Annotated in this window: 57 protein-coding genes and 3 tRNA genes (1 of these 60 only partly in view); 24 read left to right on the forward strand and 36 right to left on the reverse strand. The window is 59.6% G+C overall.

All coding sequences use genetic code 11. The features are described from left to right. Nucleotides 1–184 precede the first annotated feature (184 nt). Complete coding sequence (locus tag ACTIE1_RS04360; RefSeq protein ID WP_439562171.1) at nt 185–370, forward strand: hypothetical protein; 186 nt, start codon at nt 185–187, stop codon at nt 368–370. Between the two features lie 238 nt (nt 371–608). On the opposite strand, the gene ACTIE1_RS04365 is transcribed toward ACTIE1_RS04360, so the two are convergent. The 15 genes from ACTIE1_RS04365 to rpsF all read right to left on the reverse strand — a co-directional run bounded on the left by ACTIE1_RS04365 (nt 609) and on the right by rpsF (nt 8,134). Continuing rightward, nucleotides 609–857 (reverse strand): helix-turn-helix transcriptional regulator, encoded by a 249-nt coding sequence (locus tag ACTIE1_RS04365; protein ID WP_439563282.1) that lies wholly within the window; start codon nt 855–857, stop codon nt 609–611. A gap of 222 nt (nt 858–1,079) precedes the next feature. Further along, nucleotides 1,080–1,154 (reverse strand) — tRNA-Phe (locus ACTIE1_RS04370). A 106-nt stretch (nt 1,155–1,260) separates the two neighbouring features. Beyond that, nucleotides 1,261–1,452: a DNA gyrase inhibitor YacG gene (locus ACTIE1_RS04375; protein ID WP_439562173.1), complete on the reverse strand. Its 192-nt coding sequence runs from the start codon at nt 1,450–1,452 to the stop codon at nt 1,261–1,263. Then, complete coding sequence (locus tag ACTIE1_RS04380; RefSeq protein ID WP_439562174.1) at nt 1,443–2,477, reverse strand: ribonuclease E/G; 1,035 nt, start codon at nt 2,475–2,477, stop codon at nt 1,443–1,445. The genes ACTIE1_RS04375 and ACTIE1_RS04380 overlap by 10 nt, the downstream gene beginning before the upstream one ends. Beyond that, a complete protein-coding gene (locus ACTIE1_RS04385) occupies nt 2,474–3,049 on the reverse strand; it encodes a Maf family protein (protein WP_439562175.1) in 576 nt (191 codons plus the stop codon). The genes ACTIE1_RS04380 and ACTIE1_RS04385 overlap by 4 nt, the downstream gene beginning before the upstream one ends. A gap of 3 nt (nt 3,050–3,052) precedes the next feature. Further along, a complete protein-coding gene (gene infA, locus ACTIE1_RS04390; protein ID WP_071470354.1) occupies nt 3,053–3,271 on the reverse strand; it encodes a translation initiation factor IF-1 in 219 nt (72 codons plus the stop codon). A gap of 67 nt (nt 3,272–3,338) precedes the next feature. After that, nucleotides 3,339–4,235 (reverse strand): carbon-nitrogen hydrolase family protein, encoded by an 897-nt coding sequence (locus ACTIE1_RS04395; RefSeq protein ID WP_439562176.1) that lies wholly within the window; start codon nt 4,233–4,235, stop codon nt 3,339–3,341. Next, entirely contained in the window at nt 4,232–4,774 is a 543-nt protein-coding gene (locus ACTIE1_RS04400; RefSeq protein WP_439562373.1) for a GNAT family N-acetyltransferase, read from the reverse strand. Before ACTIE1_RS04400 ends, ACTIE1_RS04395 begins: the two co-directional genes overlap by 4 nt. 41 nt (nt 4,775–4,815) lie before the next feature. Continuing rightward, complete coding sequence (locus ACTIE1_RS04405; protein ID WP_439562177.1) at nt 4,816–5,214, reverse strand: ketosteroid isomerase-related protein; 399 nt, start codon at nt 5,212–5,214, stop codon at nt 4,816–4,818. A gap of 3 nt (nt 5,215–5,217) precedes the next feature. Then, a complete protein-coding gene (locus ACTIE1_RS04410) occupies nt 5,218–5,676 on the reverse strand; it encodes a low molecular weight phosphatase family protein (RefSeq protein ID WP_439562178.1) in 459 nt (152 codons plus the stop codon). Continuing rightward, on the reverse strand, nt 5,677–6,156 hold the full coding sequence (locus ACTIE1_RS04415; RefSeq protein WP_439562179.1) for a UPF0262 family protein: 480 nt from the start codon (nt 6,154–6,156) through the stop codon (nt 5,677–5,679). It abuts the gene before it with no gap. 143 nt (nt 6,157–6,299) lie between these two features. Next, a complete protein-coding gene (locus tag ACTIE1_RS04420) occupies nt 6,300–6,629 on the reverse strand; it encodes an ArsR/SmtB family transcription factor (protein ID WP_439562374.1) in 330 nt (109 codons plus the stop codon). Nucleotides 6,630–6,906: 277 nt separating this feature from the next. Next, the gene (gene rplI / locus ACTIE1_RS04425; RefSeq protein WP_439562180.1) at nt 6,907–7,521 is read right to left on the reverse strand and encodes a 50S ribosomal protein L9; all 615 of its coding nucleotides are present in this window, start codon (nt 7,519–7,521) and stop codon (nt 6,907–6,909) included. Between the two features lie 12 nt (nt 7,522–7,533). Then, nucleotides 7,534–7,761, reverse strand: a complete 228-nt coding sequence (rpsR, locus tag ACTIE1_RS04430; RefSeq protein WP_005608650.1) for a 30S ribosomal protein S18 — start codon at nt 7,759–7,761, stop codon at nt 7,534–7,536. Between the two features lie 19 nt (nt 7,762–7,780). Continuing rightward, a complete protein-coding gene (gene rpsF, locus ACTIE1_RS04435) occupies nt 7,781–8,134 on the reverse strand; it encodes a 30S ribosomal protein S6 (RefSeq protein WP_439562375.1) in 354 nt (117 codons plus the stop codon). Between the two features lie 259 nt (nt 8,135–8,393). Between rpsF and ACTIE1_RS04440 the strand changes: the two genes are divergently transcribed. Then, the gene (locus ACTIE1_RS04440) at nt 8,394–8,969 is read left to right on the forward strand and encodes a biotin transporter BioY (protein WP_439563283.1); all 576 of its coding nucleotides are present in this window, start codon (nt 8,394–8,396) and stop codon (nt 8,967–8,969) included. A gap of 300 nt (nt 8,970–9,269) precedes the next feature. Here the strand turns inward: ACTIE1_RS04440 and ACTIE1_RS04445 are convergent, their stop codons facing one another. From ACTIE1_RS04445 to ACTIE1_RS04470, 6 genes are all read right to left on the reverse strand, one after another. After that, nucleotides 9,270–9,683: a DUF1284 domain-containing protein gene (locus ACTIE1_RS04445; RefSeq protein WP_439562182.1), complete on the reverse strand. Its 414-nt coding sequence runs from the start codon at nt 9,681–9,683 to the stop codon at nt 9,270–9,272. Next, on the reverse strand, nt 9,680–11,131 hold the full coding sequence (gene purF, locus ACTIE1_RS04450; RefSeq protein WP_439562183.1) for an amidophosphoribosyltransferase: 1,452 nt from the start codon (nt 11,129–11,131) through the stop codon (nt 9,680–9,682). Before purF ends, ACTIE1_RS04445 begins: the two co-directional genes overlap by 4 nt. Before the next feature lie 109 nt (nt 11,132–11,240). After that, on the reverse strand, nt 11,241–11,792 hold the full coding sequence (locus ACTIE1_RS04455; protein ID WP_439562184.1) for a CvpA family protein: 552 nt from the start codon (nt 11,790–11,792) through the stop codon (nt 11,241–11,243). A 44-nt stretch (nt 11,793–11,836) separates the two neighbouring features. Then, entirely contained in the window at nt 11,837–13,195 is a 1,359-nt protein-coding gene (radA, locus tag ACTIE1_RS04460) for a DNA repair protein RadA (RefSeq protein WP_439562185.1), read from the reverse strand. A gap of 24 nt (nt 13,196–13,219) precedes the next feature. After that, on the reverse strand, nt 13,220–14,365 hold the full coding sequence (locus ACTIE1_RS04465) for a cation diffusion facilitator family transporter (RefSeq protein ID WP_439562186.1): 1,146 nt from the start codon (nt 14,363–14,365) through the stop codon (nt 13,220–13,222). A gap of 117 nt (nt 14,366–14,482) precedes the next feature. Continuing rightward, on the reverse strand, nt 14,483–15,382 hold the full coding sequence (locus tag ACTIE1_RS04470; RefSeq protein ID WP_439562187.1) for a LysR family transcriptional regulator: 900 nt from the start codon (nt 15,380–15,382) through the stop codon (nt 14,483–14,485). Nucleotides 15,383–15,485: 103 nt separating this feature from the next. Between ACTIE1_RS04470 and ACTIE1_RS04475 the strand changes: the two genes are divergently transcribed. The 5 genes from ACTIE1_RS04475 (at nt 15,486) to ACTIE1_RS04495 (ending at nt 20,873) form a co-directional block, all read left to right on the forward strand. Then, nucleotides 15,486–16,709: an acyl-CoA dehydrogenase gene (locus ACTIE1_RS04475; protein WP_439562188.1), complete on the forward strand. Its 1,224-nt coding sequence runs from the start codon at nt 15,486–15,488 to the stop codon at nt 16,707–16,709. Nucleotides 16,710–16,828: 119 nt separating this feature from the next. Then, nucleotides 16,829–17,512 (forward strand): GntR family transcriptional regulator, encoded by a 684-nt coding sequence (locus tag ACTIE1_RS04480; RefSeq protein ID WP_439562189.1) that lies wholly within the window; start codon nt 16,829–16,831, stop codon nt 17,510–17,512. An 83-nt stretch (nt 17,513–17,595) separates the two neighbouring features. After that, nucleotides 17,596–18,990, forward strand: coding sequence for an aspartate aminotransferase family protein (locus tag ACTIE1_RS04485; RefSeq protein WP_439562190.1), 1,395 nt, complete (start codon nt 17,596–17,598; stop codon nt 18,988–18,990). Between the two features lie 134 nt (nt 18,991–19,124). Continuing rightward, the gene (locus ACTIE1_RS04490; RefSeq protein ID WP_439562376.1) at nt 19,125–19,520 is read left to right on the forward strand and encodes a thiol-disulfide oxidoreductase DCC family protein; all 396 of its coding nucleotides are present in this window, start codon (nt 19,125–19,127) and stop codon (nt 19,518–19,520) included. A 15-nt stretch (nt 19,521–19,535) separates the two neighbouring features. Next, nucleotides 19,536–20,873 carry an ABC1 kinase family protein gene (locus ACTIE1_RS04495; RefSeq protein WP_439562191.1) on the forward strand — a complete coding sequence of 446 codons (1,338 nt, stop codon included), beginning with the start codon at nt 19,536–19,538 and terminating at the stop codon, nt 20,871–20,873. Between the two features lie 92 nt (nt 20,874–20,965). On the opposite strand, the gene ACTIE1_RS04500 is transcribed toward ACTIE1_RS04495, so the two are convergent. After that, a tRNA-Leu gene (locus ACTIE1_RS04500) sits at nt 20,966–21,050 on the reverse strand. A 152-nt stretch (nt 21,051–21,202) separates the two neighbouring features. After that, entirely contained in the window at nt 21,203–21,874 is a 672-nt protein-coding gene (locus tag ACTIE1_RS04505) for a DUF3047 domain-containing protein (protein WP_439562192.1), read from the reverse strand. 191 nt (nt 21,875–22,065) lie between these two features. Between ACTIE1_RS04505 and ACTIE1_RS04510 the strand changes: the two genes are divergently transcribed. Both ACTIE1_RS04510 and ACTIE1_RS04515 read left to right on the forward strand, forming a co-directional pair. Next, a complete protein-coding gene (locus ACTIE1_RS04510) occupies nt 22,066–22,779 on the forward strand; it encodes an SDR family NAD(P)-dependent oxidoreductase (protein WP_439562193.1) in 714 nt (237 codons plus the stop codon). After that, the gene (locus ACTIE1_RS04515; RefSeq protein ID WP_439562377.1) at nt 22,779–23,519 is read left to right on the forward strand and encodes an SDR family NAD(P)-dependent oxidoreductase; all 741 of its coding nucleotides are present in this window, start codon (nt 22,779–22,781) and stop codon (nt 23,517–23,519) included. Before ACTIE1_RS04510 ends, ACTIE1_RS04515 begins: the two co-directional genes overlap by 1 nt. Before the next feature lie 331 nt (nt 23,520–23,850). On the opposite strand, the gene gltB is transcribed toward ACTIE1_RS04515, so the two are convergent. Together gltB and ACTIE1_RS04525 are read right to left on the reverse strand one after the other, a co-directional pair. Further along, complete coding sequence (gene gltB, locus ACTIE1_RS04520) at nt 23,851–28,389, reverse strand: glutamate synthase large subunit (protein WP_439563284.1); 4,539 nt, start codon at nt 28,387–28,389, stop codon at nt 23,851–23,853. A gap of 26 nt (nt 28,390–28,415) precedes the next feature. Then, nucleotides 28,416–29,858 (reverse strand): NAD(P)-dependent oxidoreductase, encoded by a 1,443-nt coding sequence (locus ACTIE1_RS04525; RefSeq protein WP_439562195.1) that lies wholly within the window; start codon nt 29,856–29,858, stop codon nt 28,416–28,418. A gap of 208 nt (nt 29,859–30,066) precedes the next feature. Here ACTIE1_RS04525 and ACTIE1_RS04530 point away from each other — a divergent pair, with 208 nt between their 5' ends. Then, entirely contained in the window at nt 30,067–30,870 is an 804-nt protein-coding gene (locus ACTIE1_RS04530) for an undecaprenyl-diphosphate phosphatase (RefSeq protein WP_439562196.1), read from the forward strand. A 26-nt stretch (nt 30,871–30,896) separates the two neighbouring features. On the opposite strand, the gene ubiG is transcribed toward ACTIE1_RS04530, so the two are convergent. Then, nucleotides 30,897–31,661, reverse strand: coding sequence for a bifunctional 2-polyprenyl-6-hydroxyphenol methylase/3-demethylubiquinol 3-O-methyltransferase UbiG (gene ubiG, locus ACTIE1_RS04535; RefSeq protein ID WP_439562197.1), 765 nt, complete (start codon nt 31,659–31,661; stop codon nt 30,897–30,899). Between the two features lie 67 nt (nt 31,662–31,728). On the opposite strand from ubiG, the gene pip reads away from it, so the two are divergent. The 6 genes from pip to ACTIE1_RS04565 all read left to right on the forward strand — a co-directional run bounded on the left by pip (nt 31,729) and on the right by ACTIE1_RS04565 (nt 39,013). Then, nucleotides 31,729–32,721, forward strand: a complete 993-nt coding sequence (pip, locus tag ACTIE1_RS04540) for a prolyl aminopeptidase (RefSeq protein WP_439562198.1) — start codon at nt 31,729–31,731, stop codon at nt 32,719–32,721. A 121-nt stretch (nt 32,722–32,842) separates the two neighbouring features. Further along, a complete protein-coding gene (rimP, locus tag ACTIE1_RS04545; protein WP_439562199.1) occupies nt 32,843–33,442 on the forward strand; it encodes a ribosome maturation factor RimP in 600 nt (199 codons plus the stop codon). A 3-nt stretch (nt 33,443–33,445) separates the two neighbouring features. Beyond that, nucleotides 33,446–35,068, forward strand: a complete 1,623-nt coding sequence (nusA, locus tag ACTIE1_RS04550; RefSeq protein WP_439562200.1) for a transcription termination factor NusA — start codon at nt 33,446–33,448, stop codon at nt 35,066–35,068. A 17-nt stretch (nt 35,069–35,085) separates the two neighbouring features. Continuing rightward, nucleotides 35,086–35,718 carry an RNA-binding protein gene (locus ACTIE1_RS04555; RefSeq protein WP_439562201.1) on the forward strand — a complete coding sequence of 211 codons (633 nt, stop codon included), beginning with the start codon at nt 35,086–35,088 and terminating at the stop codon, nt 35,716–35,718. Then, nucleotides 35,715–38,222: a translation initiation factor IF-2 gene (gene infB / locus ACTIE1_RS04560; protein WP_439562202.1), complete on the forward strand. Its 2,508-nt coding sequence runs from the start codon at nt 35,715–35,717 to the stop codon at nt 38,220–38,222. Before ACTIE1_RS04555 ends, infB begins: the two co-directional genes overlap by 4 nt. A gap of 287 nt (nt 38,223–38,509) precedes the next feature. Continuing rightward, nucleotides 38,510–39,013, forward strand: coding sequence for a flavin reductase family protein (locus ACTIE1_RS04565; RefSeq protein WP_439562378.1), 504 nt, complete (start codon nt 38,510–38,512; stop codon nt 39,011–39,013). Nucleotides 39,014–39,177: 164 nt separating this feature from the next. On the opposite strand, the gene ykgO is transcribed toward ACTIE1_RS04565, so the two are convergent. Both ykgO and ACTIE1_RS04575 read right to left on the reverse strand, forming a co-directional pair. Next, nucleotides 39,178–39,303, reverse strand: a complete 126-nt coding sequence (gene ykgO, locus ACTIE1_RS04570) for a type B 50S ribosomal protein L36 (protein WP_071479794.1) — start codon at nt 39,301–39,303, stop codon at nt 39,178–39,180. 64 nt (nt 39,304–39,367) lie between these two features. Continuing rightward, nucleotides 39,368–39,442 (reverse strand) — tRNA-Val (locus tag ACTIE1_RS04575). 153 nt (nt 39,443–39,595) lie between these two features. Between ACTIE1_RS04575 and ACTIE1_RS04580 the strand changes: the two genes are divergently transcribed. Beyond that, nucleotides 39,596–40,459, forward strand: coding sequence for an N-formylglutamate amidohydrolase (locus ACTIE1_RS04580; RefSeq protein WP_439562203.1), 864 nt, complete (start codon nt 39,596–39,598; stop codon nt 40,457–40,459). Between the two features lie 8 nt (nt 40,460–40,467). Here ACTIE1_RS04580 and ACTIE1_RS04585 read toward each other — a convergent pair whose 3' ends face one another. Further along, the gene (locus ACTIE1_RS04585) at nt 40,468–42,993 is read right to left on the reverse strand and encodes a cation:proton antiporter (protein ID WP_439562204.1); all 2,526 of its coding nucleotides are present in this window, start codon (nt 42,991–42,993) and stop codon (nt 40,468–40,470) included. A 249-nt stretch (nt 42,994–43,242) separates the two neighbouring features. On the opposite strand from ACTIE1_RS04585, the gene ACTIE1_RS04590 reads away from it, so the two are divergent. Further along, nucleotides 43,243–44,118 carry a 3-hydroxybutyryl-CoA dehydrogenase gene (locus tag ACTIE1_RS04590; protein WP_439562205.1) on the forward strand — a complete coding sequence of 292 codons (876 nt, stop codon included), beginning with the start codon at nt 43,243–43,245 and terminating at the stop codon, nt 44,116–44,118. 87 nt (nt 44,119–44,205) lie between these two features. Then, nucleotides 44,206–44,481: a hypothetical protein gene (locus tag ACTIE1_RS04595; protein ID WP_439562206.1), complete on the forward strand. Its 276-nt coding sequence runs from the start codon at nt 44,206–44,208 to the stop codon at nt 44,479–44,481. A 5-nt stretch (nt 44,482–44,486) separates the two neighbouring features. On the opposite strand, the gene ACTIE1_RS04600 is transcribed toward ACTIE1_RS04595, so the two are convergent. Next, the gene (locus tag ACTIE1_RS04600) at nt 44,487–45,662 is read right to left on the reverse strand and encodes a glycosyltransferase (protein WP_439562207.1); all 1,176 of its coding nucleotides are present in this window, start codon (nt 45,660–45,662) and stop codon (nt 44,487–44,489) included. Between the two features lie 225 nt (nt 45,663–45,887). Beyond that, complete coding sequence (gene chrA, locus ACTIE1_RS04605) at nt 45,888–47,105, reverse strand: chromate efflux transporter (RefSeq protein WP_439562208.1); 1,218 nt, start codon at nt 47,103–47,105, stop codon at nt 45,888–45,890. 283 nt (nt 47,106–47,388) lie between these two features. Between chrA and ACTIE1_RS04610 the strand changes: the two genes are divergently transcribed. From ACTIE1_RS04610 to ACTIE1_RS04630, 5 genes are read left to right on the forward strand one after another with little or no spacing between them, the layout of a single operon-like run. After that, on the forward strand, nt 47,389–48,135 hold the full coding sequence (locus tag ACTIE1_RS04610) for a transglycosylase SLT domain-containing protein (RefSeq protein WP_439562209.1): 747 nt from the start codon (nt 47,389–47,391) through the stop codon (nt 48,133–48,135). Next, the gene (flhA, locus tag ACTIE1_RS04615; RefSeq protein ID WP_439562210.1) at nt 48,132–50,219 is read left to right on the forward strand and encodes a flagellar biosynthesis protein FlhA; all 2,088 of its coding nucleotides are present in this window, start codon (nt 48,132–48,134) and stop codon (nt 50,217–50,219) included. The genes ACTIE1_RS04610 and flhA overlap by 4 nt, the downstream gene beginning before the upstream one ends. After that, nucleotides 50,216–51,007, forward strand: a complete 792-nt coding sequence (locus ACTIE1_RS04620; RefSeq protein WP_439563285.1) for a flagellar biosynthetic protein FliR — start codon at nt 50,216–50,218, stop codon at nt 51,005–51,007. Before flhA ends, ACTIE1_RS04620 begins: the two co-directional genes overlap by 4 nt. Next, nucleotides 51,004–52,092 carry an EscU/YscU/HrcU family type III secretion system export apparatus switch protein gene (locus ACTIE1_RS04625; protein ID WP_439562212.1) on the forward strand — a complete coding sequence of 363 codons (1,089 nt, stop codon included), beginning with the start codon at nt 51,004–51,006 and terminating at the stop codon, nt 52,090–52,092. Before ACTIE1_RS04620 ends, ACTIE1_RS04625 begins: the two co-directional genes overlap by 4 nt. Next, nucleotides 52,089–52,418, forward strand: a complete 330-nt coding sequence (locus ACTIE1_RS04630; RefSeq protein WP_439562213.1) for a hypothetical protein — start codon at nt 52,089–52,091, stop codon at nt 52,416–52,418. Before ACTIE1_RS04625 ends, ACTIE1_RS04630 begins: the two co-directional genes overlap by 4 nt. 7 nt (nt 52,419–52,425) lie before the next feature. Here the strand turns inward: ACTIE1_RS04630 and ACTIE1_RS04635 are convergent, their stop codons facing one another. The 5 genes from ACTIE1_RS04635 to flgG form a co-directional block, all read right to left on the reverse strand. Beyond that, nucleotides 52,426–53,706, reverse strand: a complete 1,281-nt coding sequence (locus ACTIE1_RS04635) for an aminopeptidase (RefSeq protein ID WP_439562214.1) — start codon at nt 53,704–53,706, stop codon at nt 52,426–52,428. A gap of 79 nt (nt 53,707–53,785) precedes the next feature. Beyond that, nucleotides 53,786–54,250: a flagellar basal body-associated FliL family protein gene (locus ACTIE1_RS04640; RefSeq protein WP_439562215.1), complete on the reverse strand. Its 465-nt coding sequence runs from the start codon at nt 54,248–54,250 to the stop codon at nt 53,786–53,788. Nucleotides 54,251–54,273: 23 nt separating this feature from the next. Next, the gene (gene flgH, locus ACTIE1_RS04645; RefSeq protein ID WP_439562216.1) at nt 54,274–55,017 is read right to left on the reverse strand and encodes a flagellar basal body L-ring protein FlgH; all 744 of its coding nucleotides are present in this window, start codon (nt 55,015–55,017) and stop codon (nt 54,274–54,276) included. Between the two features lie 26 nt (nt 55,018–55,043). Then, on the reverse strand, nt 55,044–55,478 hold the full coding sequence (gene flgA / locus ACTIE1_RS04650) for a flagellar basal body P-ring formation chaperone FlgA (RefSeq protein ID WP_439562217.1): 435 nt from the start codon (nt 55,476–55,478) through the stop codon (nt 55,044–55,046). Beyond that, a protein-coding gene (flgG, locus tag ACTIE1_RS04655) for a flagellar basal-body rod protein FlgG (protein ID WP_439562218.1) crosses the window boundary here: on the reverse strand, nt 55,478–55,794 show its final stretch. Its footprint extends 469 nt past the window's final position; the window shows 317 of its 786 coding nt (coding positions 470–786); its start codon lies beyond the right edge, outside the window — the gene reads right to left on this strand; its stop codon occupies nt 55,478–55,480. Before flgG ends, flgA begins: the two co-directional genes overlap by 1 nt.

The raw sequence follows: 55,794 nt of genomic DNA on the forward strand, positions 1-55,794 counted from the left end.
ATCTTCGGCACGCCCGCGACCGAGAATGAAATCGGGTGGCTGAACGAGATTCGGGATGCGTCTGACAACACTGACCCGCGCTTGACCGCGCGTTCACGTGCAGTTCTGCGGGGGATATTCGGGAAATGACTTTTCTTTTGACGTCCCTACACACGGGTCCAGCGGGACCAGGGACCACCTGCGCATGACCAGACCTGAAAATGACGAGAATCTGTTCACCCTTCCCATGGCCCCGTCCGGGTCATGGGAGGAGCTGACACCGAACGAGCGCGCATGGATCGAGTTCATCAGGGTCATAAGCTGCGGAAGCGATCCCAGGATCACGCCTGGCAGGGTGCATGCGCTGCGAGTGCTGCTGGACAGCACGTGATCCATTGGCGGGGAAATACTCATCCTTTTCGGAATTTCGGTTCGCGAATGCGTATGTTCAATGACGTGGCGCTGGGTCAGATGGTCTGGTCCCGCGCCATGTCGCGCACTTGGAGCCCATCGGCTTCCGCAACCTCCGCGCAGCCATCGTTCAATTCGTCGAGCGGGATGGGGTGCCGGATGGGAAAAGGTCAGCCGGTTCCTAGCGGGCGGGCCCGGCTAACCTTTTTTCAGATACTTCAGGCAGCGGCCTCCCAACCCCAATGTGCCGTGAAACAACACTGAAGCTTGCTATCATGTTCGATAATATCCGCCAGACGCCAGCGCGTGCAGTTCGTTCCGATACGGACAGGCGCCGGAAAGGTGCCGTTGCGCTTCCAACGCCAGATACTATCAGTCGAGACACCGTAGCGCTCTGCGACTTCTTCGACGGTAAGAAAGGGGCGTGAGTCGTTGAGGTTAGTCATATCAGTCTCCTTGAAAGGCATTCCGTAGCAACAGCCAACACACTATTATAGGCATACCGTCCAAAGTTGTGCCGTAGGCTTTTGCAGAAAACAGGAGTTTTTTCGATGCTTGCGCATCCATCATTCACAGAACACCCTGTTCAAGCAAAGATGTTTTGTAGCCCAGTTGTAGCCCAGTTTGAACGCCATCATCAAAGCCAACAAAGCCATCCAAATTAAACCTAACAATTTCAGCTTGTTAAATGGTGCCCGGGGGCGGAATCGAACCACCGACACGAGGATTTTCAATCCACTGCTCTACCCCTGAGCTACCCGGGCACGGGTGTGTGAGTTTCACACAAACGCAACTACTTGCGCTGGGTGCGGGCTTCTTATGTCAGGGAAATCTTGCTGTCCAGAGGGTTGTTCAAAAAACGCGATATATTCATCCGGAAAATTTCTGAGGGGTCGTGTCAACGTCCAGATCCGGCATGTCATCGTCATCCGGTGGGACAGGAATTGCATAATTGCCCCCCAGCCAGCGCGCCAGATCCACATCAGCGCAACGGCGCGAACAGAAGGGTTTGAACGCGGGCACGGCGGCATGGTTGCAGATTGGACAGGGCTTTACAGGCATGCGTGAAGCGCCACACGATCCCGCTTGCGCGTAAGCTCGTAATTGCCAAGCGGGGTCCAGCCCGCCAGAACGGTGTCGCGCCCGTCACGACGGAACGCCGCGCGCAGGGATTGTTCCAGCACCTGCCGGTCTTTCTTGGCGCAAGGTGCAAAATCGATGACCACCTGCCCGCCCAACCCGCGCAGGCGCAACTGGCGGGGCAATTCGCGTGCGGCTGCGATATTTGCCTTCAACCCCGCCGCCTGGCTGGTATCTGGGCCTGTATTCACATCGATTGTTACGAATGCGCTGGTAACCTGAACCTGCATATGCCCGCCGCCGGACAGTGGAACATGCGCGCCAAGCAGGGCATCCACAGCCTCGGGGACATTGTGGCGCTGGAAACTGCCGGCCGCATCATCCAGTGTGTCGGGCATGGGCCAGTCACGCCACGCGGCCATATGTGGCCCGGCTGCGGCGACAAGGCATTCGGGCGCACCCGTAATATCGGCCAGCACCTGTTCCGCCAGTTCCCGCATCTGGGCAATATCTTCGGTGATGGCGCTGTCATCCGCCTCGGCGCAGGCCGAGCGCAGGATAAGCCCCATGCCAGTTTGTGCCCCGTCCATCGCGTCTGTTGCCAGACCGCCAAGCGCGGCACGCAGATCGTCATCAACAATCTGGCGCGAGATATTCAGGCCCGGCGCGTCAGGTGTCACAATCGCATAGCGGCTTTTGAACAGCAGGCGTGTTGTCAGCGGAATGGCCTTGCCCTGTTCGGCCAAACCCGCCACCTGAACCAGAACCGGATCACCGGGGCGCAGGCCCTTGGTCTGGCGTAGGAACCCGCGCTGCCCGTCAGGCAGGTCCACGAATGCCCCCCCCAGCCCCTTGACCGGGCGGCCCATCTTGCCGCGAAAAATGGTTTCCGGCGCGACACCCCCGTCAGGCAGCGCGACAACAATATCATCCAGCTGCCCGTCAATCATAAGCGCCGCAGCTTCCTTGCCACGCAAATGGTCAAGGGCGATCACACTGCCTTTCATGGGGTGTCATCCATCTGATAGCCTGCCGCACGCAACAGGGTAAGGGTTTCAACGGCAGGCAGGCCCATAACGCCGGTATATGATCCGGAAATCCATGGAATGAATGCGCCGCCCCTGCCCTGAATGGCGTAACCACCTGCCTTGCCCTGCCATTCGCCGGACGCAAGATAGTGGTTGAGTTCATCATCGGACAGCCGTTTCATCTTGACACTTGTCACCTGTGTGCGCGTCCAGACACGCCCTGCATGCCGCAAGGCGACCGCCGAGATAACAGTGTGACGGCGACCGGCAAGTTTCAGCAAGAACTCGGCGGCTTGCGCGGCATCTTGTGGCTTGCCCAATATCCGGCGTCCCAGCGCGACAGTCGTATCGGCACACAGCACAAAATCAGCGGGTTCAGCCCCGATGGCGTCCAGTTTGGCACGCGTGACCCGTTCGCAATAGGGGCGCGGCAATTCCTGCGGGTTCGGGGTTTCGTCGATATCTGCTGCCACAATGGCGTCGGGCACAATACCAAGCTGTGCCAGAATTTCGCGCCGCCGCGGACTTGCAGACCCAAGAATAAGGCGCATGCCTTACTTGAAGCGGTAGTTGATACGACCCTTGGTCAGGTCATAGGGGGTCATTTCGACTTGAACCTTGTCGCCGACCAGAACACGGATGCGGTTCTTGCGCATCTTGCCTGCCATATGTGCGTTGATCTCATGGCCGTTTTCCAGCTCGACCCGAAACGTCGCATTTGGCAGGAGCTCCTTCACGACGCCGGGGAATTCGAGCAGTTCTTCCTTGGCCATGGTGACTCCATACTTAAAGACAGCGCAGAATTGCGCGTCGCTTAAATGATCCCAATTCGGGCCTTTTTCAAGCGCTATATGCCGGTTTCACAACTTCTATCGCAGTCTGAAGGCGGTTTTTCTGTTCATTCCAATGCGCATGGTTCAAAACCGCCCCGTCGCGGCGCACCCGCGCAATGGTGTCGGGATCAATTTCCGCGCAGGTCCAGCCGGGTGTATTCAGGGCGGTTTGCGCCACGATTCCGGTTTCAGGAAAGCCCAGATCAGGCGGACCGTAGATCGCGGCAGCGCCGGTGTTCATGTCCACCGCCGGGCACCACGGGGCGGGGCCGACAGTCGGTGCATGCACAGTGACGCACTGGTTTTCCAGCGCGCGCGCCATCGCGCCCACCTTCACGCGCGTATATCCCGCCAGCGTTTCGGTGCAGGACGGGGCCAGCAGAAACTCCGCGCCCGCGTCGACCAGCGCGCGCGCCAGAAGCGGGAATTCACTGTCATAACAGATGATGATGCCGATCCTTCCAAGCGCAGTGTCAAAGACCTTAAGCCCCTGCCCCGCTACGATATCCCATTCCTCGCGTTCAAAACGGGTCATGATCTGTTTGTCCTGATGGCCGATCACACCATCAGGCCCGTACAGCACAGCGCGGTTGACCGGACGCGCGCCAGCCGCCATGGCAGGGCCGCTGCCACCAAGAATATGCACACCATGCTGCGCGGCCAGACGGCAATGCAGCGCGCTGACCGCTGCGTGATGGGACATTACCTCCAGCAAGGCCGCCTCCAGATCAGCGGCCACCGCTGCGCCGCCAAGGCTGGCCAGTTCCATGGCCGCGTATTCCGGAAACACCAGCAAATCCGCGCCATCGGCCACAGCCCGACCGACCCAATCCGTCAGCTTGTGTTCATACGCGGCCCAATCGGGCAGGAAATCCAGCGGATAGGCGGCGGCGGCGATTTTCATAGCTGTTTCATCCAGAATTGCAGGGATTTCGGGCTTTCGCTGTCCTGCCCCACATCGCGCCAGTGAAAGCGCGCCAAGACCCCGACCATGGGGGCGTAGCCACGCTTGCGCCAGAAGCTGTCCAGCGGCGTGTAACTTGCGGGGCGCGCGGGGTGATCGTCAGGCCGCACCACACTGCAAAACGCAGAAATACCAAAACCCTGATCGCGCGCATGCCCCTCTCGCAGATCAAAAAACCGGTGGCCTGCCCCCTGACCGCGAAACTCGGGCAGCAGCACGGATTCGGCACAATAGAAAATCCGGGACACATCATGCGGGCTACCAGAAAAAGCCGCTTTAAATTCGGGGTCCGCGTCCGCCATTGGCAAGCCGGTCGCCGCCCCTACCAGCGTATCGCCATCAAAGGCCGCAACCACAACAGCCCGCGGATTGTCACGATACACGCGCAAATAGCTGCGTTCATATTCCAGATCACCGTCATATAAATAAGGCCAGTCGCGGAACACGCGGATTCGCAATTCCGCCAGCCCGTCAATCACCGGATCGATCTGCGTGCCGGACAAGGACAGGAAACGCAAACTCATTGCGAAACCTGTCTGATCCAGTCCTGCAGGTTGTAATAGGTCGTGATGCGCGTGATCTTGTCGCCTTTCAGCGCGAAGAACGACCCCGCCGGCAGGATATATGTCTGCCCCGTGGCTTCGGGCAGTCCGGGGTCGGTTTGCAGATATTCGCCATGCACCGTGAATTCCGCTGCCGCACGCGTGGCATGGTCATTCACGAAAATCACCATGTCGCGCAACTGCTCGCGGTAGCTGACACCCATATGCGCGCAGAATTCCTCGAACAGCGCCCTGCCCTTGCGCATCTCGCCCTGATTGACGAAATGTTCCACATCATCACTGACAAGGGCCAGCATGGTTTCCGTGTCACCAGCGTTGAACGCTTCGAAATAGCGGTTGATGATCTCGCGGCTCATGTCTTACCTCTCTGTTGGCGGCCCGAACCGGCCCAGCAGCCGTTCCTTGATCTGGTCGCGGGTCTGGCGATAGGCGTCCAGCTTGGCCTCTCGTGTCTCGCCCAGACCTGACGGGTCCATGATGGGCCAGTATTCCACATCGATATGGGCGAAGCGCGTCAGTTCCAGCGCTTGACGCTGGCTGGCGGGCGACAGGGCAATAATCAGGTCAAACCCGCCCAAATCATCGCCCCATTCGATCATCTCGTCAAAAGACCGCGCGCGGTGGTGGTCCAGTTCGACCCCGTCTTCCGCACTGACCGCAATTGAAAAGCCGTCAATGTCACGGTCGCTTTTGACACCCGCCGATTGCACATAGGCGCGCTGCCCGTACATTTTTTTCATCAACCCCTCTGCGATCGGCGAACGCACGGAATTGTGGTCGCAACAAAACAAAATCGAAGAAGGGAAGCAACCCGCCATTCAGCCCCCGAAATGCAGAACACAAACCAGGGTGAACAAGCGCCGCGCGGTGTCTATGTCCATCTCGGCCTTGCCTTCCAGACGTTCTTGCAGGATGCGCGCACCCTCGTTGTGGATGCCGCGCCGCGCCATGTCGATGGCTTCAATCTGGCTGGGCGGAAGGCGCTTGACTGCCTCGAAATAGCTGCCGCAAATCTGGTAGTAATCCTTGACGACCTGCCGGAAGGGTCCAAGCGACAGCTGCAATTCAGCAATCTGCGCCCCGCCCTCGGTTTTCAGGTCGATGACAAGACGCCTGTCGCGAATGCCAAGTTTCATGGCAAAAGGTCCATCAGGCGCCGCCTTGCCTTCGCGCGCAGTCAGGATAAAGCTGTTATCTTCCAGCAGGTCGAATACGGCGACCTTGCGTTCCTGCTCGACCTCTGGGGTGGGGGTCGGCAATCCGCAATCGTCTATGTCTATTTGGCAGATCCGGCTCATTGTCGCTCTTTACACTTGGTTACGGCAATTAGATGCCCCGTCCTGACGCCATATGCAAGCTGCCCGCATGCATTCCATGCGAACGCGGCACAATCGTTGATACGAAGCTGTAAATGCTCAGCACCGCAACCGGCGGGCGCGGTTCAGGACGACGCGTTTGCGCAAAACACGTCATACACCACTTCAATAATGCGCGCGGCGCGCTGGTCATGAAGCGAATAATAGATTGTCTTGCCATCCCTGCGGCACGCCACCAGCCCTTCCAGCCGCAAGCGCGCAAGTTGCTGGCTTACTGCCGCCTGTCGCGATTGCAAAAGGTGCTCCAGTTCAGTCACGGATTTCTCGCCGGATGACAGGTGGCACAGAATCATTAGCCGCCCCTCATGCGCGAGGGCTTTCAGAAAATTTGACGCGGCCTGCGCCTTTTCTGTCATGTCCTGAGGGGCAACCCCCTCCGGGCTGGTATCCTGCATCTCAAGCAGATCTTCGGCGATGGTGCTGTCAATCTTCATGGATCACCCCTAAAATCCCGTCTCAGAACTGGTCGGGACGCAGCCACGCGCAACGTCGCGCGCAACAATTTCATTAAATCGAATATGTAAGCAAGTCAGCCGGAAATGCAAGCAGCACCACCGGACTTGCGCGAAACTTGGCCAGAAACGGGACTTGAGAGCAACAAAAATCACATAAAAAACGCAAAACGCCCGCTGAAACCGATCAGCGGGCGTTCTGTTTGTATGCAGGACCGTCTCAGGCCTCGCGCGGATCGTCGCTGTCGCCGTGGCTGCGCGGATCATCGTCATCCATGCCGGCCGCGCCGATATCGTCGAACAGTTCCGAAATCTCGAATTCGGCAGCGGCTTCTTCTTCAGCGGCCAGTTCCTGAATGGATTTACCGGATGCCTGAAGCTCTGCCTCTTCGACCGAACGTGCGACGTTCAGCTGGATTTCCGCGTCAACTTCCGGGTGCAGCGAAATGGTTGCCCCGTGCAGACCAAGCGTCTTGATCGGCGTCGGGATCACGATCTGGCGACGCTCGACGGTGACGCCTGCCTCGGCCAGCAGGTCGGTCACATCACGCGGGCTGACAGAACCGTACAGCGCGCCGCCATCAGACGCCTGACGGATGACGATATAGGTTTCGCCATCAAGACGCTCGGCCACGGCCTGCGCTTCCTTGCGGGTCTCAAGGTTCTGGACTTCCAGTTCAGCCTTGCGCGCCTCGAAGGATTTGATGTTGTCATCAGACGCACGCAGCGCCTTGCCTTGCGGCAGCAGATAGTTACGCGCGTAACCGGGCTTGACGTTCACGACATCGCCCATCTGGCCCAGCTTGGCCACGCGTTCAAGAAGGATCACTTGCATGTCTCGTTCTCCTTATTTCACAGCGTATGGCAGAAGTGCCAGGAAGCGGGCGCGCTTGATCGCGCGGGCCAGTTCACGCTGTTTCTTCGCGGAAACAGCCGTGATGCGCGAAGGCACGATCTTGCCGCGCTCTGAAATGTAGCGCTGAAGCAGGCGTGTGTCCTTGTAGTCGATCTTTGGCGCATTCTCGCCAGAGAACGGGCACACTTTGCGACGGCGGAAAAATGGTTTTGCAGCCATGTCTTATACTCCTACTGGATCAGGACGCACGACGGCGCGGTTCACGCTCGTCACGTTTCTGCATCTGGGCAGAAGGCCCTTCTTCATGGGCTTCGACCTTGACTGTCAGAACCCGCATCACGTCATCATGCAGGCGCATCAGGCGTTCCATTTCCTGCACGGCGCTGGCAGGCGCATCGGTGCGCAGGAAGGCATAATGCCCCTTGCGGTTCTTGTTGATCTTGTAGGCCATGGTTTTGACGCCCCAATACTCGTGTTCCACGAGTGTCCCGCCATTGTCAGACAGAACGGCACCAAAATGTTCGATCAGCGCTTCGGCCTGTGTATTCGACAGATCCTGACGCGCGATCATGACATGCTCGTATAGCGGCATGCGATCTCCAATCATATATGTGGTGCATTTCAAAAGGCGGGCCATCTTTCCACCCCCACCTACGAGAGCTGCACCGGTTCCATTGCTCGTGGAAAGACAGGTTGCGCATAGGGCAGTTACCGCCCGCTTGCAAGTGTATTCGGCCCACAAGAAGCAGCAACTGCGCCTGAATTGGCGCTAACGTCGTTTGCGCCGCTTGCCATGCGCGGCAAGTTTCAGCATAACAATCCCAACAGTTTGCAAACAAGAGGGGTCCATCATGGCTCATACTACACCCTTGGTCACGGCACTTGGCGGCAACGATACCATTGCGCGCAAGGTGGCGATGGTTCTGTTCGGTTCGGTTCTGGTGGCCATGTCGGCCCAGATCAGCGTTCCGATGTTTCCGGTGCCCATGACCCTTCAAACGCTTGTCATCTCCCTGATCGGGCTGACCTATGGCTCGCGTCTGGCTGCGGCAACGATGGTCACCTATCTTGCGCAGGGCGCGATGGGCTTTCCGGTGTTTGCGGGTGGCGCGGCAGGGGCTGTGCATCTGGTTGGCCCCACAGGCGGCTTTCTGGTGGGGTTCATTGCCATGGCATGGCTGACAGGTTTTCTGGTGGAACGCGGCATGAACCGTGGCTTCGCGCGTCTGTTCCTTGCGGCGCTGATCCCGGCGCTTTTGCTGTTCATCCCCGGTGTTCTGTGGCTGTGGACCATTACCCCGCTTGACCTTGAAGCGGCCTTCATGGCCGGTGCGCTGCCGTTCCAGCTGGGTGGTGTTGTGAAATCGGCAGTTGCTGCACTGATCGCCACGGGCGCATGGGCTGCACTGAAATCGCGCATCAGCTAAGGCGTTGTGAGATAATGTAAAAGGCGGGCCATGTGCCCGCCTTTTTTATATCAAGCGTGGCCTGAAGTCGTCCTTCGCACTTGGATAAAGCCCGCGCCATTGGTGGGCCGGGGTCTGCCGATCCGGCGTAAAAGAAGTTCACTTTATGCTGGCGGCATATTCCGACTTGCAAGGCTTGGCCTGCCATCAGGGTAATCGGCAGGCCGCGGGAAGGCCCGCCGATGGCGCGGCGGCCTGCGGCCTTGGGACGTTCCCAATGTCCGCAACAGGCCATTTCGTCTAGGATGCCTGCGCCCTGCCCTAGTCCCGATGCAACGCCGACAGGGCAGCTTCGCACAACCCGAATTCCAGCCACTGACACCCTGCGCATAAATCGCGCAACGAACCGGGCGGAACATGCGTGCGGATACGCGATTGCGCGTCAGCCCATGTCAGGCGCTGGCCCGCTTGCAGCCCCAAGGCATGCGCATGGCGGTCGTCCAAGGCGGCAATCTGGGCGGCTTTCACACAAGACATCCCGCGCCGGTGCGGGCAAGGCGCGCAAATGCTGTCCGCCTGTCCTGTTACCTCGATCAAGACACCGTCGCCATCAGGGCCGCGCAACTGTGCCACAATCGCCGCCATATTCTGCGTAAAGCTGCCCGAATACCCTTTGCCCTGAAAGCCCAGCGCGCACAGAAAGTGATGCGGGCGAAACTGGACAGGCGGTGTCATTCCGCCGCTTTGGGTGTGAAACCACGTTCGATCATGTCCTGCGGCGCGACAGGGTATTCCCCCGAAAAACACGCATCACAATATTGCGGACAGGAATTGTTGCGCCCCGCAGCCTCGCCTGCCGCACGGTAAAGCCCGTCAAGGGACACAAACCGCAAGCTGTTCACCCCGATATGATCGCGCATTTCATCTTCGGTCATTTGCGCGGCCAACAGGTTTTCACGATCCGGCGTATCCACCCCGTAGAAGCAGGGCCATGCGGTGGGGGGCGATGCGATGCGGAAATGCACCTCGGCGGCGCCGGCCTCCAGGATCATTTCCTTGATCTTCTGGCTGGTCGTGCCCCGAACAACCGAATCATCCACCAGAATAATGCGTTTGCCGCGTATCAGCGCGCGGTTCACATTCAGTTTCAACCGTACGCCCATGGACCGGATCTGCTGGCTGGGTTCAATGAACGTGCGTCCCATATACTGGTTACGCGTGATACCCAGCGCGAAGGGAATGCCCGATTCCTGACTGTAACCGATCGCGGCGGGTGTACCGCTGTCAGGCACGGGGCAGACCATATCAGCGTCAACAGGCGCTTCGCGGGCCAGTTCCACCCCGATCTGGCGGCGCGTTTCATAGACGGACCGCCCCGCAAAGAAGCTGTCAGGCCGCGAGAAATAGACATGCTCGAAAATGCAGAAACGTGGTGTTTTCAGGCCAAAGGGTCGCATGCTTTCAACGCCTTTCGCGCTGATGACCACCATTTCACCGGGGTCAATCTCTCGCTCGAACTCGGCCCCTATAATGTCCAGCGCACAGGTTTCCGATGCCAGCACCCAACCATTGGCCAGACGCCCCAGCACCAGCGGACGCACACCCAGCGGGTCGCGCACACCGATAAGCTTGGTACGCGTCATGGCGACGATGGAAAACGCCCCCTCGGCGCGGCGCAGCGCGTCCTTCATGCGTTCGGGAATGGTCTTCTGGAATGACCGTGCCATCAGGTGGATCAGGCATTCGCTGTCGGAACTGGACTGGAAAATGGACCCGCGTTCGATCAATTCACGGCGGATGCTTTCGGCATTGGTGATATTGCCGTTATGCGCCAGTGCCGCGCCGCCCATGGCGAATTCGCCAAAGAAGGGCTGGACATCACGAATCTGTGTGGCCCCTTTGGACCCCGCAGTGGAATAGCGCACATGGCCGATTCCGATTGATCCGGGCAACCCCTCGATCACGCCAGCTTTGGTGAAATTGTCCCGAACAAGGCCGAACCGGTGGGCGGAATGAAAGCCTGATTCGGGGTGATGGGTAATGATCCCGCCAGCTTCCTGCCCCCTGTGTTGCAGGGCATGTAGGCCAAGGGCTACGAAATTGGCGGCGTCTTCCAGACCGATGCAACCAAATACGCCGCATTCTTCGCGTAGCTTGTCATCATCGAAAGGGTGGCTGAGCATGGGCGCATGTGCTCCTGTCTGCTATGTCGCGGTTGCACTAACCTATCGGCGGGCGCGTGTCACGCCTTGATGCAACACCAACGCCGCCAAGTTGCATGCCAAACCCGCTTTAGTTGCACACCGCCACAAGGTCTTCATATTTCTGGACCAACCAGTTCGGCGCATCATGGGGCACCGCATCATTCAGGTTGCCCGACAATTGCCCGAACACCGCAGCAGAACGCGAATTATCAACCATATCGACAGACCCGGCAGGCACTGCACGGTCAAACACAAGAAGCGCAATCGCCACCAGAAGCACCCCGCGCGCCACACCGAACAAGAAGCCCAGCGCCTGATCCAGCCCCCCAAGGGCGGAATTGCGCACGAATGACGAAAACAGCGGCGTGAACAATGAGGCAAGCAACAACGCCACAGCAAACACCACGGCGAATGCGGCAATCACGGTCAATTCGCAGCTATCGCCCAGAAACCCGCCGACAAACGGGATTTCACGGACCAGTGGTTGCACTGCCGGTGCCAGAACATAGGCCAGCACAGCGGCCGCGACCCATCCAAGAATGGCCATAGCTTCGCGCATGAACCCGCGCGAATAGGCCAATATGCCGGACACAATGATAACGACCGCTACACCACCGTCGATGATCGTAAAGCCTTCCATTCCAGTCTCCCTGTGGGCGCTATGGGCGGCCCTGACGTTTCTGTTCAGCCTGCACCAAATATCTGCCCGACCACTTCGGCCAGATCCGGCATTTGTCGCAATGACATTTCATCCACCCCGGACGGTTTTGCAAGTGTTGGGGCGATTGCGGCGCAGAAACCAAGTTTTTGCGCCTCTTTCAACCTGTTTTCGGTCTGGGCTACGGGGCGCAAGGCACCTGACAGGCTGATTTCGCCGAAAACTACAGTATCTGCGGGCAATGCTATGTCTTCACGCGCCGATAACAATGCGCAGGCCACCGCCAGATCGGCGGCAGGTTCATGCACCCGCATACCGCCTGCAACATTCAAAAACACGTCCATGCCTGCAAATGGGATACCACAGCGCGCTTCCAGAACTGCCAGAATCGTGGACAGGCGCGCCGAATCCAGCCCCACAACCGTGCGGCGCGGCGTGCCCAGCGGCGAGGGCGCGACCAGAGCCTGAATTTCCGTCAGCATGGGGCGCGTGCCCTCGATCCCGGCAAACACCACCGATCCCGGCGCAGGCGTGCCGCGTTCGGATAAAAACAGCGCGGACGGGTTTGCCACTTCGGCAAGCCCGCTGCCTGTCATTTCGAACACGCCAATCTCATCGGCGGGGCCAAAGCGGTTCTTGACCGCGCGCAGAATACGGAACTGGTGCCCCCGCTCCCCTTCAAAATACAGCACGGTGTCGACCATATGCTCCACCACACGCGGGCCAGCAATCTGCCCTTCCTTGGTGACGTGGCCCACAATGATGACCGACACGCCGCGCCGCTTGGCGAAGCTGACAAGTTCGTGTGCCGCCGCGCGCACCTGCGACACCGACCCCGGCGCACTGTCCACGCTGTCCAGCCACATGGTCTGGATCGAATCGATGACCACCAGATCGGGGCGTTCGCTGTCCACCGTCGTCAGGATGTCGCGCAGGTTGGTTTCCGCGCCCAGCTGCACCGGCGCTTGCGCCAGCCCAAGGCGCGACGCGCGCAGCCGGACTTGCGCGGCCGCTTCCTCGCCCGAGATATACATACAGCGCAGACCCGAATTGGCGAAGGCCGCGACCGCCTGCAACAGCAGCGTTGATTTGCCAATGCCCGGATCGCCCCCTACCAGAATGGCCGAAGCCGCCACCAGCCCGCCCCCCAGCACACGGTCAAGTTCCGCGATACCGGATGTGCGGCGCGGCGGCGGGGCTTCGGCATCGGCCAATGTGGACAGCGCGATCTGGCGCCCCTTGGTGGTGCGCGGGCCGGGGCCTGCCGAAAGCGGGGCTTCCTCGATAATGGTGTTCCACCCGCCACAGGCATCACACCGCCCTGCCCATTTGCGATGGGTTGCGCCGCAGGCTGTGCAGGTGAACTGGGGAAGTGCTTTTGCCATGACCGCCGTTATTGCAGGGTGCGGCTAGGCGCGCAAGCCGGTGCTGATACGGTGCAGGCGCAGAACCGCCACTTCCGGCAGGGCCTCGGTCAGGGTGTCGGCCAGCTGTGCTTCGGTCTGGCGGGGGTCTGCCTCGGGACGCAGATCTGCCAGCAATTCCACATGCAGACCATCCTCAAAATAGCCAAGACGCAGGGTGTCCAGCGTCAGGATCATCGGATGGGCCTGCGCAAGGGTCATGATCATGCCCTCTACCTCGGCACGCAGGGGGGCGGATTCGGCCCCGAACCCTTCAAAATGGCCTGCCGGTTCCACATGGATGACCAGATCCGACAGCGCATCAATTTCATCCAGCGCACGCGCACGCGCCACTTCTGCAATACGGTGCCCTTCGGTCACGCTGATCTGGGGGTCCACCATAACGGATACATCTGCCAGCGTCTGCGCGCCATGCTGGCGCATCCGCAAATCACGCAGGCCCTGCACACCGGGGGTGGCCGTCAGCTTCCCTTCAAGGGCAATGCGCAGATCATCGGGGGCTTGCGTGTCCACCAGTTCCGCAGCGGCACTTTTGCCAAAGCCCCAGCCCGCATGCAGCAGCATCAGCGCAATCAGGATGGCCGCCAGCGGATCGCCCCATCCGAAACCGAATTGCGCCGCCCCGATCCCCACAAGCGCCACCACGGACGACAGTGCATCTGTGCGGTGGTGCCAAGCATTGGCTTCCAGCAATGCCGATCCTGTGGCGCGCCCAATTCGCAAGGTATAGTGATACAGCGCTTCCTTCACCAGTATCGACACCGCCACCACCAGAAGCGCCAACGCCCCCGGGGCCAGTTCCGCACTGGACAACAGCCGCGCGGACGCGTCCCAGATAACCCCCACGCCCGTCAGGGCCAGTATGGCGGCAAGCGCCAGTGTTGCCAGCGTCTCAAAGCGGCCATGCCCGTAAGGGTGGTCCGCATCAGGCGCGCGGGCAGACTGGCGCAAGGCCCACAGCACCATGATATCCGACGCCATATCGCCAAGGGAATGAAACCCGTCCGCAACCAGAGCCGGGCTGGCCAACACAAGCCCGGAAACAATTTTCAGGACAGACAAGACCAGATTGATCGCAGCGCCCCCCAGCGTGACATGCAATTTGGCCTTGGTGTTTGACGGGCTGGTCATGGGCGTTATTCCGGCATGGCTGGGCGGGCATAGACCGCGCCGTTTGTCCAAGCTTAGCCCCCGTGTCAAGCGGGGCGCAACCGTCAACGCGCCATGCCCCGCCCATCTGCCAGCAGATTATGCGAAAACGCCGTCATCGCGTGTAATCTCGGTCATCAGCCAGTCGCGAAACGCGCGCACCGCGGCACCTTCTGGCGCGTGTTCCGGTGTCATCAGCCAATATCCCGAGCCGTTCCCCCATTCCGGCCCAAGCGCGGCCAGTTCACCTGCGGCCAGTTCGCCATGATACAGAAAGGGCGGCAGCAACGCCACACCAAGCCCCGCTACGCAGGCCTGCGCCAGTGTGGCCAGATGTTCAAACACCATATCCGGCGCAGGTGCGGGCGGCAGCCCCTGCGCCGCCATCCAGCCGTCCCATTCTGCGGGACGCGTTGCCAGCGCAAGCCGTGGCAGGCGCGCAATCTGCGCCGATGTTGTCGCTGTACCAGCCAGCAATGTCGGGGCCGCCATGGGCTGCACGCGGTCTTCAAACAACTGCAAGGCCTGCGCCTGCGGCCAGTCGGGCTGGCCCGCGTGAACGGCAGCATCCACCCCTTCGGACAGAAGATCAAACTGTCCGATACGTGTGGTGAAGTGCAGTGTAATTTCAGGATGCCTGCGCAGGAAACGCGGGATGCGCGGGATCAGCCAGCGCGTGCCAAAAGTGGGCAGGATTGCCAGCGTCAGACGCCCCTTGTCCTGCGCGCCCTGCAAGGCCAGCGCGGCCTGTTGCAACTGCTGCAAGGCAGATTGCGCAGCCGTCGCATAGACGCGCCCTTGCGCGGTGGGCGTCACGGACCGTTTGCCACGCACCAACAGCACCTGCCCCAGCTGCGATTCCAGCGCGGCAACCTGACGCGACACCGCAGATTGCGTCAGCGCCAGTTCCTGCGCCGCTGCCGTAAAACTGCCCAATCGCACAACCGCATCAAAAGCCTGCAAGGATTGTGTTGACGGAAGGAAACGCCGGGCGATCATCTAGCATTCCATTTTAGAATAAGCCTATGCGACATAATCCATTTATATATGTCTACTTATAATTTATTAAATGCACAAATGGAATGCAGTTAGGACATACACAATGCCACTGGACAAACCTGCCTTGAAGGCAAAAGACGCCCCCGATTTGGGAAAGTTCACTTGGGAAGATGCGCTTCGGCTGGAAAGCCAACTGTCCGAGGATGAGCGCATGTTACGGGATGCCGCGCATGGGTTCGCACAATCCACGCTACAGCCGCGCGTCATTGATGCCTATCGCGAGGAACGCGCGGACCCCGACCTGTTTCGCCTGATGGGCGATGCGGGCCTGTTGGGCGCCACCCTGCCCGAAGCCTATGGCGGGCTTGGCGCTTCCTATGTCACCTACGGCCTGATCGCGCGTGAGATCGAGCGCGTGGATTCCGGCTACAGGTCAATGATGTCGGTGCAGTCGTCGCTGGTGATCTATCCGATCTATGCCTACGGCTCGGAAGAACAGCGACAAAAATACCTGCCCGGCCTGTGTTCGGGACAGTTGATCGGGTGTTTCGGCCTGACCGAGCCTGACGCAGGATCCGACCCCGCAGGCATGAAAACCCGCGCCGAGAAAACCGCCAACGGCTACCGCCTGACCGGAACCAAGACCTGGATTTCCAACAGCCCCTTTGCAGATGTGTTCGTTGTCTGGGCCAAATCCGACGCACATGGCGGGCGCATTCGCGGCTTTGTGCTGGAAAAAGGTATGAAGGGGCTAAGCGCGCCCAAGATTGGCGGCAAACTGAGTCTGCGCGCGTCCACCACCGGTGAAATCGTCATGGACGGTGTAGATGTGCCCGAGGATGCCCTGCTGCCCAATGTCGAAGGGCTGAAAGGGCCGTTTGGCTGTTTGAACCGTGCACGCTATGGCATTGCATGGGGCGTCATGGGGGCCGCCGAGTTTTGCTGGCACGCTGCGCGTCAATACGGGCTGGACCGCAAGCAATTCGACAAACCGCTGGCGCAGACGCAACTTTTCCAGAAGAAACTGGCCGATATGCAAACCGAAATCACCCTTGGCCTGCAAGCGGCGCTTCAGGTCGGGCGGTTGATGGATGACGCACAGGCCGCGCCAGAGATGATTTCACTGATCAAGCGCAACAATTGCGGCAAGGCGCTGGACATCGCACGCATGGCCCGCGACATGCATGGCGGCAATGGCATATCCGAGGAATATCAGGTCATCCGGCATATGGTGAATCTGGAAACCGTGAACACCTATGAAGGAACACATGACGTGCATGCACTGATTCTGGGACGGGCACAAACCGGACTGCAGGCGTTTTTCTAGGCGGCAGGGCAGATCACTGTGTTTCGAACGCCGGGCGCCTGCCCGGCGTTTTTTTGAGTATTTCTGGCAAGATGAAGTATAGCGTAGGATGATTGCCTGCGTATGTGAAAGACGACCCCATGACAGAACGCCTGCCCGCCCATCAGATTGCCTATATCGCCCTTCGGGATATGGTGTTGTTCGGTGAACTGGCCCCCGGCGATGCGGTCACGATCGAGGGGCTTGTCGCCCGCCTTGGGCTTGGCATGACCCCCATACGCGAAGCGATCCGCCGCCTTATTGCGGAAGGCGCATTGCAAATGCAGGGCAACCGGCGCGTCTGCGTGCCCCGGCTGACCGACACCGCGCTGGCAGATCTGGGATATGCGCGCGAAGCGGTTGAAACGCGACTGGCAGAACAGGCGGCCAGCGCACTCGATGCCGCAACAATCGTGAAATTGCGTGCGATTGATGCACGGCTGGATCATGCGATTTCAACAGGGGATATTCCTGCCTATCTGCGTATGAATCACGAATTCCATTTCGCGCTGTATTCCGGAGCAGGCTCGGATGTGCTGCTGGCGCTGGCCGCGTCCTTGTGGTTGCGCTTCGGCCCGTCGCTGCGCGTGGTCTGCCAGGTTCCCGACAGCAAAGGCGCGCGCGGTGCAGATGGTGCAATGCTGCACATGCCCGACCACCACAAACGCGCCATTGCCGCGCTGGAAACCGCAGACATACCCGCACTGAAAGCGGCCATACGCGATGATATTGCCCAAGGGGTCGCCAATATTCGCGCAGGGCTGCGGGCAGGGTTGTTAGGGTAGCTGCGCAGAATTTGATCAAATTGCCTTGACGGCACCCGCAACCCGCGTATCCTTGTGCCAAACCCCTATTCCGGAGCAGGCACATGACATTGCGCAACACCCCGCCAACGGCTGAATTGCAGGCGCTGGATGCCGCCCATCACATGCATCCGTTCACCGCCAACACCGCCCTTGGCCAGAAGGGCGCGCGGGTCATCACCCGCGCCGAAGGCGTGCGGCTGACCGACAGCGACGGCGTGGAACTGATTGACGGCATGGCCGGGTTGTGGTGCGTCAATATAGGCTATGGTCGCCATGAACTGGCCGATGCCGCAGCCCGCCAGATGCGTGAACTGCCGTATTATAACACGTTTTTCCAGACCACCCATGTCCCTGCCCTGCAACTGGCCGCGAAACTTGCGGAACTGGCACCAGGCGATCTGAATCATGTGTTCTTTGCAGGGTCGGGGTCAGAAGCCAATGACACGAATATCCGCATGGTGCGCCAGTACTGGGCGTTGAAGGGCCAGGGCGCGCGTCGCACCATTATTGCGCGGCGCAACGGGTATCACGGCTCCACCATGGGGGGGGGCAGTCTTGGGGGTATGGCGGCCATGCATGCGCAGGGTGGCCTGCCAATTCCGGATATTGTGCATATCGACCAGCCCTATTGGTATGGCGAAGGTGGCGATATGACACCCCATGATTTCGGCCTTGCCCGCGCGCGCCAGCTGGAAGAAAAAATCCTTGAACTGGGCGTGGAAAATGTTGCGGCCTTTATTGCCGAACCTGTGCAGGGTGCGGGCGGGGTCATTATTCCGCCCGAAAGCTACTGGCCGGAAATCAGCCGGATCGTGGAAAAATACGGCATTTTGCTGATCGCGGATGAAGTGATCACAGGCTTTGGCCGAACGGGGCACTGGTTCGGGTCGCAAAGCTACGGCATTCAGCCCCATATCATGACCATCGCCAAGGGCCTAAGTTCGGGCTACCAGCCGATTGGCGGCTCTATCGTGTGTGACGAGGTGGCGCAGACTATCGGGCAGGATGAGTTCAACCACGGATATACCTATTCCGGCCATCCGGTGGCTGCTGCCGTCGCGCTGGAGAATCTGCGCATCCTGCAGGAAGAAGCGATCATTGAGCGTGTGCGCACCCAAACAGCCCCCCATCTGGCCCAAGCATGGGGCAGTCTGGCCGATCATCCGCTCGTGGGCGAAGCGGTGTCGCGCGGGATGATGGCCAGCCTTGCGCTGACACCGGACAAAGCCAGCCGCGCGCGCTTCGCATCCGAGGCTGGCACTGTGGGCTATATCTGCCGCGAATATTCCTTTGGCAATAATCTGGTCATGCGCCATGTGGGGGATCGCATGATCATTGCGCCGCCGCTTGTCATCACGCCCGCAGATATTGACGAACTTGTGCTGCGCGCACGCAAAACACTGGACCAGACGCTGGAGCATTTGCACCGCGAAGGGCTGTTACACGCGGCAGCCTGATCAGAACCCGGACATGAAAGGCGGCCACACAAGCAGGGGCTGCAGGATTGGCGATGTCACTGGCGCGCGGATGAAAACAGCCTGCGTGGTTCATGGCGTATGGACTTCGGGCAATCCAATCCTACCATCGCAGTATGGAGAAAAGCACGAAAACCGCCGTCCTTTATAATGCAAGCTGCCCTGTGTGTAATTTCGAGATACAGCATTACGCACAATATGCGGATGAGAACGGCTTGCCGATCCGGTTTGACGACCTGAACGCAGAGATAGGCCACGAATGGGGGCTGGACGCGGACATGGCTGCGCGGCGGCTGTATGTCCTGCAGGATGGCAAGCTTGCATCAGGCATACCGGCGTTCTTGCTGCTATGGGCACAGATGCCGAAATACCGGTGGCTTGCCAAGATCGTAGGTCTGCCCGTCATCAGACAGATCGCGTCAGCCATATATGATTTCATTCTGGCCCCGCTTATCTATCACTGGCACCTGCGCCGCTTGCGCAAGCAAAACGCGCATAGGAGCCATCATTAACGGAGCACCCCGCCTGTGCCGGAAAACAAGAATGATGATACCGGCACGGCAGTACCCACGGGCCGCATCGGGCGGTTGTTGCGCTTCGGGGGGATGGCATCAGGGATTGCGGGCAGCGTAGCGGCAGGGGGGCTTCGTGCATTGGCCAGCGGCCAGAAGCCGGATCTTGCGCAAACCTTGCTGACACCGGCCAATACTGCGCGACTGACGGACGGACTGTCGGACCTGCGCGGCGCGGCCCTGAAACTGGGGCAAATGCTGTCAATGGATATGGGTCTGGTTCTGCCCCCCGAACTGACGGAAATTCTGGCGCGCATGCGCAAGGATGCCCGCCACATGCCACCCAAGCAGTTGCAATCTGTTCTGAATACCGAATGGGGACCGGGCTGGTATGGACGGTTCGCGCGGTTTGATCTGCGCCCCTTTGCTGCCGCGTCCATCGGGCAGGTGCACCGTGCGCGAACGCGTGACGGTCAGGATCTGGCGATCAAGGTTCAGTATCCGGGCATACGCGCCAGCATCGACAGCGATGTAGACAATATCGCCACACTGCTGCGCTTGCCGGGGGTGCTGCCGCGCAGGCTGGACCTGTCCCCCCTGCTGACCGAGGCGAAACGCCAGTTGCACACCGAAGCAGATTATGACGCCGAGGCGCAAAATCTGGCGATGTTCGGCAGGGTATTGCACGGATCGGATACCTTTGCCCTTCCGTCCCTGCACCCTGCCCTGTGCACAAGACAGGTTCTTGCAATGACCTATCTGGACAGTGTGCCCCTGGACAGTCTGGTCAATGCCCCACAGGCGCTGCGTGACCATATCGCCAAAGCGCTGATCGACCTTGTTCTGCGCGAAATTTTCGAGTTTGGCGCAATGCAGACAGACCCGAATCTGGCCAATTACCGGTATGACCCCGAAACAGGACGGATTGTATTGCTGGATTTCGGTGCGGTGCAATCCATCGCGCCCGACCTTGTTGCGGATTTTCGCACACTCGCGCAAGCGGCCCTTGATGGCGGCACGGACGCCACCCGCGATGCAATGTTGCGCATGGGGTATTTCAGCACAGAAACGGCGCGTCACCATCAGGATTTGCTGCTGCGCATGTTCATGGTCGCAATGGGACCAGTGCGCCAGCACAGCCCGTTCGATTTTGGCACAAGCGATGTTCTGGAACAGTTGCGCGACATGGGCCTTGCCATCGGCACTGACAGGGAACTGGCCCATGTCCCCCCGCCTGCCACGCTGTTTGTGCATCGCAAGATTGGCGGGATGTACATGATGGCGGCAAAACTTCGGGCGCGCATATCCTTGCGCCCGATGGTCGAGGGCGCAATCGGGCAGGCCCGCAGCTGAGATCGATGGAATACGATTCGAGAGATTGCGCGCCCATGGCCAAAGCGCCGTTCAGGCCGCAACCCGGTTCTGCAAGGAACCCTTTGAAAACCTGGTGCGGGTGGAGGGACTTGAACCCCCACGCCTTGCGGCGCCAGAACCTAAATCTGGTGCGTCTGCCAATTTCGCCACACCCGCGTTGCGCGCTCTCTATCAAAAGCAAAAAGCGGATGCGAGCATTATTTCACCCTTTGAACATAACTTCGTAACTTCGTAACTTCGTCTAAATGCCCCAAGCGACTGGCCCCCGGACAGGGGGCGTCTGGCTGGTGCAGGCTGCTATCCCCCCGTCAGTTCAATGTGAAATCACTGACATGCGCCACCACGCGGGTTGGTGTGTTTTCGCTGTTGGAGGACACAGCAACCGCCACCAGTTGTTCCAGCGGCTGGTTGAAAACGCGGGGAAAGTCACGTGCCAGATCGACATTTTCAGAAAACCGGCCTGTCTCGGGCCTGCGCGTGATCAGGTTGCGCAGCCTGTCGGGCGCATGCGGGCTGGGCACGACTGTGCCCGGGGCCTGATTGCCGCCCCATGTATACATCAACACATTCACTGCACGGTTGCGCAACAACCGCGAAATGCTGGTTCCTTCGCGCACGCGCGCGGCCTGATCAGCAGGCATACTGACAAAAAACACCCCAAGATTGCGGTCATCATTGCCGATCTGCGACAGATCGGACGGTGGCGCCGATGCCTCGACCTGCCAGGTCCAGCGCGCTGTTGTCCGGCCGCGCAAATTGTCCGGCAGGATACGGTACAGAATTGATGATGCCCCGTCTGATATGACACTCAGGCGGTTCGGGCTTAGTTCGAACCGGTTCGGGCTAAGCCGTCTGAACGTCAGATGATCCCAGGATGCATCGAATGGCACCGGCGCGGCCTGCAGGGGGGATGATTGTGTGCCAACAAGCGCAACACCCGCTGTTGCGCCGGTAAGGAAAAGTCTGCGGGACAGGGTCATGAGTTCCTCCTTATTGGGCCTGTTGATCATAGTTACGCAAAACACAGGGCAGAAGTGTCGCCACCGCGCTCACATTATTGCGATCATCTTGGGGTATGTCGGATATGATGCGCATAAGCACCCTTTCCTTTCGGCCTTGGTGCGTTAGGGTTCCCCCCAGACAACCGCGGGCAGGACAAGGGCAGCATGTCTTGAAAACGAAACTGATATTCGTGACCGGCGGCGCGTCTGGTCTGGGTCTGGAACTGGTGCGCGCGGCCTGCAGGCGCGGACACCGCGTGTTGTGCACAGGCCGCAGGGGCGCACAGGATCTGCCCGCCGATTTCCCCGATATTCCCTATCTTTCCTGCGACCTGTCATCCGGGGACGGGGCAAGCACTGTCGCGGACTGGGCGATCCGGCATTCCGGCGGGCAGATCGATTGCGCACTGCTGAATGCCGCTGACGGATATTTCCGCCCGATAACACTGGAAACGCCTGATGCGATCACGCGGGTTCTGTCCGTGAATCTGGAAGCCAACATGATCCTTTCGCACAGGCTGTATCCCGCACTTGGCGGCGGGCATTTGGCGCTGATCGGTTCGGTGGCGCATAAGGGGGCTGCGGGAATGCCGGTTTATGCCGCCAGCAAGGCCGCGCTGGACGGGTTTGGTCGCGCACTGGCGGAAGAATGGCGCGGACGCATCTGCGTGCGGGTATTGCACCCCGGCCCCACGGCGACAGGCATGGCTGAACGTGCAGGGCGCAAGCCCGATGCGGCCGACAAACTGTTTCTGGCCCCGCGCCCGATGGCGCATGCTGTGCTGGATGCAGCCCTTGCCGGCAAGGGGCGTGACCGTCAGGTTATTTCCTATGGCCGCGTGCTGTTCAGTCCCGCGCGGTGGTTGCGCAGGGGGGCGGCGTGATGGCGCGCGTCCTGATTACAGGCGGCAGTAGCGGCCTTGGGCAGGCCCTTGTCGCGCAATGCCGCGCGCAGGATCAAACATCTGTCTGCGTGCTGGATGTCGCGCCGCCTGCTGACGGGGCGGCCGATTGGGTTACACATGACATGGGCACGCCTGATAATGACAAATGGCATGCGCTTTGTGACACATTGGTCGCAAAAGGACCGTTTGATCTGGTCGTTCTGAACGCCGGAATCAACGCCACCGGCCGGTATGAACAGGTGCCGGTTGACGCGCATCTGGCAGTTGCGCGTGTCAATCTGCGCGGACCAATGCGGCTTGTGCACATGCTGTTGCAGAACAACCTTCTGGCAGCTGGCGGGCGGGTGGTTTTCATATCATCGCTATCGGTGTTCACCGGCTATCCGGGGGCGGCGAGCTATGCTGCCAGCAAGGACGGGCTGGCCTGCCTTGCGCGGTCGCTGCGCAAACCCTTGCGCAAAGCTGGAAATATCCATGTGCAACTGGTCTGCCCCGGCCCGATGGACACCCCACATGCCACGCGCCATGCCCCCAAGGGCGCGCGCGCCGACAGGCGCATGGACCCCGCAAAAGTGGCGCGCATGATCCTTGCGCAACGTGACAGGCGTTTCTTGCTGGTGCCGGGCGGGGGCACGCGCATCGCGGCCGCGCTCGGGCGGGCGTTTCCGCAGACCACGACACGCATTATGGGCAAGGTCCTGTTCCGCAAGCTGACCTGATCACGCGGCGCAGCACAGGCAGGTTGGCTGTATGTGGCCTTTTGCTGCCGCTGATCCCATGGACAAAGCCCGCGCCATCGGTGGGCCGGGGTCTGCTGATCCGGCATTCAAGAAATGCACTTTATGCAGGCTGCATACTCCCAGGACCATAGGCTTGGCGTGTCAGCCGAATAACCGGCAGGCCGCGGGACGGCCCGCCGATGGCGCGGCGGCCTGCGGCCTTGGCTCCGCGCCTTGGAAAGTTCCGTAACGTCCGTTTCAGGCCATCTGCCAAAGCATAGCGGCGCAAGGTCCCCCCTGCGCCGCCAGATATTAACCTGTCAAGGCGGGCTTATTCCGCCGGAACCGCGTCCGCTTCATAGCTCAGCGGTTGGGGCAGATGCACCAGCATTTCCTTGGGGCAAATCTGCAAGAAATGCGCCTTCTCGCGGTCCCAGTTGCGCAGGATTTCAAGTGCGCGCTGCGATTCCGTTTCCTTGGCATGCATCTCAATCAAGCCTTTCAGCTGATCTTCCCAATGATCCACCGTCACTGGACAGGTCACCAGCGATTCCATGTTGATCAACTCTGGCGCCACGCCGTCGGGGTCATAGAGATAGGCCATGCCGCCGGTCATACCAGCGCCAAAATTCGCACCGATACTGCCAAGGATAACCGCCACACCGCCGGTCATATACTCGCACCCGTTCGAGCCGCAGCCCTCGATCACGACCTTCGCACCGGAGTTTCGCACGGCGAAACGTTCGCCCGCACGACCTGCCGCAAACAAATGGCCATCGGTTGCGCCATACAGCACGGTGTTCCCGATGATCGTGTTGTCATGCGCAATCAAGGGCGATGACATGCGCGGGCGCACGACGACCATACCGCCCGAAAGGCCCTTGCCGACATAGTCATTGGCATCGCCGAAAACTTCGATTTTCAGGCCCGGCGCAGCGAACGCCCCCAGCGACTGGCCCGCGCTGCCCGCCAGTTTGACAGTCAGGTGGTCCGGTTGCAGGTTGTTGCGCATGCCAAACCGCTTGACGATATGACTGGATGCACGCGTTCCGACCGTGCGGTGGGTGTTTTCCACCGCATAGGACAGTTGCATCTTCTCACCATCCTCAAAGAAGCGCGCGGCATCGCGGATGATCTCGGCATCCAGCGTGTCGGGCACAGCGTTGCGCGGCTTGTCACGATCATAGCGGATGTGTTCGGACCCGTCGACGGTCAGCAACAGCGGGTTCAGGTCCAGATCATCCAGATGCGCCGCGCCACGGCTGACCTGCGCCAGCAGATCGGCACGGCCAATCACCTCATCCATGGACCGCGCGCCGATGCTGGCCAGAATTTCACGCACTTCCTGCGCATAGAAGGTGATCAGGTTCACCACCTTGTCGGCATTGCCGGTGAATTTCGCGCGCAGGCGTTCATCTTGCGTGCAAACCCCCACAGGGCAGGTGTTGGACTGGCACTGGCGCACCATGATGCAGCCCATGGCAATCAGTGCCGCTGTGCCAATGCCGTATTCTTCGGCCCCCATCATGGCGGCCATGACAATATCACGCCCTGTGCGCAGCCCGCCATCCGTGCGCAATGTCACCCGCTCGCGCAGCTTGTTCATGGCAAGCACCTGATGTGCCTCGGTCAGGCCCATTTCCCATGGCAGGCCCGCGTATTTGATGGATGTGGCAGGGCTGGCCCCCGTGCCGCCATTATGGCCGGAAATCAGGATGACATCGGCCTTGGCCTTGGCCACACCGGCCGCGATTGTGCCCACACCTGAGGATGCCACCAGTTTCACAGTCACCTTCACACGCGGATTGATCTGCTTCAGGTCATATATCAGCTGCGCCAGATCCTCGATCGAGTAAATGTCATGGTGGGGGGGCGGCGAAATCAGCGTCACACCGGGGGTGGAGTGGCGCAGACGGGCAATCAGCTTGGTCACTTTCATGCCCGGAAGCTGGCCACCTTCGCCCGGTTTGGCCCCCTGCGCGACCTTGATTTCCAGTTCTTCACAGGCATTCAGGTATTCGGCGGTCACACCAAACCGGCCCGATGCCACCTGCTTGATCTTGGCGCAGGGGTTGTCACCATTGGGCAGCGGGTGTGCGTGGGCGGGGTCTTCGCCCCCCTCGCCGCTGTCGGATTTCGCGCCAATGCGGTTCATGGCAATGTTCAGCGTCATATGCGCTTCGGGGCTAAGCGCGCCCAGCGACATGCCCGGTGTGACAAACCGTTTGCGGATCGCTGTAATGCTCTCCACTTCCTCGATGGGAATGGCCTTGCCCAGCGGTTTGATGTCCAGCAAGTCCCGCAGGTGGATGGGCGGGTTGGCCTGCATGGCAGTGCTGTATTGCTTCCACAGCGCATAGCTGGACTGGTTGCAGGCCTGCTGCAACAGGTGCATCGTCTGCGCTTCCCACGCGTGCTTTTCGCCCGAACGCCGCGCCTTGTAGAACCCGCCAATGGGCAGCACATCCTGCCCGCCGCGCCAGCCCTTGGCGTGCACTTCTTCCAGTTTCATCTGGATGCCATGCAAGCCGATGCCGGAAATGCGGCTGTGCATGCCGGGGAAATATTCCGCACACAGCGCGCGCGACAGGCCGACAGCTTCGAAATTCAGGCCGCCGCGATAGGATGAAATCACTGAAATGCCCATCTTGGACATGATTTTCAGCAAACCCGCGTCAATCGCGGCACGGTAACGGCGCATCGCATCGACAAGCGACCCCTCCACCAGCCCGCGGTCAATGCGGTCGGCAATGGTTTCCTGCGCCAGATAGGCGTTGACGGTGGTTGCCCCGCAGCCGATCAGTACCGCGAAATAATGCGGGTCAATGCATTCAGCGGCACGCAGATTCAACGAACAGAAGGTGCGCAGACCCTTGCGCGTCAGCCAGCCATGCACGGCACTTGTTGCCAGAATCATGGGCATTGCCACCTTCTCCGGCCCCTGATGCTCATCTGTCAGCACCAGATGGCCTGCGCCGGAACGCACGGCATCTTCTGCCTCGGCGCGGATACGGGCCAGCCCGTCGCGCAGCGCGTCTTCATTGGCGTCCACGGGGAAGGTGCAGTCGATAAACGCGACCTGATCGCCGAATTCGCGCACCATTTCGTCGAATTCGCCATTGGCCACAAAGGGGCTTTCCAGAACCAGAATTTCGGTCTGGCTGCTGTCTTCGTCCAGCACGTTGCGCAGGTTGCCAAAGCGGGTTTTCAGCGACATGACGCGGAATTCGCGCAAACTGTCGATGGCCGGGTTGGTCACCTGCGAAAAGTTCTGGCGGAAATAATGCGACAGCGGGCGGTAGATCTGTGACAGCACCGCAGAGGGCGTATCGTCGCCCATGGACGCAATCATTTCCTTGCCATCTTCGGCCATGGGGGCCAGAACCTGCTCCACCTCCTCGATGCTGTAGCCCGCCGCGACCTGACGCTTGCGCAGTTCTGCCGCATCCAGTTTACGGGTTTCCGGCACGTCGCGCAGTTTGTCATTCAGATCGACAATCTTGTCGTTCCAGTCGCCAAAGGGTTGCGCGCCTGCCAGTTTGTTCTTGATTTCGGTATCGTGATACAGGCGGCCTTCGACCATATCGACGGCAATCATCTGGCCCGGCCCCAGCGCGCCCTTCTCGCGTACGGCCAGTTCATCGACGACAACCATGCCAGCTTCCGACCCCGCAATCAGCAACCCGTCGCCTGTCACGACATAGCGCATGGGGCGCAGCCCGTTGCGGTCCAGACCCGCGCAAACCCAGCGCCCGTCCGTCATGGCAAGGGCTGCGGGGCCGTCCCATGGTTCCATCACGGAGTTGCAATAGGAATACATGTCGCGCCACGGTTTCGGCATTTCCACAGCCTGCTTGGACCATGCTTCGGGCACCAGCATGGTTTTGGCCATGGGCGCGCTGCGACCTGCCCGCACCAACACTTCAAACACGGAATCCAGCGCAGCCGAATCCGATGCGCCAGATGCCACAATCGGCTTGATATCTTCGGCCATTTCGCCAAATGCCGATGACGCCATGCGGATTTCGTGGCTTTTCAGCCAGTTCAGGTTGCCTTTCAGCGTGTTAATCTCGCCGTTATGGGCCAACATGCGGAAAGGCTGCGCCAACCACCATTGCGGGAAAGTGTTGGTCGAATAGCGCTGATGATAGATGGCAAAGGCCGACTCAAAGCGGTCATCCTTCAGGTCGGGATAGAATTCCGCGACCTGTTCAGCCAGCATCATACCCTTGTAGATGATCGACCGGCACGACAGCGAACAGATATAGAAACCCGCGATACCGGCAGCGCTGATCGCTTTTTCGATGCGGCGGCGGATGACATATAATTCGCGCTCGAATGTTTCTTCATCCGTGCCCTTGGAATTGCGTATCAGGATCTGCTCAATCTCGGGGCGGGTTGCGTTGGCCTTGTCCCCCAGCACGCTGACGGTTACCGGCACATGGCGCCAGCCGTAAATTGCGTAGCCCATGCGCAGAACTTCGGTTTCGACAATCGTGCGTGACCGTTCCTGCGCCGCAAAATCCGTGCGCGGCAGGAACACCTGCCCCACAGCGACCAACTGGTCGGTCATGGGTTCATGGCCGGTGCGGCGGATCTTGTCATAGAAGAAATTGACGGGGATCTGGACATGAATGCCCGCGCCGTCACCTGTCTTGCCATCCGCATCAACCGCGCCACGGTGCCAGATGGCCTTCAGCGCATCAATGCCATGCTCAACCACCTTGCGCGATGGTTTGCCGTCCAGCGACACCACAAGCCCCACCCCGCAGGATGAATGTTCATCTTCTGGCTTGTACAGGCCATGCTCAGCGACAAAGGCACGGCGGGCTTCTTCACGGGCGGCCCATGCGTCATCATATTGCGTCATGTCAGGTTCCTTTGATCGGAATGCGATTATTCGGCAGCAACCTGTGCGGGTGCCGAAAGATAAGTCAGAATGGCTTGCGCAGCTTCACGCCCGTCGCGGATGGCCCAGACCACAAGGCTGGCCCCGCGCACGATATCGCCCACGGCCCAGACACCGGGCATGTCGGTTTCATGGGTGTTGAACTTGGCGCGGATGGTGCCCCAGCGGGTCACGGGCAAATCAGGCACACCCCAAAGTGTGGGCAGATCTTCGGCCTCAAAGCCCAGCGCCATGATCGCCATGTCTGCGGCCTCGGTATAATCCGCGCCTTCAATCACTTCGGGGGAACGGCGGCCGCTTGCATCGGGCTGGCCCAGACGCATTTTCTGGACGCGAACGCCTGTCACGCTGCCATCATCACCAGTGACAAAACCGGCAGGTGCGGCAAGCCAGACAAATTCGACACCTTCTTCTTCTGCATTCTGGGTTTCACGGCGCGAGCCGGGCATGTTTTCACGGTCACGGCGATACAGGCATTTAACCGACGTTGCGCCTTGCCGGATGGCGGTGCGCACACAATCCATGGCCGTATCACCGCCCCCGATGACGACAACGCGCTTTCCACGCGCATCCAGCGCGCCCGAATCGAACTCTGCAACCTCATCGCCGAAACTCTTGCGGTTGGAGGCGGTCAGATAATCCAGCGCCTTCAGCACACCTGTCGCAGACGCATTCGGGGTGTTCAGGTCGCGCGCCTTGTAGACGCCTGTGGCAATCAATACGGCATCATGCTTGCCACGAATGGCATCGAAGCTGATGTCTTCGCCGACATTGCAATTCAGCACGAATTCAACGCCGCCCTGTTCCAGCTGCTCGATCCGCTGCATCACAACGGGCTTTTCCAGCTTGAAGCCGGGAATGCCATAGGTCATCAGCCCGCCCGCGCGGTCATAGCGGTCATAAACCGTGACCTGCACACCTGCACGGCGCAGCACATCCGCGGCGGCCAGACCGCCTGGACCGGCGCCGATAATGCCCACGGATTCAGCGCGCTCGGTGCTGGCGACAACAGGCTTGACCCAGCCTTCCTGCCACGCCAGATCCGTCAGGTATTTTTCGACCGACCCGATGGTCACGGTGCCATGACCGGATTGTTCGATCACGCAATTGCCTTCGCACAGCCGGTCTTGCGGACAAATGCGCCCGCAGATCTCGGGGAAGGTGTTGGTGGCCTGCGACACTTCATAGGCTTCCTGCAACCGCCCCTGGGCCGTCAGCATCAGCCAGTCGGGAATGTTGTTGTGCAGCGGGCAGTGACTTTGGCAATAAGGCACCCCACACTGGCTGCAACGCCCTGCTTGCTCTGCGGCCTTTTCCGCCGCAAACTCGCGGTAGATTTCACCGAAATCTTCAGTGCGTGCATCGGCTGCCCGCTTTGGGGGCGTTTCGCGTTCGACGGTCACAAAACGGAGCATTTGCTGCTTGGCCATGGCTGATCCTCCAGAATTCAGAATTTGTGTCTTATCCAAGGTCCGGAGCAAAGAAAAGTCAGCAAGGCTGACCTAAATCGATTATTTTTTATCGATCTGATAAAATCTTTCCGTTTAATTGCGAAATTTAGGTAACTTGTGCTGACATACTTATCTGTTTGCCTTCATCATCCAGTCAAGTAGTTTGCCAAAAAACCGCGGGGACAGCATGACATTCTTTCACCTTTTCTTGCTTGCGATCATTCAGGGCATCACCGAGTTCCTGCCGGTGTCGTCGTCAGGGCACCTGATTCTACTGCCCGCGCTGACGTCGCTGGATGACCAAGGGCTGGTGATCGATGTTGCGGTTCATGTCGGGACGCTGTTTGCAGTTTGCTGGTATTTCCGTGCCGATGTCGGGCTTGCCGTACGCGGGGTGCCGCATCTGATGCGCGGCAACCTGAACGACCGTGGCGGTTTTCTGGCGTTCTGTCTGGCGGTCGCGACTGTTCCGGTTGTTATTGCCGGACTGATTTTCAAGATTTTCGGTATCATGGATATGCTGCGCAGTGTTGCCGTAATCGGCTGGATGATGATCATTTTCGGGATTGTCCTGTATCTGACCGACAAGATGGGCAAACAAACGCGTGTCGCGCAGGAATGGACCATGAAGCACGCCCTTATCATGGGACTATGGCAGGCAGTCGCGCTGATCCCCGGTACTTCGCGCTCGGGGATTGTCATTTCCGGGGCGCGGGCACTTGGGTATTCGCGCCATGATGCCGCAAAACTGTCCATGCTGATGTCCATCCCCACAATCATCGCATCCGGAACGCTGATGGGGCTGGACGTGGTGCGCGTGGCAGATTGGCAGGCGGCAAAAGACGGTGCCATTGCCGCCGTTATTTCGTTTTTCGCAGCTTGGGCGGCATTGGTGTTCATGATGAAACTGCTTCGTTCAGTCAGCTTCACGCCCTATGTCATCTATCGCCTGATCCTGGGCGTCATCCTGCTGGCGATTGCCTACAGCTAACCCCGCCTGTCGGACTGGGCGCGGCATCACGCCCCGCCCTGTCCCGTTTCCGACCCTGCCTTGATGGATGTGGTGACGTAATTCACCGACAGGTCACGATCGGAGATCGACCAGTCCCAGCGCAGCTTGTCAAAGACAAAGCCCTTGCGATCCACAGGATCAAGGCCGGACCGGCGCAGCAGATCATATAGTTCGTCAGGCGTGATGAATTTCGACCATTCATGCGTTCCCTTGGGCAGCCAGCGCATGACATATTCGGCACCGATGATGGCCATGACATAGCTTTTGGCGTTCCGGTTCAGGGTCGAGCATACCATCAGCCCCCCCGGTTTCAGCAGGTTCTGGCAGGCGGTCAGATAGGCGCGCGGGTCGGCAACATGTTCGACCACTTCCATATTCAGGACAACATCGAACTGCTCGCCCGCGTCAACCAGCGCCTCGGCTGTGGTGTGACGGTAATCGATTGTCAGGCCCTGCTGTTCGGCGTGGATCTGCGCCACGGGAATGTTCCGCGCCGCCGCGTCCGCCCCCACAACATGCGCACCAAGCCGCGCCATCGGTTCGGACAGCAACCCCCCGCCGCAGCCGATATCCAGCAAGCGCAGCCCCGCGAACGGCGCCTGCGCGGTCATATCGCGCCCGAATTCTGCGGCGATCTGGCGGGTAATGTAATCCAGCCTGCACGGGTTCAGCATGTGCAGCGGCTTGAACTTGCCATGCGGGTCCCACCATTCAGCGGCCATGGCTTCGAATTTGGCGACCTCGGCGGGGTCAATCGTTGATGTGGTCATGCGCACTCCGGTTTTTTTCATCTATCGCATATGGCAGGCAGGCGATTACAGGTATATAGTCCGAATTATGGATAAGTCTGCCGGACATGACACCGCAGTTTCGGGTCTATACCCGATACCAGAACCATTCGACCAGCGCATGCTTGATGTCGGGCATGGGCATCAGGTCTATGTTGAACAATGCGGCCATGCCGACGGCATTCCCGTCGTTGTTCTGCATGGCGGGCCGGGGGGCGGATGCAGCCCAGCCATGCGGCGCTTTTTCGATCCGAAAACTTATCGCGCCGTTTTGTTCGATCAGCGCGGCTGCGGGCGTTCAAAACCGGCGGCCAGCATCGAACACAACACGACCCGCCACCTGATCGCCGACATAGAACAGATTCGCCAGACACTGGGGATCAAGCGATGGGTGGTGTTTGGCGGCAGTTGGGGCGCGACACTGGCACTGGCCTATGCACAGGCGCATCCCGAAAGTGTGGCCTATCTGGTGCTGCGTGGCGTCTTCACCGGCACACAGGCAGAACTGGACTGGTTTTACGGCGGGGGTGCCGGACGCTTCTTCCCCGAGTTATGGGCGCAATTCACGCGCCTTATTCCAGCGGATGAACAGCATGACCTGATTGACGCCTATGCCAAGCGCCTGTTCAGTGGCGACCGCCAGCTGGAGGACCGGTTCGCGCGCGCATGGACAAGGTGGGAAAACGCGCTGGCGTCCATCGAAACGCGCGGCTTAGGCAGTGCGGATGCGCCCAGCACCTATGCACGGGCCTTTGCCCGACTTGAAAACCATTATTTCCGCAATGGCTGCTTTCTGGGCGAAGATCGCGCGCTTATGAACGGGCTGGACCAAATGCGCCACATCCCCGGCACGATTGTTCAGGGCCGCTATGACATGATCTGCCCGCCCAACACTGCATGGGACCTGCACGCGGCATGGGGCATGTCGCGGCTGGAAATGGTGCCAGTGGCGGGGCATGCGCTGTCCGAACCCGGGATCAGTGCGGAACTGCTGCGCGTTATGAACCACCTGCGCCACGACACACACAGGCTGGACCTTTAGCGCTTGCGTTTCGATCCGCACCCACCTATATGAATGCCAACAGCGGCGCCTGTGAAGGCCCACCGGAAAAACCAACGGGCCGCATGGCCCGTTTTTTTATTTTGCCCCTTGGGAGGGCTGCATGAGCGACCTGATCGCCAAAACCACACTGGACCAGCGCGTAGCTGCCATCGTCGCCCCCGTTATCGAAGGCTTGGGGTTTGAACTGGTGCGCCTGCGCGTGATGTCAGGCAAGACCCGCACGCTGCAAATCATGGCCGACCGCCCCGATGGCGGCATCGAGGTTGAGGATTGCGCGCGCATTTCAACCGCCGTTTCTGCCATTCTGGACGTCGAAGATCCGCTGGATGACGCATACACGCTGGAAGTGTCCAGCCCCGGCATTGACCGCCCCCTGACCCGCCTTAAGGATTTCGACGCCTGGAACGGGTATGAGGCGCGTCTGGAAACCACCGAACTTATTGACGGCCGCCGCCGCTTCAAAGGCATTCTTGCCGGTGTCGAGGGCGAGGAAGTCCTGATCGAGATCGAAGAAAACGACGAGGCCGTGACCATCGGGCTGCAATTCGACTGGCTGTCGGATGCAAAACTTGTACTGACCGATGAATTGATTGCCGAAATGCTGCGCACCCGCAAGGACAGCGGCGCCATTGACGAAAGCAAGTTTGACCAGATCGAAACGGACGCGCCCGACACTGGTGCGGACCAAGAGGAGCACTGAGACATGGCGATCACCTCTGCCAACCAGCTTGAACTTCTGCAAACCGCTGATGCGGTCGCCCGCGAAAAGATGATCGACCCCGAACTGGTCGTTCAGGCGATGGAAGACAGCCTCGCACGGGCGGCCAAATCCCGCTACGGCGCGGATATGGACATTCGTGTGCATATCGACCGCAAGACCGGCGTTGCCACATTCAGCCGTGTGCGCACAGTCGTTGCCGATGAAGAACTGGAAAACCACCACGCGCAGTTGACCGTTGCACAGGCCGCGCCCTATCTGGACGACCCGAAGATCGGCGATGAAATCAGCGATCAGGTGCCGCCAGTCGAACTGGGCCGTATTGCCGCGCAATCCGCCAAGCAGGTGATCTTGCAGAAGGTCCGCGAAGCAGAACGCGACCGCCAGTATGAAGAATTCAAGGATCGCGCAGGCACAATTCTGAATGGTGTGGTGAAACGCGAAGAATACGGCAACCTTGTCATCGACATCGGCCGTGGCGAAGCGGTCCTGCGCCGGAATGAAAAAATCGGCCGCGAAAGCTATCGCAATGGCGACCGCATCCGCTGCTACGTCAAGGATGTTCGGCGCGAAGCGCGCGGACCACAGATTTTCCTGTCACGCACAGCGCCGGAATTCATGGCCGAACTGTTCAAGATGGAAGTGCCCGAAATCTATGACGGCATCATTGAAATCAAGGCCGTGGCCCGTGATCCCGGATCGCGCGCGAAAATTGGTGTCATCAGCCATGATTCGGGCATTGACCCCGTGGGCGCCTGTGTCGGTATGCGCGGCAGCCGTGTTCAAGCAGTTGTGAACGAACTTCAGGGCGAGAAGATCGACATCATTCCGTGGACGGAAGATCAGGCGACATTCCTTGTCAACGCCTTGCAACCTGCCGAAGTCAGCAAGGTTGTTATCGATGATGACGCAGGCAAGATCGAAGTTGTCGTGCCTGACGAACAATTGTCGCTGGCAATTGGCCGTCGCGGACAAAACGTGCGCCTTGCCAGCCAGTTGACCGGCCTTGACATCGATATTGTCACTGAATCCGACGACTCGGCGCGCCGTCAGGCAGAATTTGCAGAACGCACGCGCCTGTTCATGGAAGAACTGGATATCGATGAAATGATGGCCCAGCTTCTGGTCGCCGAGGAATTCAGCTCTCTCGAAGAGGTGGGTTATGTCGATCTGGACGAATTGCTGGCCATCGACGGGTTCGATGAGGACACGGCCCAGGAATTGCAGACCCGCGCACGCGAGAAGCTGGAAGCCATCGCCACGGCTGCGCTGGAAAATGCCCGCGCCCTTGGCGTCGACGACAGCCTGATCGCATTCGAGGGTCTGACCCCGCAAATGGTCGAAGCGCTGGCAAAAGACGGGATCAAGACACTGGAAGATTTCGCAACCTGCGCAGATTGGGAACTTGCAGGCGGCTGGACCACAGTGGACGGCAACCGTGTCAAGGACGAAGGTTTGCTGGAAGCCTTTGACATGAGCCTGGAAGAAGCGCAGCATCTTGTCATGACCGCGCGCGTCACGCTGGGTTGGGTGGATCCGTCCGAACTGGAACCGGACGCAGATGACGCGGCAGACACAGACGACGACTCTGCGGAAGAAGATAACTAAGCAGGGGCAGTGCAGGCATGGCCCGCGGCGGTAAAAAGACGGAACAGGATGGCCCGGAGCGGCGTTGTATCGCAACGGGTCAGTCCCAGCCTGCAAACGGGTTGATCCGCTTTGTTGTCGGGCCTGACAACCAGATCGTTCCCGATCTTGCAGGCAAACTACCGGGACGCGGTATCTGGGTCAGTGCGGATCGTGATGCGCTGGCAAAAGCCGAGGCAAAAAAACTGTTTTCGCGTGCTGCGAAACAACAGGTCGGGGTGCCGGACGGGTTGGCCGACCTGATAGAACGCCTGCTGACGAAGCGGGTTCTGGAATTGCTGTCACTGGCGCGCAAAGGCGGGTTGGCGATTGCGGGCTATGAAAAATGCCGCGATCTGGCATTGAAGGATCAGATGTTTGTTCTGATCCAGGCAAGTGACGGATCACCGCGCGGCAAGACGAAATTGCGCCCCCCTGACGGGGACGACAGTTACATAGGTTGCCTGAATGCACAGGAATTGGGTTTTGCATTTGGGCGGGAACATGTGATACATGCCGCGCTTCGCTCTGGTGGACTGAGCAAAGCTGTTGTACAGGAAGCGGCAAGATTGGCCGGACTGCGCCAGATAATCGGTGGAACGACCACCGGAGAGGACAAGACGAACGCATGAGCGATACTGACGGAAAAAAACCACTCGGACTTGGCGGCAAAGGCGGCCAGGTGAAGCAGAGCTTCAGCCATGGACGCACAAAATCTGTGGTGGTCGAGAAGAAGCGCAAGCGTGTTGTGGTCCCGAAGCCAGGGGCAGCAGGAAGCACTCCAACTTCCGGCAGCGCGACGCCGCGCCCCGATCCGGCCAGACGCCCCGCCGGCATTTCCGACGCCGAGATGGAGCGCCGCCTGAAAGCCCTGGCCGCAGCGAAATCACGCGAAGCCGAGGACGCGGCCGCACGCGCGGCCGAGGAGCAGGCCCGCGAAGAAGAACGCCAGCGCCGCCGTGATGAAGCGGAAGCCCGCGAACGCGAGGAACGCGAACGCGAGGAAGCCCTGCGCGCGAAGGCAGAAGAAGACGCGCGCGCCGCCGCCGAGGCAGAGGTCCGCAAGGAACGCAAAGCCGCCGAGGCAGCGGAAGCAGCCAAACCGGCCGCGCCAGCCGCGCCCGACGCACCGCTGTCCGAACGTGCACGCCCCGCCGCAGTCGATGCCCGCAAGGCGCCCAAACGCCCCGATGATGACCGTCAGGCGCGTGCAGCCAAGCCCCGCGATGACGCAGGCCGCCGTTCCGGCAAGCTGACGCTGAAAGATGCGCTGTCTGGTGAAGGCGGGCGCCAGCGGTCGATGGCCGCGATGAAGCGCAAGCAGGAACGCGCCCGCCAGAAGGCAATGGGGCAATCCCAAAGCCGCGAGAAAGTCGTGCGCGAAGTGCAACTGCCTGAAACCATCGTGGTTCAGGAACTTGCCAACCGTATGGCCGAACGCGTCGCCGATGTCGTCAAGTCGCTGATGAAAATGGGCGTCATGGCAACCATGAACCAGTCGATTGATGCCGATACCGCAGAATTGCTGGTCGAGGAATTCGGCCACAAGGTTGTTCGCGTGTCCGATTCGGACGTGGAGCAGGTCATCGATCAGGTGCAGGACGCGCCGGAACTGCTGAAACCGCGCCCCCCGATCATCACGATCATGGGCCATGTCGACCACGGCAAAACCAGCCTACTGGATGCCTTGCGCAAGACCAATGTTGTCTCTGGCGAGGCGGGCGGCATCACGCAGCATATCGGGGCCTATCAGGTCACAACCGAATCGGGTGCCGTGCTCAGCTTTCTGGACACGCCCGGCCACGCAGCCTTTACCAGCATGCGGGCACGCGGCGCGAATGTAACCGATATTGTGGTTCTGGTTGTCGCCGCCGATGATTCGGTGATGCCGCAAACGGTAGAGGCGATTAACCACGCCAAAGCGGCCAAGGTGCCGATGATCGTTGCCATCAACAAATGCGACCGCCCCGCTGCGGACCCGAACAAGGTGCGCACCGGCTTGTTGCAACATGAAGTGGTGGTCGAGGCGATGTCCGGTGATGTTCAGGATGTCGAAGTCTCGGCGCTGACCGGCATGGGACTTGATGCCCTGCTTGAAGCGATTGCGCTGCAAGCGGAAATCCTTGAACTGAAGGCCAATCCGGACCGCTCGGCCATGGGTGCCGTGATCGAGGCACAGCTGGATGTAGGCCGCGGCCCTGTGGCCACCGTTCTGGTGCAGAACGGCACGTTGCGTCAGGGGGATATCTTCGTCGTGGGCGAACAATGGGGCAAGGTGCGCGCATTGGTCAACGATCAGGGCCAGCGCGTCAAGGAAGCCGGCCCCTCGGTTCCCGTGGAAGTGTTGGGCCTGAACGGCACGCCGGAAGCGGGCGATGTCTTGAACGTGGTCGAAACCGAAGCGCAAGCCCGCGAGATCGCCGATTACCGCCAGCAGGCAGCCAAAGACAAGCGCGCCGCGGCGGGTGCCGCGACCACGCTGGAACAGCTTATGGCCAAGGCCAAGGCCGACAAGGACATTTCGGAACTGCCCGTTCTGCTGAAAGCAGATGTTCAGGGCTCTGCCGAGGCGATTGTTCAGGCACTTGAGAAGATCGGCAACGACGAAGTGCGCGTGCGCGTGCTGCATTACGGTGTCGGCGCCATTACCGATACCGATGTCGGGCTTGCAGAAGCGTCTGGTGCGCCCATCATCGGGTTCAATGTCCGTGCCAATGCATCCGCACGACAGTCAGCGAACCAGAAAAGTGTGGAGTTGCGCTACTACTCGATCATTTATGATCTTGTGGATGACATCAAGGCCGCAGCGTCCGGCCTGCTGTCCGCAGAAGTGCGCGAGAACTTTATCGGCTATGCCGAAATCCGCGACGTGTTCAAAGTGTCCGGCGTCGGCAAGGTTGCGGGCTGTCTGGTCACCGAAGGCGTGGCGCGGCGGTCTGCAGGCGTCCGTTTGCTGCGTGACAACGTGGTTATCCATGAAGGAACGCTGAAAACGCTCAAGCGCTTCAAGGACGAGGTCAAGGAAGTCCAGTCCGGTCAGGAATGCGGTATGGCCTTTGAAAACTATGAGGATATCCGCGTAAAAGACGTGATCGAGATTTTTGAGCGCGAAGAAGTCGAACGCACGCTTAGCTGATCTGGCGATTCTTCTGCGCCCATTGGGTGACAATAATGCCGCAAGAGCCCCCACCGGCCTTGCGGCATTTTCAATTTGTCCGACAGCCTTGCCGCACGCGTGACAGGGTCTATCTTTCAGCAACGCTGCGCCGCGTCATGTGCAGCGTCCCGTATCCAACTTAACCGCGCTCATAACTGCCGGAGTATGCCGTGAATTTTTCCTTTGCCCCTGAACCTGTTGATGTCGGGTCACAAACTCGATACGCCCAAGATGCTTCGGATCAGGACAAAACAACGAACGAGGGCATCGTGCCGGACAAAGAATTCAAACCGGATGCAACGAATCTGCGGGCGTTTCGCGACGCGCTGGGGCGGTTTGCGACTGGCGTGACACTTGTGACCATTTCCGGTGACAATGGGCCGATGGGATTCGTTGCCAACAGTTTCGCAGGGCTGTCACTTGATCCGCCCCTGATTTTGTGGTCACCGGCGCGATCTTCAAGCAGGTTTCCCTATTTCGCCAGTGCAGCACATTTTTCTGTCCACATCCTGCGCGAAGACACAAAAGACTGGATCGCGCGGTTCGGCAGGCATGGCGCGGGATTTGACGGGTTGCAGCACCGCCTGACCCCCGAAGGAAGTCCCGTGCTGAACGCGGCGCTGGCGCGTTTTGACTGTGCCTTGCATGATACCCATGATGGCGGCGACCACCTGATCATCATAGGGCGCGTGCTGCGCTGCCACAGCGCGCAGGGCGTGCCATTGGTGTTCAGTCAGGGCAGCTATGGCAGTTTCCAACAACACCCTTGATGCGTTGATCCTGAACGCCTGCATATGTTCAGCCCCTGCAACACGGGGATGACCTGCCGCGCCCGCTGGAATTCATGACCTGAAGGGCGCCGCGCCCGCCCCCCAAAAGAAAACCGCCCCCCGAAGAACGGGGGGCGGTTTTTTTCTACACGCAGACTGAAAGCTCAGCCCTGACGTGCTTTGAATTTCTTCTGTGTCTTGTTGATAACATACACACGGCCCTTGCGGCGCACGATTTGACAATCGCGGTGGCGCTGCTTGAGCGACCGGAGCGAGTTTCTGACCTTCATCGGCCTTCTCCTTATCGCGGCGCGCTTGCGCCATTGCGGTTGTCCTGCAAGATGCAGGGGTTAATGGTGGGCACGACAAGGTTCGAACTTGTGACCCCTACGATGTCAACGTAGTGCTCTACCACTGAGCTACGCGCCCTGACTGGTGAATCACATGCGCCCCAAATAAAAGGGACGCGGGATGCATCCGCGTCAATTGCCGCCCGTATAGAAAGAATCGCAGGCATGATCAAGGGCTTTCGGAGGTCAGATCATTCGCGCTATAGTTATTTTCTGAAACATGGCCGGACAAATGAACGCATTTAGTTTTTTCCCCGCAAATATGGCCACAAGTGCAGTGGTTTTTGCCTCTCCGCATAGCGGGCGGAATTATGCGCCGGCTTTTTTGACGGCTTCTGTGCTGGACGAATTGGCGCTACGCTCCTCCGAGGATGCTTATGTAGACCTGTTCTTGCAAAATGCGCCCGAGTCTGGTGCGCCTGTGCTGCTTGGTGGTGTGCCACGCGCCTATGTCGACTATAACCGCGCCGCGACCGAGCTGGACCCCGCGCTGATCGCAGACCTTCCAAAAACGACACTTAACCCGCGCATCATGTCGGGGCTTGGGGTGATTCCCCGTGTTGTTGCCGGTGCAAGGGCCATTTATGCAGGCAAGATCCCCCGCGCCGAGGCCGAGTTCCGCCTGAACCGGTTCTGGCACCCCTATCATGCCAGACTGACGGCCCTGATGGATGAACACCGCCGCCGTTTTGGGCGGGCAATCCTGCTCGACATGCACTCGATGCCGCGCGACGCCACCAATCACGACAGGCGCTTTGCCGCCAAGCGTCCGGATATCGTGCTTGGGGACCGATTCGGGGCGGCATGTGCGCCTGATATCAGCGATCAGGTGGCCAGCATTTTCACATCAGCCGGTTTTCGTGTCGCCCGCAACGCCCCTTTTGCCGGTGCCTATATCGCGCAGCGCTATGGCACCCCGTCCACAGGGCAGCATGTCGTCCAGATTGAAATTGACCGCGGCCTGTATCTGGATGAAACGACAGTGGCGCCCAGCCGCGATTTCGATGCCTTCGCGCGCATCATGGGACAGATCATCCCGAAACTGTCAGAAATCGGACGCAGCAAGGACGTCAACATCGCGCTTGCCGCAGAATAGTGCAGGTGTCATCCCTGCCCGGATTGGTTGGGCAGCGGGCCAAAGACACTCAGATCCAGTGTGACGCCGCGCTTGGCCGCGCTTTCGGAAACCGCATGTAGCAGCGTCTTGTTACGACTTAGCATCCGGCGGAAGCGGGTTTCGTCCAGTTCCAGCAGGGTCGAGTGGCTGATCGCACTGACCATCGCCTTGCGGGGCTCGCGGGCCAGCATACCGATATGGCCAAAAAACTCGCCACGCCCCAAACGCGCCTTCTGCCCTTTGCGTTCAACCTCAACCGCGCCAGAGGCAATGAAGAAAACGCTGCTTGCCACCTGCCCCTTCCGGATCAGCACAGCCCCCGGTTCGACATAGCGCGTTGTCAGCGCCCGCGCGAGGATCTGGCGCTGTTCATCCGTCATATCCTTGAACAAGGGAAAGCTGCGGACGAACGCGCTTTTTTGCAAGGCGAAATCCAGATGCGGGCGGGCCTCGACTTTGGTGCGGGCGGTGTTGGCACGGTTGCGCAGGGTCGTGTATAATTCACGGCTGATCAAACCATCACTGAACAGCGTCTCATATTCGCGTTCTTCCAGTCGCAAACTGGTCCGGCGAATAAACCGGCGTTCCATTTCCTCGGCATATCCGGGGTATTGCAGGCGTAGCCCTTCAATGGCGTTTTCCGTCTCCTCCTCTCGGCGGCGCAGCAATTCATGCAGCAAATCCGCAACGCGGCGGCCATGAATGCGCCTGATCTTGTTGTCCAGAAATCCGTGCAATTGCCCAAGAACAAGCCGCTGGTTCAACAAAATCTCGAACCGGTCCGCGGTCATGGTTTCCAGCAACCATGACCATTTCAAGCGGCTGTGCAGCCACACGGCCACCCGATACCATGCGCCATAACCCAGCGCCATCCGGCCCGCCGCGCGGTATTCATAGCGTCCGCCCTGCCGTGTGCGTTCAATCAGCCGGTCCACATCTGTCAGCATCTGTTCCACCAGACGGGCTGAAAACAGCTGCTGGCGGAAATTGTCGATAATCAGATCACGTTCGCGCCCCGCCAATGCGATAAGGCCCAGCGTAATACGGTCACGGTCGGGAATGGCCTGCGCGTCTTCTGCCAGATCCACGGCAATATCCAGCCGTGCAGCAAATCGTTTCGCTTCTGAACGAATGACCTCTTTGGGCAAGCGGTAGTCGCGGGTCGTATCTGCCACCGCTTCGCGCACATTTTGCAGCGCAACCGCAATAACCTGATTGGACAGCGCGGTATCAAGCGCGGGCAATCTGTCCAGCCCCAACCGACTGATAACCCAGCGCAGCGTTGTCCCCTGTACCAGAAGCGTGAACAGGGTGAATCCGGTGGCCAGAATGCCCACTTCGCGCTTGATGGCCGGCGGGACCAGCGCGCTTTCGGTGACAGCCAGCGCCAGCGCCAGCGTGACCGCGCCGCGCAACCCCCCCCACAGAATCGCTGCGCGATATGGCCTGTCCACACGCGGGGACAGTTTCAGCGCCGACAAAACCGGCAACATGCCAAACAGGATGACAGCACGCGCAACGAAGGCCGCGACCACGATGACCCCGATCAGGAAAATATCATTGGGACGCACATCCCCCATAAGGCGCGGTATCAACAAGGCCGCCAGAATGAAGATCAGCGCCCCCGCCCAATAGGCCAGCACGTCCCACACTTCGCGCAGGTAGTTGTAACTGGCTGGCGTCAACCGCCCCGGCCCCAACAGGTTCAATGTCAGCCCTGACACAACCACCGCAATCACCCCCGAGGCAGAGGCCAGCTGTTCGGCAACGATATAGGTCAGATATGGCAGTGCCACACTGACAGACACCTGCGCGCGCGGGAATGTCGGGATCAATGCCATCAGGGATACAGTGACCCGTGCGAAAAACCAGCCAATCGCAACGCCACCGGCAATTAGCCAGGGAAAGGTAACAAGGGCTTCTTGCAATGTCGGGTCCGGCACGCCCAGCATGACAAACGTGATAAAGAAGCCGAACAGCGCAATGGCAGCCGCGTCATTCAAAAGGCTTTCGCCCTCGACGATCCGCGTCAGGCGCTGCGGGGCCGCGATATTGCGAAAGATGCTGACAACCGCTGACGGGTCGGTGGTCGACACAATCGCGCCGATCAACAGGCAGGCCACAAGCGGAAGCGTTGTAAACGGTTTCAGCGCATACCCAATCACAACCGTTGCAACGACGACCGCCATCACCGCCATCACCAGAATGGGCACCCAGTCATCCAGCATGCGCCGCGCATTGACCATAAGCGCAACCTGAAACAGCAATGTCGGCAACAGAACATACAAAAAGACATTCGCGCGGATCGGTTGGTCCAGCAGACGCCTGACAGTCGGGTTCAGCGCCTCACTCAGGTCGGAATTCAGCAAATACAGCGCAATACCGCCAAGCACGCCGCCCACCACGGCCAGAATCACGGTAAAAGGCAGCCTTGCCCGTTCAGACAAAGGCTCGGAAATACCAATAACGATGAAAAGCACTGCAAGCGCAGCCACAAGGGTAATTATGTCCATACTCTTTTATAGCCAGAAAGCCGCGTTAATCTAATATGTTAGCATCACTTTGATGACATTTTTCATGCAGTTGTGTCCGTTTGCATTCACTTAGGGCAGGCATATAACCTGAAAACGTCCTGAAGCCCGCTTTGCACGCCAATCGCGATGTGGACACATGGCCGTAATACGACCACATGGCATTCTCTCTTGCGCTGGCCGGTCCGTGGGTCATATGGTCGGCACGAAACAGGAAACCGGGGGCAAAAGATGGACATCAGGACAGTGGGAATTGTCGGTGCGGGCCAGATGGGGAATGGCATTGCCCATGTTTTTGCCCTGGCCGGCTTTGACGTTTTGATGAACGACATATCCGCAGATGCCCTGAACAAGGCAGTCGCCATCATCGACGGCAATCTGGAACGTCAGGTGTCACGCGAGAAGATCTCGGCCGAGGCGAAGGCCACGGCAATGGCACGCATCCGCACGACGACAAACCTGCATGAACTTGGACCTTCGGACCTGATTATCGAGGCGGCGACAGAACGCGAGACCATCAAGCAGGCCATCTTTGAAGACCTGTTACCACATATCCAGCCCCATACGATCCTGACATCGAATACATCTTCTATTTCGATCACACGTCTGGCCAGCCGCACCGACAGGCCCGAGAAATTCATGGGGTTTCACTTCATGAACCCTGTGCCGATCATGCAACTGGTTGAGTTGATTCGCGGGATCGCCACAGATGATGCGACCTATCAGGCCCTGCTTGCTGTGGTGGAGAAGCTGGGCAAAACGGCCGCCAGCGCCGAAGATTTTCCGGCCTTCATTGTGAACCGCATACTGATGCCCATGATAAACGAGGCCGTTTACACCCTGTATGAAGGTGTGGGGTCGGTAAAATCCATCGACGAGTCGCTGAAACTGGGCGCAAATCACCCGATGGGCCCGCTGGAACTGGCGGATTTCATCGGTCTGGATACCTGTCTTGCCATTATGAATGTGTTGCATGACGGGCTTGCGGATACGAAATACCGCCCCTGCCCGCTTTTGACCAAATATGTCGAGGCCGGCTGGCTGGGCCGCAAGACCCAGCGCGGATTTTATGATTATCGCGGTGAAACGCCGGTTCCCACCCGCTGACAGGCACGCACCAGCACCTGCGTTGACATGGAACAAGGCAACTTCGCCTGACAGTGGTATACTCCCCCATCAGGAGGAGGGCCGACCATGATCAATGAAAACGACATTCTGGATATGACTTGTCTTACGCGCGCGCAAATAGATGCCATCGCCGAACATGAACATATCACCCCCGTTACCGCAGCAGAACTGGGCGAATACATGATGCACATCCATCATGGGCCGCAGCGTGTGCAACAAATGATCTGCGAAGACATCGCCCAAGCGCTGCATGCAGATGACCTGACCAAGGCACGCGGGCTATATGCAACACTGAAACAGTTTATTGCAGAACACCCCGAAGCCCTGCGCGGCAACGGATAGACGCATCAGGCATATGTCCTGAACAGGGCTTTCAACTGCGCGGCACTTTGCGTGATATCATGGGCGGCCTCGACGCGGGTGCGGCCTGTCGCCCCCATGCGGGCCAGTTGTTCCGGCGATGCCTGCATGCAGGCGCGCATCGCATCCGCAAGCGCGGAGACATCCCCCGCAGGCACAAGCCAGCCCGACTGCGCATCGACCAGTTCGGGAATGCCCGCGATATAGGTCGAGATCACTGGCCGCCCCAAGGCATGGGCTTCCATTATCACAATGGGCAAGCCTTCGGCAAAACTGGGCAATAGCAGCGCGCGCGCCTGCGCAAGCGCATCCCGGACGCCTGCATTATCGGCCCAGCCACGCAGGTCCACATGATCGCCCAATCCGTGCCGGTCGATCGCCGCGCCAATCGCGGGCCGCGTATCCCCGTCCCCGATCAGGACGACACGGGCATGCGGGTGGGTCTGATGCACATCTGCCAGCGCGGCAACAATCAGTTCCTGCGCCTTTTGAACGCATAACCGCCCGACACAAACGAATGGGGCATCGGGTGCAGGCGCGGGTGAAACGGGCAAGTCATCCAGATCAACCCCGCAGCGCACCACGTTCAGCTTCGGCCAGATCGACATGCCACCGGCCAGCGCAAGCTGCACGCGAGCAAACTCGGTTATAGCAACAACAAAGCGTGCATGTTCCAGCTTCATGCGCAAGGACGCGGCGACAGGGTCCAAAAACTCGTCAGGCCCATGCGCGGTGAATGAATACCCCGGACCGCCCAATTGTGCACAAAGCAAAGCAACTGCGGCAGTGTTCGTTGAAAAATGGGCATGGACATGGGTGCAGGCACCCAAAGATCGTTTCAGATGCACGGCCTCCAGTAAATACGCGACATGACGCACGAAGGAACCGCGCGCGGCGTTCCGGTGCAACTGCCATGCGGTTCTTGCCGCGCGCAGAAATCCGCGCGGGTTTCGCCCCCCCTCGCGCAGCGCCATCCCCAACAAACGCAGCCCACCCGGGGCCAGAAGATAGGTTGTTCGCGTCTGCTCCTGCCGGTCTGCCGGATCGACAAGCGGTTGATCCCACGTGCGCAGGGCAAACCGGCTGACAGACACGCCCAACGCTTCCAGCGCGGCAATTTCCCGGCGGATGAATGTCGCAGATGTCACCGGATATGTGTTCATCAGATACGCAACATGCGATGTCCCAGCCTTCTGCAGACCGCAGGGCGGCACTGGCGAAGATTGTTCTGGCTGAACTGAAAAACTCAAATACCTAAAACGCCTTGTCTTGTCGCATGCAGTTTGCGAACCATTCGGGACTGCGCGCAATTTGCAGTGAACCCTTCAAAAATACAATACAAAAGCCCGCAGGCCGGCGCGGACAACGGTGCGCCACGTGCAGTGAATTCACCCCGGCATGGCCAGCCCGACCCCGCCCATGGCCGCCAGCACCACCACGGCCCAAGGTGGCGCCTTCCACGCCATCAGCGCCACGAAGCAGACCAGCGCCAGCGTAAAATCGCGCATGTCCCCGATGGCGCTGGTGAATACCGGCGAATACAGCGCCGCCCCCAAAATGCCCACCACGGCCGCATTCGCGCCTTGCATAAACGATTGGGCGCGTGCCATGGCGCGGAACCTGTCCCAATAGGGCATCACCCCCACCAGCAACAAGAAGCCTGGCGCAAAGATGGCCCCCAGCGCCAGCGCCGCCCCTGCAATACCATTCGGTTCCGGCCCCAGCACGCCCCCCAGATAGGCCGCAAATGTGAATAATGGGCCGGGCACGGCCTGCGCGGCACCATAGCCGGCAAGGAAATCATCCGGCGTGACCCAGCCGGTTGCCACGACTTCGGCCTGCAACAGTGGCAGCACCACATGCCCGCCGCCGAATACCAGCGCACCCGCGCGGTAAAAACTGTCAATGACCGCCAAGGACTGGCCCTGCCCAGCAAGCAGCGGCAACAAGAACAGCAACGCAAAGAATACGACGAGCGCCCCCAAGGCCACCCCGCGCGACACGGGCATCCTGACATGCCCGCCCACAGGTGTTCCCGTCCCGCGCCCAAGGGCCAGACCGGCAACCCCGCCCAGCGCAATCGCGCCCACCATGCCAAAGGCACCGGGCAGGAATGCCAGCACCGCCACAGCCCCCACAGCAATCGTTGCACGTTCTCGGTCCGGACACAGGTTTTTCGCCATGCCCCAAACGGCTTGGGCAATGATCGCCACGGCCACAATCTTCAGCCCGTTCAATGCCCCTGTTCCGACAGGTCCGTCAATGCTGGCCGCGCTGAGCGCGAAAACCAGCAAAATCAGTGCCGATGGCAGCGTAAAAGCCACAAAAGCCGCAAGCGCCCCCGACCAGCCCGCGCGCATCATCCCCAGCGCAAAGCCCACTTGCGACGAGGCCGGACCGGGCAGGAACTGGCACAGTGCGACCAGATCGGCATAGGCACGGTCATCCAGCCAGCGCCGCCGCGTGACCAGTTCATCGCGGAAATAGCCCAGATGCGCGATTGGCCCGCCGAAACTGGTCAGGCCCAGCTTCAGAAAGGCGATGAACACCTCGCCCGCGCTGCCCTGTTCCGGTTGCGTGTCGGTCGTTCGGGCATTTTTTGTCATTCTGTCACCGCTGCTTCGTCAAGCTGGCGCAATCGTCTGTGTGCAATGTCCAGCGCCTTGCACCCTTTTCGCGTGGCCGTGTAAAACCTGCACGACAAATGCACCTTGTGGCCGGTATGATTGGCGTTTGGTAGAGCATGCTTTGCCCAGACCGTCAACGCTGCACCTGCCAAGGCTGTTGCCTGCCTGAACTGCGAATGACGGACAGGTTACGGAATATAAACTTTCATCATGCTTAGTTGCACCACGGACCAGCAAGAAGCGGCCGATTCGGAGCAGCAGCATGCGCAAACCCATCCTGATTACAGCGGCCCAAAGGCTGCACTGGTTCTATTTGGGCCTCGCCTTCTGCGTCTTCAGCATGATTGGCGCCTCCGCTGTGACACCGCGCGGAACAGTGTCCGCAGACCCTGCCCAAACATGCCTGTCTGCGGCACAGGTTTCCGCACGACGTCACGGCGTGCCCTTCGATGTGATGCACAGGATTGCGTTGGTGGAATCCGGCCGCCAAACGGAAAACGGCAGAACCCCATGGCCTTGGGCAGTCCATGCAACCGGACGCGGACACTGGCCCGCCACGCGCGAGGGCGCGCTGGACATTATCCGCGCCGCGCTGGCAGCAGGCCATAGCAATATCGATATCGGGTGCTTCCAGATCAATTATCACTGGCACAGTGACCAGTTCCCCACATTGGAAGCGATGCTGGACCCGATACAGAACGCGGAATATGCCGCACAATTGTTGAATGGCCATTTTCAACGTCTGGGGTCGTGGACAGCGGCCGCAGGCGCCTATCATTCTGCGACACCGGCACTGGCGCAGCGCTATATTGCGCGTTTCAATGCTGTTGCTGCAAACGCAGGGCCACCGCCACCATCCAATCCGACAAGCCCGCAGCGGCGGCAGGGCACACAGACGAATTATGCCCTGCTGCAATCGGCCGGTGACGGCAAGATGGGCTCGCTTGTTTCGCAATCCGCCATGCAATCCGCCCGCCCTTTTCTTGAGACGGGAACGCAGACACCATGATTTCCCTGAATCCAAAGGCCCTGTTCAGCCCGACAGTGTTGCTTGCCCTGGCACTTATGGCCGTCATCGTCATGATGATCCTGCCGGTGCCTGCGTGGCTTCTGGATCTTGGACTGGCGACGTCTTTTGCGCTGGCGATCCTTATGTTCACGGTCACGCTATTCATCCAGCGCCCACTGGACTTTTCAATCTTCCCGACAGTTTTGCTGGCATCCCTCATGCTGCGCCTGTCGCTGAATGTATCCTCAACCAAACTGATCATCGGCGAAGGGCATACAGGAACAGGGGCGGCAGGCGGGGTCATTCAGGGCTTCGCCAGCTTCGTGATGGGCGGGTCGGTCTTTCTTGGTGTGGTCATCTTCCTTGTGCTGCTGATTGTAAACTTCATTGTCATAACAAAAGGCGCGGGCCGCATGGCCGAGGTGGGCGCGCGCTTCGCACTGGATGGCATGCCCGGAAAACAGCTTGCCATTGACAGCGACATGTCCGCAGGCGCGATCGACCACCAGGAGGCGAAACAAAGGCGTGAAACAGAACAGGCGGAAACGAATTTCTACGGTTCGCTGGACGGGGTGTCGAAATTCGTAAAAGGTGATGCCGTCGCGGGCCTGCTGATCACGCTTCTGAATATCGTCATGGGGCTGATCAATGGCACCATGATGCACGGCATGAGTCTGGCCTCTGCCTTTGAAACCTATGCCATCCTGACAGTTGGCGACGGGTTGGTATCACAAATTCCGGCTGTCATTATTTCAATCGCAGCCGCCCTGCTTCTTGCGCGTGGCGGGGCAAACGGGGCCACGGATAGTGCACTTTTCGAACAATTAGGCCGGTATCCGTCAGCCTTGGCGACTGTTGGCATGCTGATGGCACTCTTTGCCTTCGTTCCCGGCCTGCCGTTCATCCCCTTCGTGATCGGGGCGGCTGTCCTGCTGGGCCTTGCATGGATGGCGCAACAGGTCCAGACGCGCCTTCGCACAGAGGCAAGCCGTCCAACACCTTTGTCGGACCCCACCCCGGAACGCATGCTGGGTGATGATCTTGATGTTGACGAAATCCATGTGCAATTCGCGCCGGATCTTGTCCCGATGGTGCTGGACCCCGGTATCGGGCTGGATGCGCGTATTTCATCGATCCGGTCGCATATTGCGCGCAATTTCGGTCTTATCCTGCCGGAAATCCGGCTGACGGATGATGCAAGCCTGCCTGCGGGCAGCTATGCAATCCTTATTCAGGGCGTCGAGCAGGCACGCGACCACCTGCGCCCCGGCAAGGTACTGGCACTGGTGCAGGACGCCTCCAGCTTCGAGTTGCAGGGCGAGGATGTGCGCGAACCTGTCTACAAGGCCCCTGCGCGCTGGATTGACGCCAGCCAGCAGGAAGAAGCGGCGCTTGGCGGAACCACTGTCGTAAACCCGACAGAAGTTCTGGCGACCCATCTTCTGGAAGTCCTGAAATCCAACTTTGGCCGCCTGCTGAATTTCAAAAGCCTGAACCGCATACTGGACGAAATGACGCGTCTGTCCGACGCATCGCGTGCAGATGCCAACAAACGCCTGCTGAACGAATTGATCCCCGACAAGGTGCCGGTGGAACTACTTCTGGCAGTGTTGCGCCTGCTGCTGGAAGAACGGGTCTCTATCCGGAACCTGCCACTTATTCTGGAAGCCATCGCCGAGGTGCGCGGCGCTTTGCATGGGCCGGAAACTGTCTGTGAACATGTGCGCCAACGTCTGGGTTTCCAACTTGTGGCCCCGCTGAAACGCAGTGACGGCACCCTGCCCCTGATCCAGTTGGCCCCCGACTGGGAGGACATATTCACAACCTACCAGCTGGCGGGCGATCACGGTGCAGCAGATGTGGCGCTTCCCCCCGAAGATTTCGCCCGACTGACCGAACGTGTCGCCGAAAAGCTGGGAATTCTGGCGCAGAATGGCGAATCTCCCGCGCTTGTGACATCCGCCCACAGGCGGCGTTTCCTGCGCACGGTCCTGACCGCGAAGGGTCTGGTCGCCCCGGTCCTGTCATACGAGGAAATCGGACTGGAAGCACGCCCTGCCCTGCTGGGAACCATCCCCACATGAGCCTTGAAATTTTCGATACACTCGCCGCATTCATGGACCAGATGGTGCCGGAACTTGTTCATGGGTTTGGTGTGTTTTTGCGCGTGGGGGCCATGATGGCATTGATGCCCGCATTCGGCGAAACCGTGATCCCCGTGCGGGTGCGTCTGGCGCTGGCACTTGCCTTCACGCTGATCATCACACCCGCCATCGACGCGGGTTTACCACAGCTTCAAGGGGGGCCGGTGGCACTTGTCATGGTCATCGCGGCAGAAGGGCTGGCAGGTCTGACACTTGGTGTGGGCTTGCGCCTGTTTGTGATCGCCCTTCAAACTGCCGGAACCATCGCCGGGCAGGCGACATCCTTGTCACAGTTCTTTGGCGGGGCGGGTGTGGACCCGCAACCGGCCATGTCGCAGATACTTGTCATGGGGGGACTGACGCTTGCTGTCATGGCCGGATTGCATGTCCGGCTGGCGGAATTCCTGATCCTGTCCTACAGTTTTTTCCCGCCCGGCCAGTTTCCGGATGCAAGCAGTATGGGCGCTTGGGGCACAGCGCAAATATCGCGCGCATTCTCGCTGGCATTCACGCTTGCCATGCCCTTCGTCATCATGTCGGTGCTGTATTATGTGGCCCTTGGGGCCATCAACAAGGCCATGCCGCAACTGATGGTGGCATTCGTTGGCGCACCCGCAATCACCTTTGCAGGGCTTGCACTGCTCCTTCTGTCCGCCCCCCTCATCCTGCCGATCTGGCATACGGCGTTTGAAACCTATATCGCAAACCCGACAGGCCCCACACAATGAGCGAGGAAGACCAGAGCGGCGAGAAGGAGTTCGAGGCCACCGAGCAAAAGCTGGCCGAGCAACGCCGCAAGGGCGAGGTGCCGCGCTCCACGGACCTGAACACCGCGGCGGCATTCTTTGGACTTGTGCTGGCCGCAATCGCACTTGGACAGACATCGCTTATCCGGATCGGCGAGATTGGCGCAGTGATACTGGATCAATCCGACCAGATTTCGACGCTTCTGTCCCAGAACGCGCGCGCCTTGCTGGGCGGGCTGATCGGCAACGTGATGCTGGCGGCACTGCCGCTGGTGGCGATTCCTTTTCTGGTGGTCTGGGCCATGCTGTTCGCACAGCGCGTTGTCATCTTCGCCCCTGAAAAACTGAAACCAAAAGCGTCCCGCGTCTCGGTTCTCGCCAATGCCAAGAACAAGTTTGGGCGTAGCGGGCTGTTTGAATTCGCCAAAAGCACCGTGAAACTGATTATCATTTCAACGGTTCTGTGGTTTTTCCTTATGCACAACCTGCCCCTTATTCTTGGCAGTCTTTATCTGACCCCCGCGTTGGCCATAAGCGAATTGCTGGGGCTTGTTGTGCGGTTTTTGCTATTGGTTTTTGTGGTCAAACTAGTCGTTGGCGGGATCGATTTCTTCTGGCAGCGCGCGGAGCACCTGCGCCGCAACCGGATGTCGCACAAGGATATGCGCGATGAGATGAAACAATCCGAGGGGGACCCGCATGCCAAAGGCGAACGTCGCAGGCGCGGGCGCGAAATTGCCAGCAACCGCATGCTGGATGCGGTTCCCGACGCCAGCGTTGTCATCGTCAACCCGACACATTACGCGGTTGCGCTAAAATGGTCGCCCACATCTGAAAATGCGCCGGTATGTGTGGCAAAAGGGGTCGATGAGATTGCGTTGCGTATTCGGGAACGCGCCAAGGAAGCGGGCGTACCCATCCATTCGGACCCTGTGACCGCACGCGCGCTTTTTGCCAGCATTGAGCTGGATCAGGAAATCCAGTCAGAACATTATGCAGCCGTGGCGGCCGCAATTCGTTTCGCAGACACAATGCGCGCGAAGGCGCGCAAGGGGCGTTGGTCATGACATCGGATAACAGGCTTGAACGGCTTCGGGCGATTTCACAAATGGTCAAGGACAAGGAGCTTGCGAAGCTCCGGACACTCGCGCAGGCCCGCGATGAAACGCACGATCGGGTCCAGCGGCTTATGCAACCCGTTGCGCTGGTGCAGGATCCGGCCTTGTTCGCCGCGCGGCAACTTCATGCCAAATGGGCGCTGGAACAGCGCATCCGCCTGAACCGCACTCTGGCACAACAAACCGCCCGCCTGATCGAACAACGGGCCAAGGCTGCGCGCAGCCTTGGCAAGGCCGAGATTGTTACAAATCTATGTCGCCAGAACCAAATCTAAGCCAGTTTCAGGGGGTCACCCACTCGCCCGCACGCATCAATGCGACCCGACTTCCGTCAACATGCAGCCCGTCAACATCCATCCTGTCTGACCCGATCATCCAGTCGACATGGATCAGGCTGTCATTCCCGCCACGGGCCGACACTTCATCTTTTGACAATGTGTCGCCACCTTCAAGGCAGGACGCATAGCATTGCCCCATTGCAATATGCGACGCTGCATTTTCATCGAACAATGTGTTAAAAAACAAGTGCCCGCTTTGCGCCACCGGTGAACTGTGCGGAACAAGGGCGACTTCGCCCAGTCTTGCCGCGCCATCATCTGTTGCCAGCATATCACGCAGCACATCGCCGCCACGCGTCGCTCGCGCCTCGACCGCGCGCCCCGCCTCGAAGCGCATTTCAATTTCATCGATCAGCGTGCCCTGATGTGACAATGGCTTGGTCGCACGCACATACCCGTCCACGCGCGCGGCGTGCGGGGTCGTGAATACCTCCTCGGTGGGAATATTGGGGTTGCACCGCACGCCGTTGCGCGCAACCGACGCCCCGCCTTGCCAGAAATGCCCATCTGCCAGACCAACATGCAAGTCGGTGCCTGGCGCCTGAAAATGCAAACTGTCAAATCGGGCCGTGTTCAGCATTTGGCACCGCCGCGCCAGTTCCGCGTTATGCGCCGTCCATGCGGCGACCGGATCGGCCTGGTCCAGCCGCGCCGTTTTCCGAATGGCCTGCGCAAGTTGTTCGAACGCATCCTGTGGGGGCTGGTCCGGAAACATACGCTGCGCCCAATCCAAGGTCGGGCAAGGGATGATGGACCAGTTGATATGAAATCCGGCAATCGGCGCCAAGGCAGGTCGATATGCGGCCGCATTCGCGCGGTTGGCACGGCCCACTTTTGCAGCATCCTCCTGTGCAAGCAGGAACGGATCCTCGCCCACAAGCGCCAGACGCGCCGCACCGTTTTCATATGCTTTGGCCATCCCTTCATACAGCCAGTCCGGCGCCTTGTCGAAACTGTCGTCACGGGCGTGGCGAAACCGCGCAAGGGTCATGTCCCGGTCACTGACAAGGGTTGTCACCAACCCCGCCCCTGCGCGGTAAGCTTCTGCTGTGATCGCGCGCGCCAGCGGCATGGCCGAACTCGGGGTGGTCATGACAAGGTCTTGCCCTGCCTGCAGATTCAACCCGACATGCACCGCCAGATGCGCCAGACCGTCCAGCAAAGCGGGATCTGCCGCGATTTGTGTAGCAAGCGGCGTATGCGTCAATGCGCTGTCATGGGTCATGTTTCGGGGCCTTCAGGTTGTGAACATTCCCCCGGAAGCTGTGCCACCCTGCCGCCAAGGTCAAGGGCGCAAACCCCGCTCAGGCGCCACTGCGCAAGATATCGGTAATCAGCACCCCGGTTACAACATCGCGCCCCAGCAGGCTTTGTCCGGTTTCCAATAACGCCTGCCGCAAAAGCGTCATGTTATTGTTCGAGGTGAACATTCCGTCAAACCCGCCAGTATTGGCATGGTCGAACATGACTTGCAGGAAACGATCCCGCAATCTTGGTTCATTTCGCAAGACCGCATTCTCTTCCGCGCCAGCAATCTCCAGTGTCAATGACATAACAATCACCGAAACAATCCGGTCCCCCTCCAGCAGGGGAACCATGAACTGGTTTTTCATCTCGAACAGCGTGACATCAAGCTGGCTCGGGTCAACAAGCGGGATATCCTCGGCGGCGGCCTCCGATGGTTCCGGCGCGGGGCGCAGCCATAACCCTGCGCCAACGCCGCCAGCGGCACCCAACAAAATGAGCAGGATTGGAATTAGCTTTGCCATGGTGCCCCCTTGCGCCCGAACCTTCAGAACGGTGCCAGAATATCAATGATCTGTTCGCCATATCGCGGCTGCTGCATTGTCGAGATAACACCACGCCCCCCATACGAGATGCGCGCACCGGCGATCTTGTCATAGGTAATCTCGTTCTGGCGTGAAATATCCGTCGGACGCACATAGCCGGTGACCAGGAGTTCGCGCAGCTCATGATTCACGCGAACCTCCTGCCGCCCCTCGATGCGCAAAACGCCATTTGGCAACACTTCAACAACAGTTGACGCCACGCGCAGGGTCAGCTTCTCATTCCGGCGCACCGACCCGTTGCCCGAAAAACTGCTGCCACTATTGGTTTCGATACCAGCACCAATACTGAAGCCGCCTTCGTTCTTGCGATCTATTGCTTGTGGTATTCCAAACAGTTGCGGGACAGCCATGCTGCTGGACCCTGTACGCCCGCGTGATGTATTGTTCGAAATCTCCGCGCTGTCATTAATCTCGATGACCACTGTCATAATATCGCCTTGCCGACCGGCCCTGCGGTCCCCAAGCAGGGATCGCTGGCTTACCGACCACAATGACGACGGCGCAGCGGCAGAGCGTGGTTCATTCGTTTCAGGCAGCGGTACGCGATACAAGGCTGCATGCTCGATGCTTTGCTCGGGTGGACTGAATGCGGGGGCCCTGCCCACCTCGCTCAGTGGTTGGCACGCCGCAAGGGCCAAGCTGCAAAGCAGGATGGCGACAGGGCGCAGGAAAGCTGGTTTTGTCATGATACCCTCATGGTAATATACGCGTTTCATCGCAGGGACAGTCGCTGCGTGCCCACCTCGACCACCCCAGAATACAGAACCGTGCCCTGCACCGATTGGCGGGACGACAGGTTCATCACACTGACCCGGTCCCCGATAGCGCCGCGACCAAGCGCCCGCCCTTCGGTCAGTATGCTCAGTGGGCCATGACGGTAGATGACCTGAACCAGATCATTCCGCTCTATGACAGCGGCCGGCCCAAGTTCCGAAAGACGCACCGGGCGGCCGGGATAGATTGCTACACGTGTTTCCAACCCGATGGCCTGATCCGCCGCCGTGGCCGCGCCGACGACCATGCCATCCTGCACGCTGACATCGCCCGGCTCGATAACCTCGGCGGCGCGGATCAGGCGGGTTGCCACCAGCGTCTGCGCCATCGCAAACTCTGGCAGGATGAACAGAAGGACGAAAACGAACCGCATCAGCGCACCTGCGTCGTTGCGCCCATCATCTGGTCAACGGCCGTAATTACCTTGGAATTCAGTTCATAGCCGCGCTGTGCCTTGATCAACTCCGTCATCTCGCGCACCGGATCAACGGAGCTTTCTTCCAGATAGCCCTGGCGCACCGTGCCCAGACCATCCGTTCCCGGTGCAGCGTCAAACCCCGGCCCCGAGGCTTCGGTTTCCAGAAACAGGTTTGACCCGATCGCTTCCAACCCTTTTTCATTGGCAAAGCCGGTCAATGTAAGCTGGCCCAGCAGTTGGGGCTGCACCTGCCCTATGAAATAGGCGTATA

It is taken from the genome of Roseinatronobacter sp., from assembly GCF_051859525.1.
In the GTDB taxonomy this organism is placed as follows: domain Bacteria; phylum Pseudomonadota; class Alphaproteobacteria; order Rhodobacterales; family Rhodobacteraceae; genus Roseinatronobacter.

Coding starts and splice junctions, on each gene's coding strand:
- ACTIE1_RS04360 (WP_439562171.1), top strand. CDS start 185: ATGACCAGACCTGAAAATGACGAGAATCTGTTCACCCTTCCCATGGCC.
- ACTIE1_RS04365 (WP_439563282.1), bottom strand. CDS start 857: ATGCCTTTCAAGGAGACTGATATGACTAACCTCAACGACTCACGCCCC.
- ACTIE1_RS04375 (WP_439562173.1), bottom strand. CDS start 1,452: ATGCCTGTAAAGCCCTGTCCAATCTGCAACCATGCCGCCGTGCCCGCG.
- ACTIE1_RS04380 (WP_439562174.1), bottom strand. CDS start 2,477: ATGAAAGGCAGTGTGATCGCCCTTGACCATTTGCGTGGCAAGGAAGCT.
- ACTIE1_RS04385 (WP_439562175.1), bottom strand. CDS start 3,049: ATGCGCCTTATTCTTGGGTCTGCAAGTCCGCGGCGGCGCGAAATTCTG.
- infA (WP_071470354.1), bottom strand. CDS start 3,271: ATGGCCAAGGAAGAACTGCTCGAATTCCCCGGCGTCGTGAAGGAGCTC.
- ACTIE1_RS04395 (WP_439562176.1), bottom strand. CDS start 4,235: ATGAAAATCGCCGCCGCCGCCTATCCGCTGGATTTCCTGCCCGATTGG.
- ACTIE1_RS04405 (WP_439562177.1), bottom strand. CDS start 5,214: ATGAGCCGCGAGATCATCAACCGCTATTTCGAAGCGTTCAACGCTGGT.
- ACTIE1_RS04410 (WP_439562178.1), bottom strand. CDS start 5,676: ATGGCGGGTTGCTTCCCTTCTTCGATTTTGTTTTGTTGCGACCACAAT.
- ACTIE1_RS04415 (WP_439562179.1), bottom strand. CDS start 6,156: ATGAGCCGGATCTGCCAAATAGACATAGACGATTGCGGATTGCCGACC.
- ACTIE1_RS04420 (WP_439562374.1), bottom strand. CDS start 6,629: ATGCAGGATACCAGCCCGGAGGGGGTTGCCCCTCAGGACATGACAGAA.
- rplI (WP_439562180.1), bottom strand. CDS start 7,521: ATGCAAGTGATCCTTCTTGAACGCGTGGCCAAGCTGGGCCAGATGGGC.
- rpsR (WP_005608650.1), bottom strand. CDS start 7,761: ATGGCTGCAAAACCATTTTTCCGCCGTCGCAAAGTGTGCCCGTTCTCT.
- rpsF (WP_439562375.1), bottom strand. CDS start 8,134: ATGCCGCTATACGAGCATGTCATGATCGCGCGTCAGGATCTGTCGAAT.
- ACTIE1_RS04440 (WP_439563283.1), top strand. CDS start 8,394: ATGGCTCATACTACACCCTTGGTCACGGCACTTGGCGGCAACGATACC.
- ACTIE1_RS04445 (WP_439562182.1), bottom strand. CDS start 9,683: ATGACACCGCCTGTCCAGTTTCGCCCGCATCACTTTCTGTGCGCGCTG.
- purF (WP_439562183.1), bottom strand. CDS start 11,131: ATGCTCAGCCACCCTTTCGATGATGACAAGCTACGCGAAGAATGCGGC.
- ACTIE1_RS04455 (WP_439562184.1), bottom strand. CDS start 11,792: ATGGAAGGCTTTACGATCATCGACGGTGGTGTAGCGGTCGTTATCATT.
- radA (WP_439562185.1), bottom strand. CDS start 13,195: ATGGCAAAAGCACTTCCCCAGTTCACCTGCACAGCCTGCGGCGCAACC.
- ACTIE1_RS04465 (WP_439562186.1), bottom strand. CDS start 14,365: ATGACCAGCCCGTCAAACACCAAGGCCAAATTGCATGTCACGCTGGGG.
- ACTIE1_RS04470 (WP_439562187.1), bottom strand. CDS start 15,382: ATGATCGCCCGGCGTTTCCTTCCGTCAACACAATCCTTGCAGGCTTTT.
- ACTIE1_RS04475 (WP_439562188.1), top strand. CDS start 15,486: ATGCCACTGGACAAACCTGCCTTGAAGGCAAAAGACGCCCCCGATTTG.
- ACTIE1_RS04480 (WP_439562189.1), top strand. CDS start 16,829: ATGACAGAACGCCTGCCCGCCCATCAGATTGCCTATATCGCCCTTCGG.
- ACTIE1_RS04485 (WP_439562190.1), top strand. CDS start 17,596: ATGACATTGCGCAACACCCCGCCAACGGCTGAATTGCAGGCGCTGGAT.
- ACTIE1_RS04490 (WP_439562376.1), top strand. CDS start 19,125: ATGGAGAAAAGCACGAAAACCGCCGTCCTTTATAATGCAAGCTGCCCT.
- ACTIE1_RS04505 (WP_439562192.1), bottom strand. CDS start 21,874: ATGACCCTGTCCCGCAGACTTTTCCTTACCGGCGCAACAGCGGGTGTT.
- ACTIE1_RS04515 (WP_439562377.1), top strand. CDS start 22,779: ATGGCGCGCGTCCTGATTACAGGCGGCAGTAGCGGCCTTGGGCAGGCC.
- gltB (WP_439563284.1), bottom strand. CDS start 28,389: ATGACGCAATATGATGACGCATGGGCCGCCCGTGAAGAAGCCCGCCGT.
- ACTIE1_RS04525 (WP_439562195.1), bottom strand. CDS start 29,858: ATGGCCAAGCAGCAAATGCTCCGTTTTGTGACCGTCGAACGCGAAACG.
- ACTIE1_RS04530 (WP_439562196.1), top strand. CDS start 30,067: ATGACATTCTTTCACCTTTTCTTGCTTGCGATCATTCAGGGCATCACC.
- ubiG (WP_439562197.1), bottom strand. CDS start 31,661: ATGACCACATCAACGATTGACCCCGCCGAGGTCGCCAAATTCGAAGCC.
- pip (WP_439562198.1), top strand. CDS start 31,729: ATGGATAAGTCTGCCGGACATGACACCGCAGTTTCGGGTCTATACCCG.
- rimP (WP_439562199.1), top strand. CDS start 32,843: ATGAGCGACCTGATCGCCAAAACCACACTGGACCAGCGCGTAGCTGCC.
- nusA (WP_439562200.1), top strand. CDS start 33,446: ATGGCGATCACCTCTGCCAACCAGCTTGAACTTCTGCAAACCGCTGAT.
- ACTIE1_RS04555 (WP_439562201.1), top strand. CDS start 35,086: ATGGCCCGCGGCGGTAAAAAGACGGAACAGGATGGCCCGGAGCGGCGT.
- infB (WP_439562202.1), top strand. CDS start 35,715: ATGAGCGATACTGACGGAAAAAAACCACTCGGACTTGGCGGCAAAGGC.
- ykgO (WP_071479794.1), bottom strand. CDS start 39,303: ATGAAGGTCAGAAACTCGCTCCGGTCGCTCAAGCAGCGCCACCGCGAT.
- ACTIE1_RS04580 (WP_439562203.1), top strand. CDS start 39,596: ATGAACGCATTTAGTTTTTTCCCCGCAAATATGGCCACAAGTGCAGTG.
- ACTIE1_RS04585 (WP_439562204.1), bottom strand. CDS start 42,993: ATGGACATAATTACCCTTGTGGCTGCGCTTGCAGTGCTTTTCATCGTT.
- ACTIE1_RS04590 (WP_439562205.1), top strand. CDS start 43,243: ATGGACATCAGGACAGTGGGAATTGTCGGTGCGGGCCAGATGGGGAAT.
- ACTIE1_RS04595 (WP_439562206.1), top strand. CDS start 44,206: ATGATCAATGAAAACGACATTCTGGATATGACTTGTCTTACGCGCGCG.
- ACTIE1_RS04600 (WP_439562207.1), bottom strand. CDS start 45,662: ATGAACACATATCCGGTGACATCTGCGACATTCATCCGCCGGGAAATT.
- chrA (WP_439562208.1), bottom strand. CDS start 47,105: ATGACAAAAAATGCCCGAACGACCGACACGCAACCGGAACAGGGCAGC.
- ACTIE1_RS04610 (WP_439562209.1), top strand. CDS start 47,389: ATGCGCAAACCCATCCTGATTACAGCGGCCCAAAGGCTGCACTGGTTC.
- flhA (WP_439562210.1), top strand. CDS start 48,132: ATGATTTCCCTGAATCCAAAGGCCCTGTTCAGCCCGACAGTGTTGCTT.
- ACTIE1_RS04620 (WP_439563285.1), top strand. CDS start 50,216: ATGAGCCTTGAAATTTTCGATACACTCGCCGCATTCATGGACCAGATG.
- ACTIE1_RS04625 (WP_439562212.1), top strand. CDS start 51,004: ATGAGCGAGGAAGACCAGAGCGGCGAGAAGGAGTTCGAGGCCACCGAG.
- ACTIE1_RS04630 (WP_439562213.1), top strand. CDS start 52,089: ATGACATCGGATAACAGGCTTGAACGGCTTCGGGCGATTTCACAAATG.
- ACTIE1_RS04635 (WP_439562214.1), bottom strand. CDS start 53,706: ATGACCCATGACAGCGCATTGACGCATACGCCGCTTGCTACACAAATC.
- ACTIE1_RS04640 (WP_439562215.1), bottom strand. CDS start 54,250: ATGGCAAAGCTAATTCCAATCCTGCTCATTTTGTTGGGTGCCGCTGGC.
- flgH (WP_439562216.1), bottom strand. CDS start 55,017: ATGACAAAACCAGCTTTCCTGCGCCCTGTCGCCATCCTGCTTTGCAGC.
- flgA (WP_439562217.1), bottom strand. CDS start 55,478: ATGCGGTTCGTTTTCGTCCTTCTGTTCATCCTGCCAGAGTTTGCGATG.